Raw genomic sequence first — 55844 nt, forward strand, 5'->3', positions numbered from 1 at the left:
CGCTGCGCGGCGACGTCGATGCTGACGTTGCTGGACGGCAGTTCGGGACGCATCCAGCGGCTGATTTCCTCGCGGTAGTAGCTGGCCGTGCCGGCCATGAAAATCAGCAGCAGCAACCAACCGACCAGCAGCCCGGTCCAGGTGTGCAGCCAGGCCATCGACTGGCGGAATCCGTTCTTCATGCCCAGGCCCCCAGCATGCGCGCGATGGCAGCCATCAGCAGGGTGGGAGCGAGAATGCCGATCCACGCACGCAGCGCGCTGCGGGTAGCGAACGCCCACAGCGCCGCGCAGGCGGCCACCAGAATCGCCAGCAGCATACCGGTCAGCACGGTCTGGCCGCGCGCGCCAGGCAGGGCCACCGCGCAGAACACGCTGGTTACCGAGGCCAGCGCGTAGCCGCCGAAGATTGCAGCCAACGAGCGTGACAGCACGCCCCAGCGCGGGTTGGAGAAGAAGGTGCGGGGGCTGGCGGTTGCGGGCGAGCGGTCCACGGCGTTCCTGCAGGTTTCAGTGAAAAGGGATCGGCGCACCGCAGTGCGCCGGGGTTGGCCATCCGTGGCCGGGCGCTGGTCGCAGAACCAGCGCCATCCAACGGGTTCAGAGCTTCCAGCGCAGCGTCACGGTGACATTGCGTGGTTCGCCCCAGTACACGCCGTTGTAGAAACCGACGTTGTTGAAGTACTTCTTGTCCAGCAGGTTGTTGATGTTCAGTTGGGCGCTGAAGTTTTCGTTGAAGCGGTAGCCACCGGCGAGGTTGACCAGGTAGAACGCGTCCTGGGTGATGTTGGCCTTGCTGCGATCAGTCTTGGTGCTGGTGCTCCAGATGCGGCTCTGCCAGGTCACGCCACCGCCCAGCCAGAAGCGGCCATCGATACCGCCGGGGCGCCAGCTGGTGTTGAGCCGGAAGGTGTCCTGCGGGGCGGTGGTCCGCTGCAGCACACCATCCTTGTTGCGGATGACGGTATGGGCGAAGCCGGCCGAGACGTTCCACTGCTCGCCGATGCTGCCCTGGCTCTCGATCTCCCAGCCCTTCACCTTGTTGCCCTTGCCGGTGGAGCGGTAGGCCTGGCCGCCATCGGGCAGCGAATTCACCGGCACCGAATCGTCGATCTCGGCGACGTTGTCCTGCTTGCCTTCGAACACGGCAGCGGAGGCATTGAGCAGGCCACCGAAGAACTCGGCCTTGACGCCTGCTTCGTACATGTCGCCGACCACCGGCTCCAGGTAATTGCCGTTGCGGTCGCGGTAGTTCTGCGGCTTGAAGATGTCGGTGTAGCTGACATAGCCGCTGAAGATCGAATTGAAGTCGTAGACCAGGCCGGCATACGGAGTGAGCATGTCGTCCGGCCGGTAGCCGGTGCGGGTTGTGCTGTTGCGGTTGCCGTTGGCGTCGTAGCCATAGGCCCACTTGCGGGTTTCCCAGCTGCCATAGCGGGCGCCCACCACGGCCAGCAACGGGTCGGCCAGGCGCAGGCGGGCCGCCACATAGGCGGCGCGCTGGCGCAGCTCGTCCTGCGACGACAGGCGACCCAGGCGGGTCACCGGCAGTACCGGCACCTCGCCGGTCCAGTGGCGCCAGTCGGGCACCTGCGAGTAGCCCGGTGCGCTGGAATCGAACGACATCGCCTCCGATTCGCCCTTGCGCACCGCTTGGCCCAGCCCGAACACCAGTTCATGCTCACGGCCGAACAACTGGAACGGGCCACCGACGTTGACGTCGAACACGTCCATCGTGCTGTGCTCGTTGAAGTGCGAGATGTAGGCGGTGATGCCGGTGCCATCGGCGCGCGGATAGCCGGCCGCGCCGTACCAGACGCTGCCATCGGTATCGCGCACCGCGTGGCTGAGATTGCCCTTCACCGACCAGCCGTTGCCCAGCTGCTGCTCCAGGCGCGCGAAGCTGGTCTTCTCCACGATCGGCCACGCGCTCCACGAGGCCGACAGGTTGGTCGAGCGCGGCAGGTTGGCCGGCGCGCCATCGGCGCCCCAGTACGGCACCACACCCCAGGTCACGCCGGTGGTGCGCGGCGACTGGTACTCGTAACCCACCTCGAACAGCGTGCTGTCGCTCAGGTCGGCCTGCACGATGCCGTAGAACACGTCCTTGTCCAGCGCATAGACATCACGGAACGAATCGCTCTGCTGCTTGGCGGCGACCACGCGCGCACGGATGCGTCCGTCCCAGGCGACCGGGCCGCCGAGGTCGGCTTCCAGGCGGCGGTTGTTCCAGCGGCCCACGGTGAGGTTTGCGCCCATCTGGAAAGTGTCGGTGGGGCGCTTGCGGATCATGCTGATGGTGCCGGACGGATCGCCGGCGCCGGTGGTCAGGCCGGTGGCGCCGCGGATCACTTCGATGCGCTCGTAGATCACGTTGTCGGTGTTGGTCTTGACCGAGCCACCGAACGTGTTGAGCATGCCGTCGATCTGGAAATTGTCGATCGTGTAGCCGCGCGAGACATAGTTGATGCGCTCGCTGTCGGTGACCGACACGCTGACGCCGGTGACCTGGCCCATCACGTCCGACAGCGAGAACAGGCCCATGTCGTCCAGGCGCTGGCGGGTGATCACCGTTACCGACTGCGGCGTCTCGCGCAGCGACAGGTCCAGCTTGGTCGCACTGCGCGCGCCCTTGACCGTGTAGCTGTTGGGAATCTCGCCATCGGCGGTCACCTTCACGGTGTCCAGCGTGCGCGCGGAGGATTCGGCGGTGCCGTCGGCGTGGGCCAGCGGGGCGATCATCAGTGCGGTCACGGCCAGGGCCAGCAGAGTGGGACGAGGGAGGTTCAGCGGCGTTGCCATCGGTGCGATTCCATGCAGGACGAAACAGGCGATGGAATGCGCAGACACAGCAGCCATGCGCTCCGCGCACGTCGCCCAGCGAGTCCCATCGACGGTGCGCCACCCGCTTGGTGCGGGCGACCCGGTAGTCGGGGGATGTACACGGGCGAAGGGGCGGGTAGGTGCGTGCTTCCGTGCCCCGCTTGGCTAAGCGTACAACCGATTAGCAAATGATAGGCATTCGCATTTCGTTAATCAAGTGTGACGAACTCCGCCCTCCACGCAGGGCGTGGATCGACTGCCGGATGGGTTCCTAGAACCTGAACACTACTGTTGCGGCATGCAGCAGCAGGCCAATCAGGCCACCTACCAGGGTGCCGTTGAAGCGGATGAACTGCAGGTCGCGACCCACACTCAGTTCCAGCTGCTCGACCAGGTGCCGCTCGTCCCAGCTCTTCACGGTCTGCGCGATATGCGTGGTCACGCCCTCGCGCAGGCGCCCGGTCAGGCGCTGCGCACCTTCCAGCAGGTGCTGGTTGAGGGCCTCGCGCAGGGCCGGGTCGGCCTGCAGGCTGCTGCCCAGCGACGCCAGGCTGCGCTGCAGGTGGCCGACCAGTGCCGAGTCCTCGCGTTGCAGGTCGGCGCGCAGGCTGGCATGGATGCGCGCCCACAGCCCCTGCACGTAGTCCTGCAGGGCGGGGTGGTCGATCATGTCCTGCTTGAGCTGTTCGATGCGCTCGGCCAGCGCCGGGTCTTCGCGCAGGCGCTGCACGTAGTTCTGCAGCCAGGTCTCATAGTCCTGGCGCAGCGGATGCTGCGGCTCGGCCAGCACCTGTTGCAGTTCTTCCAGTACCGCCCGCGCCAGGCGCTCGGCCAGGCTGTCGCCGATCTCGTCGATCGGCTTGACCCAGTTCACCGTGCTCGACAGGGTGGGCCACTCGCGCTGGATGTAACGCACGATCAGCTGCGAAGCACGCTCCTTCACTTCCGGTTGCTCCAGCCAGCGCCCCAGGCGCTGCAGGCCTTCGTCCAGCACGCGCTGGTGGCGCCCATCGGCGGTCAGCAGGGCCAGCAGCTCACCGGCGGTGGCGGCGGCATTCCACTGCCGCAGCTGCTGCACCACAAAGGCGTGCAGCTGGCGGCGTACGGCGGTTTCGTCGAAGAAATCCAGCGCCTGCAGGGCCCAGCCGCGGGCCATGTCGGCCAGCATCCGCGAGCGCGCCGGGTCTGCCAGCCAGCTGCCGAGGCGGCTGGCTGGATCGAACACCTGCAGCTTGGCCAGCAGCACACCCGGCTCCAGGAACTGGTCGCGCACAAACAGGGCGAGACTGTCGCCGATGCGTTCCTTGCTGCGCGGGATGATTGCGGTATGCGGGATCGGCAGGCCCATCGGCCGCCGGAACAGCGCGACCACAGCGAACCAGTCGGCCAGCGCGCCCACGGCCGCTGCTTCGCAGAAGGCCGAGACCCAGGCCCAGATGCCGCGCTCGCCCTGCCAGTGGCTGATTGCGAAACCGGCCAGCATCAACAGCAACAGGCCCAGCGCGAGGGCTTTCAGGCGCCGCAGCTGAGCGCGGCGCGGATCGTGGGCAGGCGTCATGCGGAAAGTCTAACCGCAGCTTGGTGACGCCTGTCTGTAGAGCCGAGCCCATGCTCGGCTGCCTTGCGCGTGGAAAAGAGCAGCCGAGCATGGGCTCGGCTCTACAGAAGCGCGTCGAGAGCGCTTAGAGCGCTTCCAGCTGCTTGCGCAGCGCGGCCAGCTGCGCGCGCAGGGTGTCGTTCTCGCGGGTCAGCGCGACCACGCGACGGCGCAGGGCCGGTGCATCCTCGCCCAGCTGTTCCAGTGCCGACAGAACCTCGGCATCGCGGCTGGCCACCTCGTCCTCGCTGGGTTCTTCGAAATCCATCTCGGCTGGTTCAGGCTTCGGTGCACGCGGCTTGCGCTTGGACTCGCGCACGCGCTTGGCGGCCTGCTTCAGCTCGTCCTTGCCACCGGCGGCGGCAGCGCGCTGCTCGTCTTCCGGCAGGTCGGCCACGGCCGCAGCGGCGCTGATCGAGATCACGCCGGCCTTCACCGCTTCCACCACCTCGGCCGCGGCCTGGGCGTGGATGCGCTCGATCATGCCGACCTGGCTTGTGCTCAGCTTGGCCTCGCGGGCCAGCTCGGCGCGGCTGATCTTCGGCGCCGGTTCCCACGGCGGGCTGTCCTCGCCCGCGTCTACGACGACGTCGGCGGTGCCGTCGCTCTCGCGCTGCAGCTGGGCCTGCTCGACCTGCTTGCGGGCGGCCAGGATGTCGCGCTTGCGCAGCGCCAGCACACCGCGCTGGAAATCGGACACGCTGCGGCGGCCCAGGTGCTGCTCGATCATCCACAGGTGCACGTCTTCCATGCTCTGGAAACGGGTGTTCTGCACGGTGTTGAAGGGCAGGCCGTGCTTCTGGCAGATGCCGAAACGGTTGTGGCCATCGACCAGCACATCACCCCACAGCACCAGCGCATCGCGGCAGCCTTCGGCCAGGATGCTGCGCTCCAGCGCGTCATGTTCGTCCGCGGTCAGCGGGTCGATGTAGGCCTTGAGTTCTTCTTTGACGACGATATCCATGGGCACGGCAGCGAGCAGGAGCGGAACCGCCCATTGTACCCGCTCGCCACCGCTGGCCCGGGCTCAGGCGGTGGCCCGGATCATCTCGCCCAGGGTGCCGGTGATCTGGTCGATCTGTGCCTTGTCCACGATCAGTGGCGGCGACAGCGCGATGATGTCGCCGGTGCAGCGCACCAGCAACCGGCCGTCGTGGAAGCAGCGCCGGAACACCTCGTAGCCACGGCTGCCGGGAGCATCGCGGCGCGGTGCCAGCTCGACCGCGCCGACCAGCCCGAAGTTGCGGATGTCGATCACGTTGGGCAGGCCCTGCAGTGCATGAAGCCGTTCCTGCCAGTACTCGCCCAGCTCGATGGCACGCTCGAACAGGCGCTCCTCGGCATAGACGTCCAGCGTCGCCAGCGCTGCGGCGCAGGCCAGCGGGTGGCCGGAATGGGTATAGCCATGGAACAGCTCGATGGCCTGCGGCGGGGCCTGCATCAGCGTGGTATGCACGGCGTCGCTGGCCAGCACGCCGCCCAGTGGCACCGCGCCGTTGCTGACCGCCTTGGCAAAGGTCAGCAGGTCCGGGGTGACCCCGAAGCGCTGCGCGGCGAACGGCATGCCGACCCGGCCGAAACCGGTGATGACCTCATCGAACACCAGCAGGATGCCGTGGTGGTCGCACAGCTCGCGCAGGCGCTGCAGGTAGCCGGGCGCAGGCAGGATGACCCCGGCGGAGCCGGCGATGGGCTCGACGAAGACGGCGGCAATCGTCGAGGCGTCGTGCAGCGTGATCAGTCTTTCCAGGTCGTCGGCCAGTTCCGCGCCCTGGCGCGGCAGGCCCTTGCTGAACGCATTGCGCGGCAGGTCCAGGGTGTGGCGCAGGTAGTCCACGCCACCCAGTTGCAGGCCGAACGCCCTGCGGTTGTTGGGCAGCCCGCCAAGTGCCATGCCGCCGAAACCGACGCCGTGATAGGCCTTCTCGCGGCTGATGAAGCGGGTGCGCTGGCCCTCGCCACGCTGGCGGTGGTAGGCCAGCACGATCTTCATCGCCGTATCCACCGCCTCGGAGCCGGAGCTGGTGAAGAACACATGGTTGAGCGGGCCCGGAGCCAGTGCAGCCAGTCGCTGCGCCAGCGCGAAGGCCGGCGGCGAGCCCATCTGGAAGGCCGGCGAGTAGTCGAGCGTGCGTGCCTGCTCGGCGATGGCATCGACAATGCGTGGGCGGGCATGGCCGGCGTTGCAGCACCACAGGCCGGCAGTGCCATCGAGGATCTGGCGGCCGTCGACATCCTCATAGTGCATGCCTTCGGCGCGCACCAGCATGCGGGGTGCCGCCTTGTACTGGCGGTTGGCGGTGAACGGCATCCAGTACGCGTCCAGTGACTCGGGGCGCTGGGTGGCCAGGTCGTGCAGGTCGCTTTCGGGACGCTTCATGCCAGCTCCGTCGGGTCCGATGCGACGAATGTAGCGCAGCCGCGTCACGGCGGAGTCGCGGCGGTCCCGGTATAACGAAGGCTCGTTGAATGTTGGAGCTTTCCATGGCTGATTTCCCCGACCGTAGCCATTGGCAGGCGCTGGCCCTCCAGCTGTCGATGCCGGGCCAGGCCTTCATCGACGGCCGCTATGTCGATGCCGCCAGTGGCGCCCGCTTCGACTGCATCAGCCCGATCGACGGTCGCGTGCTGGGCGCGGTTGCCGACTGCGACGCGCAGGATGTCGAGCGCGCGGTCCTGGCCGCGCGACGCAGCTTCGAGGCGGGCCACTGGTCGCAGGCCACTCCGGCCCATCGCAAGCGCGTGCTGCTGGCGATGGCGGCATTGGTGGAAGCGCACGCCGATGAACTGGCCCTGCTGGAAACCCTGGACATGGGCAAGCCGGTGCGTGACGCGCGCCGTATCGACCTGCCCGGCGTGGTGCGCTGCCTGCGCTGGACCGCTGAAGCGGTGGACAAGCTGTACGGCGAGGTCGCGCCCACCGGCCCGCACGAGCTGGGGCTGGTCACGCGTGAGGCCGCTGGCGTAGTGGCGGCCATCGTGCCATGGAACTTCCCGCTGTTGATGGCGTGCTGGAAGATCGCACCGGCCTTGGCCATGGGCAACTCGGTGGTGCTCAAGCCTTCCGAGCGGTCACCGCTGAGTGCGCTGCGGCTGGCCGCACTGGCCGCCGAGGCGGGCCTGCCGGAGGGCGTACTGAACGTGTTGCCGGGCCACGGTGCGCGCGTCGGTGAACCGTTGGCCCTGCACATGGACGTGGACGTGCTGGCCTTCACCGGTTCCACTGCCACCGGCGCGAAGCTGCTGCAGTATTCAGGGCGATCCAACCTCAAGCGGGTCTGGCTGGAGTGTGGTGGCAAGAGCCCGCATGTGGTGTTTGCCGACGCCCCCGATCTGGACGTCGCCGCCAAGGCGGTGGCACAGGGCATCTTCTTCAACCAGGGCGAAGTCTGTACTGCCGGCTCCCGGCTGCTGGTCCAGCGCTCGATCCGCGAGGATTTCGTGCATCAGGTGATCGCCCATGGCCAGCACATGCAGCCGCAGCATCCGCTGGAGGCCGATGCACCGATGGGCGCGCTGGTGGATGCCGCGCATCTGCACAAGGTGATGGACGATATTGCACGCGCAGAAGGCGAGGGCGCGCGGCTGCTGCTGGGTGGGCGACGGGCCGAGGTCGAGGCCGGCGGCAGCTATGTGCAGCCGACAGTGTTCGACCAGGTGCGCCCGGAGCAGGCCTTGGCGCGTGAGGAAGTATTCGGGCCGGTGCTGGCCGTACTCGGCTTCGACGACGAGGCCGAAGCGGTGCGCCTGGCCAATGACAGTCGCTACGGCCTGGCCGCGGGCCTGTGGACGCGTGATCTCAGCCGCGCCCATCGGGTCGCGCGGCAGTTGCGCGCGGGTAGTGTCTGGGTGAACGGCTGGGATGGTGGCGACATGACCGCCCCGTTTGGTGGTTACAAGCAGTCCGGCAATGGGCGGGACAAGTCACTGCATGCGTTCGACAAGTACAGCGAGATCAAGGCTACCTGGATCCAGTTGTAACGACGCGATTGCTGGACGGCTGTTCGCTCTTTGTAGAGTCGAGCCATGCTCGACTGCCGTTCGCCCCTCTGTAGCGCCGAGCCATGCTCGGCTGCATCTCGGCAAGAGCAGTCGAGCATGGCTTGTATGTTCCTCCCGGCTCCTACGCGGTATGTAGGAGCCAGGGTGGAGGGACCGTCAAGCATGCATCTGCGGATACCAGCCGACAGACGAGTCGAGCGATCCCCATCCCGCACACGAACGTCGATAAAGGATCGTACGGCCCCCAAGGGGATCGTCGATGTAGGCAAGCTAACGTCGGTGCGGTACCACCCCAGCCCTTTAAAGATAGCTGGGAGCCGTACAAATGTCTGATTCTCTCGATATTGGCGTGGACGTGGACTCCAAGGAGTTCGTGCCGGCGGTGGCCGACCGCAAGGCCGGTGACAGGGTCGCCAACACCCGGGCCGGGATAGCCAAGTGGCTCAAAACCTTGCCCCTGCGATGCCGGATCGGCATGGAAGCGACGGGGCGGTACTACGAGTTGTTGGCTCGGATGGCTGGCCAGGCGGGCCACGTTGTCTATGTAATCGATCCACGGCTGATCAAGAACTATGCCCGGGCGACGGGCTCGCGTGGCAAGACAGACGCCATGGACGCCCAAGCGATCGCCCGCTATGTGAAGAAGGAGAGCGACCGCCTGCGTGAATACGTACCGCGTACCGACGAGCAGCAACAGATGCACGATTTGCTGCGCAAGCGGCGAGCGCTGGTGGAGACGCGCGCGCGCCTGGAGCAATCCTTCGGGGTAAGCAAAAGTGACCCTGGGGAGCTGTCTGATCTGTTCTGCGCTCTGGCTGGGACGCTGTCGGAGCTGGAAAGCGAACTGCAGCGCTTGGGCCGCGATGGAGAGCATGGCGCGCTCTACAAGCGCCTGCTGACCATCCCGGGTATCGGCCCTGCCGTCGCGTCCCACCTGATTTACTATATGACGCGCTGGCCGTTGGCCAACGCCAACGCATGGATTGCCTGCACCGGCCTGGATCCCCGGCCCAACGAGTCTGGCGGCAGAGCTGGACGACGTCGGCTGTCCAAACAGGGCGCACCGATGCTGCGCCAGATGCTCTACATGGCTGCAATGGGGCTCAAGCGGTGTCGCCAGGGGCAACCGCTCTACGACGAGCTGTCAAAACGCGGTCACCCCAGCACCGCCGTCTTCAACATTCTGGCAAGGAAGCTGGCCAGGATCGCCTGGGGCGTGTTCAAAAGCGGCCGAGACTTCGATCCGGCCATGCTGAAGGTCGGTCAAGCCTGCTTCCAGCAGGCTTGACCACGAACATAGGATCTCGACTCTACAAAGGCGTGCCCTCTACCGGCAGCGGGTGCTCACCTGCAGCACGGCCGCACGCAGCATGTCGCGGTCGGCTTCTTCGACGGCGTTCTGGAAATAGTCCATGTCCTGCTTGCCCAGCTCGCACGGGTCGACGATGTACCCCGGTGGCCACAACCCCAGCAGCTGCGCCACGCCATGCACGATCTGCTCGGGGGTCATCTGCCGACGGATCCGGAAGTAATTGCGGCGCGGCCCGAACGCGGGATGGACCTCGCGCCGACCGATCAGGCGTGGCGCCACGCCCGCCGCGCTGATACCGTCACCGCCATCGATGCTGCCCGCAGGCAGGTCCAGCATCAGTGGCGCCGGTGCAGGCGGTTCCTCGGACGCGGGCGTGCTGACATCCGTGGGTGCCGACGGGGTCGGGCGTGGCGCTGTCGAGGGGGCCGGACGCGCCGCCGATGTGGTGGGGGGCGCCGGATGTGGTTGAACCGCCGCGGGTTGCTCCAGCGGTATCCAGCGCAATGAAATCCTGGCACCTTCGTCGCTGCGCAGCGTCATCCTGCCACTGCCCAGCAGCCACACTGCCATCAATCCATGCACCAGCAGCACCGCCAGCCATGCCGCCATGCGCGGCAGCTTCGGCGAATCGGACCACGACAGCGCGACTGCAGTCATCGGCAAAGCATCCATACAGGGACCGGTGGCGCAGACTAGCGGGCGGCCCGAAAAATTCCGTTGGCATCGGTGTCGGCTGAAACCATCGCCCCGTGTGGCCATCGGCGCGTGGCAGAATCGGGCGATCCGCCGTTACCCGTGTTGCCGATGTCGACGATCACCGCTGCCGCGCCACCCGTGAATTCCCCCAGTCGAGTCCTGCTGGCCAGCCTGATCGGCACCACCATCGAGTTCTTCGATTTCTACATCTACGCCACGGCTGCAGTGCTGGTGTTTCCGCACCTGTTCTTCCCGGACAGCAGCGAACAGGCCGCGCTGCTGCAGTCACTGGCAACGTTTGCGGTCGCGTTCATCGCGCGCCCGGTGGGCTCGGCGGTGTTCGGCCACTTCGGTGACCGCATCGGCCGCAAGGCCACACTGGTGGCCGCGCTGCTGACCATGGGCCTGTCCACGGTGCTGATCGGCCTGCTGCCCACCCATGCCCAGATCGGCCTGTGGGCCCCGGCGCTGCTGGCGATGTGCCGCTTCGGCCAGGGTCTGGGCCTGGGCGGGGAATGGGGCGGGGCGGTGCTGCTGGCCACCGAGAACGCACCGCCGGGCAAGCGCGCCTGGTACGGCATGTTCCCGCAGCTGGGCGCACCGCTCGGCTTTCTGCTGTCGGCCGGCATCTTCCTCGTGCTTGGCCGCTGCCTGAGCCAGGACGACTTCCTGCAATGGGGCTGGCGCATTCCGTTCGTGGCCAGCGCGCTGCTGGTCGGCCTTGGCCTGTGGGTGCGCCTGAACATCCACGAGACACCCGATTTCAAGAAGGCACTGGAGCGCAAGGCGCCGGTGCGGCTGCCGATGTGGACGGTGCTGCGTGACCATCCGGTGCCGATGCTGCTGGGCACCCTGGGCGCGTTCGCCACCTTCGTGCTGTTCTACCTGATGACGGTGTTCAGTCTCGGCCATGGCACTGCGGTGCTGGGCTACAGCCGCGAGCAGTTCCTGCTGATGCAGATGGCCGGCATGCTGTTCTTCGCACTGGGCATCCCGCTGTCGGCGCGCTATGGCGACCGGTGGGGCACGCGGCGCACGATGATCGTCGCCAGCGTACTGATCGTCGGCTTCGGTGTGCTGTTCGCGCCGCTGTTCCAGCCGCACAGCCCGTGGCTGGTCACCGGCTTTCTGTGCCTGGGCCTGTTCCTGATGGGCTTGACCTACGGCCCCTGCGGCACCTTCCTGGCCGAGATCTACCCGGTGGAGGTGCGCTATACCGGCGCGTCGCTGTCATTCAACCTGGCCGGCATCCTCGGTGCGGCGCCAGCGCCGTACCTGGCCACCTGGCTGGCCGAACGCTTCGGCCTGGTCGCGGTGGGCTACTACCTGTGCCTGACCGCGGTGGCGACCCTGTGCGCGCTGGTGGCACTGCACCGGCGCGCGCTGCAGCTCAACCAAAGAAGCGCTTGAGCGTGCGCCCCAGCCAACCGCCGCCCTGGTGTTCGCGGGCGAACTGGTTCAGGTGCGCCTTGACCTGTTCGGCATAGGCCTGGTCATCACCGCGGATGTGGTTGAACAGCCAGCGCGAGAGCATGGTCCGCAGTTCATCGCTGATGTCCTCGCCGGCCTGGAAGCGCATGCGGTATTCCGATACCCGCTTGATGAAGACCTCATGCACGCGCTTGTGCGCGGCACAGAACGGATAGCCCGCTTCCTCCATCAGCTCTTCCTCGAACGCGAAGTGCGACATGGTGTAGTCCACCACCTCATCGATCACTTCACCCACCGCCGCACGCTGCATGCTGGCCTGGGCCACGTGCAGGTGGTTGAGCATCTCGATGATGCGGCGGTGTTGTTGGTCGATCACATCGATGCCGATGTTCAGATCGTCCTGCCAGACCAGTAGTGCCATCCCCGGCTCCCCTTCATGCGTATGTCGGGGCCGACTGTAGAACTGCCGCGCGGGTGCGGCGTTGATCTGGATCAAAGCGGGCCGTTCAGGGCAGGGCAGGCTCGCGCGGGCGCAGCGGGCTGGCCACCGTGGTGCAGCTGACCCGGTTGCGGCCACCGGCCTTGGCCAGGTACAGCTGGCGGTCGGCTTCGGAAATCAACCGGTGCAGCGCATCGCGCTGCGGGCGCAGGCAACACAGGCCGATGCTGACCGTCATGCGCAGGGTGGCGGTGCCGATGTCCACTTCCAGCGCGGCGATGCGCTGGCGCAGTTCCTCGAAGTACAGCAGCGCCTCGTCCTGTTCCATGTCCGGCACCAGCAGGCAGAACTCCTCGCCACCGAAACGTGCGATCAGGTCCTGGCTGCGCGCATGTGCGGCCACCGCGCCGGCCACCGCACGCAGTGCATCGTCGCCGGCTTCATGGCCATGGGTGTCATTGATGTGCTTGAAGTGGTCGATGTCGATCATCGCCACCGCCACGCACTGGCCATGCAGCTGCAGCTGCGGCAGCTGGCGCTGGCTCTGCTCCAGGAAGCAGCGGCGGTTGGGCAGGCCGGTCAGGAAGTCGCGGGTGGCCAGATCCTGCAGGGTGCCGATCAGTTCCAGCTGGTCCACGTTCTGCGAGACGCGGCAGAAGAATTCCTCGCGCGAAAAGGGTTTTCGCAGGAAATCGTTGGCGCCGTTCTTCAGGAAGCGCGGGATCAGCGAGGCATCGGTATTGCCGGAGATGCCGATCACCGCCACCTTGTCGCGCGAGCGCAGGGTGCGCAGGCGACGGGTGAACTCCACGCCCTGCATGCCGGGCATTTCCTGGTCGACCACCGCCAGGCGGATCGCCGGGTGCGCCTCGATCGCAGCCAGGCCCTCGTTGCCGTCGGCGGCTTCATGCACCTCATGGCCGTACATGCGCAGCAGGGCCGCAGCATAGCCACGCGCGGACGGCGAATCGTCCACCACCAGCGCGGCGATGCGGCGGTTGCGTTCCAGCCGCTGCACCAGCCACACCAGGTAGTCGATGCTGCCGGGGGTGTTCTTCAGCACGTAGTCGATGATCTGCTGCTGCAGCACGCGCTTGCGCAGGTCCTCGTCGTACACGCCGCTGACCACCACCGTTGGCAGGTCGCGCTTCAGGAAGAACTCGACCACCGCATCACGGTCGCCGTCGGCCAGCACCAGCCCGGTCAGCACCAGGAACCAGCCGCCACCTTCGCCGAGCAGGCGATCGGCCTCGGCGAGGGTGGAAGCGATCACCACCGGCAGTTCCAGGCGCTGTTCGATGGCTTCGCGCAGCATGCCGGTGAACGCACGGGAATTTTCGACCAGCAGGATCCGCTGTGGCAGGGGATCGGCCAGGTCGCCATCGACGGCGGCCTGCGGCAGGACGGGCATGATGCGGTGGCTCACGAAGGAGGGCTCGGCACGGATAGCGGCGGTTTCGGGTGTAACTTTAGCGGCGAACGTTGCGCGCTGGGCCAGATTCCGTGTCAGGCCGCCGCTGGCGCCGCGTGGCTGATCGATTCATGCAGGACCAGTCGCAGCCGATTGCCCCGGCAGTTGACCTTGCCGCCGTAAGCAAGCATTCGACCGGCCAGGCGCTCGACGGCCTGGTCGGTGGTGCGTGCCGACAGCGTGCAACCACGGTCGAGCAGGCTCACGACAGCAACGATGCCGCGACGTCCGCCCGCCCGGCCACTTCGGGCACGCACGCAGACCTGCCCGGTCTCCAGCTCCAGCAGCAGTGACACCGCCTCGATCAAGGAGCGATAGATGGCCAGTTGCAGATCTACAGTCAGCAGACAAGGGTTACCCGCCAGCCTGGGCGGAATGACGCGATGCGTGTTGTTCCAGATCTCGCATGCGCCGCCTGCTTGCAGCGCGATGTACAACCCGACCTGCTCCAGCCCGGTGGGGTAGACCATGCTGGCCTGCTCGCGGAACAGACGTGAGTGCACGGATGACGCGTGTTGCAGGCTGTTCGCCACGGCATGATGACCCTGATCCTTCAGCCAGCTGACCATCTCGCTGAGCGAACTGTCCATGCCCTCGCCTAGATGCTTCAGATGGGCCGCGCGTTCACGCAGCTCACGCTCGCTGGTCTGGTGGGAACTGCGTGCCAGACGCAGGGCGTTCCGTTCAGCCTGCCAACGGGCCTGTGCGCGTTGATGGTGATAGCTGATGCTGGATCCGAGTGCGAGCAATGCGACGCTGATCACAGCCATGTTCTGTTGGGTGGCGAACGTACCGAGGTCGAAAGAGGAGGGCAGGCCGGTACTGGGCGTAGCGCCGTGAAGTGGGAGATTCAACAGCGGAATCGCGATGGCAGCGCCACGCCAGCCATGCATGAAGGTCAGGGCGATGGCAGGCAGAGCCGCCAGCAGGACAAGGTGTGTGCGGGTGGTATGGGCGCTGCTGTCTGTCAGTTGCATGCCCAACCCCAGTATCAGCATCGCCAGGATCGCCGCAGCTGTAGGCGCGACAAAGCGGGTGCTCCAACTGGGATCCACGTGCCGCTGCGCCCAAAGAAAGGCCAGTGGGAGCAGGGTAATGATGGCCGCGAAGTGGCCAAAGATCGTTCGGTCGACCGCGTCCAGCAGGTTGCTCGGCGGAGGATTCGACCAGAGGACATATGAAATGCTCAGGTTGAGAGCCGGGACGAACAGTGCCGTGCAGATCGACAACGACAGCAGCCAGAGGCCGGTGGCTGCCTCGGACGGCATTCTCCTTCGATGCAGGTAGACCACCAGCATCGCCATCGGCATCAGCAGTGTCGAAGCCAGAATGACCCAATCCAGGCCATAGGAGTCGATCATAGGAATGCGCAGCGTTGCGAAGTACGCATACTCGCCCAGCAGCAGGTAGGGCCACAGACGGGTCGGGACGATCAGCAGCGCCGCTGCCCGGATACCTGCGGGCAGGAAGAACTGATCCAGCGAGAACTGACGCGATATGAGGCAGCTGGCAGCATAGGTGGCGGCCAGCACAAGACCGACCGGACGGATCCGGAAGCTCAGCTCAATTGCCTTCTTGAATCGGTCCAAGCCTGAGCCTCCCATGCTCCGGGGCATCACGCCAAGCCCGATGTGGACACTATCTGTAGACGAAAGGACGTGCAATCTCTACGGGGGGCATAGGGCGCCCACAGGGTGCTGGTAGTTGGTTCCTGATCTTCCGCGGCGGACGCAGTTTTCCACATTGCATCCAGATGCGCGCTGCTATGTATCAAGAGGGCCCATAGACATATAGTGGTCCTTGAATGCCCAGGTGAGGCGAGGGTGCCGTGCGGCGGAGCATTGACGGCGGTGCCCGGCTCAACAGGGTGGGAGTTTCATCGTGCTCTTCGTTTTCTTTATCGAGGAAAAAAAATGCGAGTAACTAATGCTGGGGCGGTGTTGGGAGTGATCATCGCCGCTGGGCTGCCGATGGCGGTTTGGGCACAGTCTGACGATCACGGTATCCGTTTGAGCCGGCAGGGGCTGGGGGAGGCATTCCCTGCGACGGTCAATCTGAGCCAGGATCCTGCTTGGCAGGTCTACGGTTTCCAGCGTGATGGTATTTCCTATTTCCAGGTAAATGACCTCGCTGGTCGCATCCAGGTCATCATAGGCAACGCTGGTGGAGTTTTCTGGGCGCTCCCGGCCGGCAAGGCGCAGATACCTGTGTCGTTGCCAGGCCAGCCGTTGCCAGTACCAGGCAATGCAATCCGCTCGCTGGTCTATCGCGGAAATGGTTTCGTGTTGGTGCGCTACAGCGCCGGTGCAAGTGCGGTCTGGGCCATCGAAACGCAGTAATCACTGGTCAGCAGGTGGCAAACATCACCTGTTGGTCAACCGTTCTCAGCCAAATCTCGGTCAGCCATGTGTCCGTTCACCGGCACGCCGGTGCGACTGTGGTCAGGCGTTCACCCGATTTTGAGCCTAGGCGGAAGATGCAACTCGGGCGCCAAATGAACTCCCTTCTTGCGACTCACGCAGTGTCGTGGTGCCAGGCTCCACCAGCACCATGACGATGCGGCTTTGGCGACAGTGAACGGACCCACCAAAGGCCAGCGCACGCCCGGCCAACCGCTCCCTGACGAGACTGACGGTTGTTGGGGACAATGCGCGATGCCGATCCAGCAGCGAGGCTGTCATGACGATTCCTCGCTGTTGTCCCGCGTTGACGCAGCGTGCCCGGACGATGACCTGCCCGGATTCGCACTTCAACAACAAAGAAACGGCATCGATGAGAGTCCGGTATGCCGTCAGCTGCAAGTCCAGGCTGAGACGGCAGGGATCACCGGCAAGGCGCGGTTCGGCTACGCGGTGCGTATTGACCCACGCCGAGCGCACGCCTCCGGCCTGCAGTGCAACATACAGACCCAACTGCTCAAGCGCAGTGGGATACACCAGGCTTGCCTGTTCGCGGAACAGCCGGGAGTGCACATTGGCTGTGTGAGTCAGGCTGTTGGCAATTGCGGAATGACCGTGGCTGTTGAGCCAGTTGATGACTTCCGAAAGCGACAGGTCGATGCCGTCACCCAGCTTGCGCAGGTGAATCGCGCGTTCGCGAAGATCTGACTCGCTCGCCAGGTGCGAGCTGCGCGCAAGGTTGATGGCGTTCTTTTCGCCCACCTCACGCAACTGATAGCGCCGACGAAAGTGGCTTATACGGGAGCCAAGCAGCAGTAGTGCTACTCCCGTGATGGCCATGATTTGCTGTGTGGTGAACGTTGCGGCATCAAAGGCTGCTGCATAGGGCTTTGGCGTTGTCAGGCCAATAATCAGATTCAGCATCGGTACGCCGACGGCCGCACCGCGCCAGCCATGCAGGCACGTGAGTGCGATCACGGGCAGCCCCATCAGTAACTGCAGGGACGTCCGGAGTGTACTGGCTTCGTTGGGAATCAACGATGCGGTAACGCCGAGCAATGTCATCAACAACAGGGCCACGGCGGTGGGGCCTGTGAAAATGGTCTTCCAGTGTGGTTCGGTGTTTCTCATTGCCCAAAGCAATGCGAGGGGAGTCACCGTAAGGATGGCAATGAAATCACCTACGCTGAAACGTGCTGCACGGGAAAGGAACGCAAGCGCCGAATCTGCGGGTGGCGTTGGCCAAAGCAGTTGGGAAAGGCTCACATTCAAGAGAGTGACCACGACGGAGGAAAGGAACGCGATGGCCAGAAGACGGGATGTGACCGAGTTCGCAAAAAAGCTGCGGGCCCAGCGGGTGATGAGCATTACTGCAGGCATCAGCACGCCTGACGCGAGGATGGCCCAGGCTGCGCCGTACTTTTCAACCATCGGCAATCGCATCTGCGCAAAGTAGGCGTACTCACCCAGCAGCAGATAAGGCCAGAACCGCGTTGGGCATAGCAGCACTACAGCCACGCGAACGCCGGCAGGTAGGTAGAACTGATCAAGGGACAACTGGCGGGTGGCCCAACAGGCAATGGCATACAGCACAGCCAAGGCAAGTCCTGCCGGATGGATGCGCAACTTCAGCTGCAGGCCTTCATTCCACCAATTCAATCGCACTACCCCTTCACAGTACGTTCCCTGTCAGCATCCATTCGCCGCGGGACCCGGTTCGTACCGACGGTATCGACACGCGTTCGATTATGCAATCTCCGCAGCGCAGCGCCGGGCAAGTGAGAAAATCATCACATGAATTCCCGTGGCGACGGGTTTCACAGTTTCCGAGGGAGCCAATTCAGGGTGATCCCTGATCAACTCACCACAACGCATCCCGCAGCTTGTACCACGACATCGCCGCCACCAGCAGCGGCGTGCGCAGCAGCCGGCCGCCAGGGAAGGGGGCATGCCGCAGGCGCTGGAACACGTCCAGGCGCTCACTCTGGCCTGCAATGGCGGCGGCGATCACCTCGCCGGCCAGCCCGGCGGCGGCCACCCCATGGCCGGAGAACCCCTGCGCGAAGTACAGATTGCCGTCCAGCCGGCCCCAATGCGGGGCGCGGTTGCGGGTAATGTCCACATAACCGCCCCAGACCTGCTCCAGTGGCACGTCGGCCAGCTGCGGGAACACCTGGTGCATGCGCCGCTGCATCACCCCGCGCAGGCCGGGTGGGGGCAGTGCTGAATAGCTGGCACGGCCACCAAACAGCAGGCGATGGTCGTGGCTGAGACGGAAGTAATCCAGTGCCCAAGCGGTGTCGGCCACGGCCATGTTGTTGCCGATCAGGGCACGGGCGCGCTCGGCACCCAGCGGCGCGCTGGCGCCGATATAGGTGCCGACGGGCATGATCCGCCGTTCCAGCTCGGGCAGCAGGCCCTGCAACCAGGCGTTGCCGGCCACCACCAGTTGCGCAGCGCGCACGCTTCCCTGCGCGGTATGCAGGGTGGGCTGCGGTCCGCGCTGCACGCGGGTCACTGCGGAGTTCTCATGGATCACCACGCCGGCCGCACGCGCCGCATCGGCCAGTCCGCGGGCATAGGCCAGGGGCTGCAGATGCGCGCTGAGCGGATCAAACATCGCTGCGCGGTAGCGTGGGCTGTCCAGCTGTGCGCGCAAGGCATCACGGTCCCACCACTGCATGGGGTAGTGGTAGTGGCGTTGCAGATGCTCGCAGTTGGCCTGCAGGTCGCGCTCATGGCGTTCGCGGATGGCGACGCTGGCGTGGCCTTCCACCCAATGGCAGTCGATGCCGTGGCGATCGATGCGTGTGCGCATTGCCTGCACCGCGTCGCGTGACCAGTCGAACAGGTGGCGCGCATCATCACGACCGAGCTGACGCTCCAGCTCGTCCACCTCGCAGCCATAGCCGACCAGCGCCTGGCCACCGTTGCGACCGGACGCGCCCCAGCCGATCCGCTGCGCGTCCAGTACCACCACGCGCTGGCCACGGGTAGCCAGTTCAAGTGCGGCGGTCAGGCCGGTATAACCCGCGCCGAGCACTGCGACATCGGCCTGAACCTCACCCTGCAGCGAGGGCAGTGCGGGCGGTTCTGGCAGGCTGGCGGCGTACCAGCTGGGCGGGAAGGCGGCGCTCACCGCGGGCCTCGCGGGCGCAGTGCGGGAGGGGGGAGCGGGGGAGGACGATCAGCATTCACCCGAGTAGTTTCGCCGATGCGTGACAGCCATGGTGTGACGGCGACGACTTGCCGCCTTCGCCGGGCGACGGGTAACGTGTCGGCACGTCAAGGAGTTTTTCCATGCGCCGCCTGCCCTGGGTGGGCCTGCCCACCGACAGTACCGTGCTCGGCCATCACCGCTTCGCGGTGGCCGGCGAGAAGTACGTGCGCGCGCTGGCCGAGGCCGCCGAAGTGACCCCGGTGGTACTGCCGAGCCTGCAGCCTCCTTTGCCGGCTGGCGACTGGCTGCAGGGGCTTGATGGCCTGCTGTTGACCGGCGCGGTCAGCAACATCGAACCGCAGCACTACGAGGGCGGTCGCAGCTGGCCGGGCAATCTGCATGACCCGGCCCGAGATGCCAATGCGTTCGCGTTGCTGCGTGAGGCTTTGGCGCAGGATCTTCCGGTACTGGCGATCTGCCGCGGCTTCCAGGAACTGAACGTCGCGCTGGGTGGCAGCCTGCATCCGCAGGTGCATGCGGTGCCGGGCCTGTCCGATCATCGCGAAGACCCGCAGGCGCCGGTGGAGGTGCAGTACGGACCGGCCCACGCGGTTACCCTGGTTGCCGATGGCTGGCTGGCGCAGTGGCACGGCAGTGACCGGGCGCAGGTCAATTCTGTGCACGGGCAGGGCATTGCCCGCCTCGCGCAGGGCCTGCAGGTCGAGGCCGTGGCTGATGATGGACTGGTCGAGGCGGCGCGCAGCCTGCGCCATGGTTTCGTGCTCGGCGTACAGTGGCACCCGGAGTGGCGTGTCATGCAGGCGCCGTTCTATCACGCTATTTTCCGTGCGTTCGGCCAAGCTTGCCGGCAGCACCAACAGAACCGACTGGATTCCCGATGAGTTCCCGAACGCGCCCGCGCAAGACGGCCACGCCCCCCGCACCGCAGGAAAGCAGCCTGCTGCGCTGGCTGAAGGAGCGGCGCATCACCGAGGTCGAATGCCTGGTGCCGGACATCACCGGCAACGCGCGCGGCAAGATCATTCCCGCCGACAAGTTCTCGCACGACTACGGCACGCGGCTGCCCGAAGGCATCTTCGCCACCACCGTCACCGGCGAGTTCCCTGATGACTACTACGAGCTGACCTCGCCGTCGGACTCGGACATGATGCTGCGCCCCGATCCGGACACGGTGCGCATGGTGCCGTGGGCGGCCGATGCCACCGCGCAGGTCATCCACGATTGCTACACCAAGAACGGTGAGCCCCACGAACTGGCACCGCGCAATGTGCTGCGCCGGGTGCTGGCAGCCTACGCCGAGCTGGGCCTGCGCCCGGTGGTGGCGCCGGAGCTGGAGTTCTTCCTGGTGCAGAAGAACACCGACCCGGACTTCCCACTGCTGCCACCGGCCGGCCGCTCCGGGCGCCCGGAAACCGCGCGGCAGTCGTACTCGATCGACGCGGTCAACGAATTCGACCCGATCCTCGACCTGATGTACGACTACGCCGACGCGATGAAGCTGGACGTGGACACGCTGATCCACGAATCCGGCGCAGCGCAGCTGGAGGTGAACTTCACCCACGCCGATGCGATGGACCTGGCCGATCAGGTGTTCCTGTTCAAGCGCACCATGCGCGAGGCAGCGATGCGCCACGGGGTGTATGCCACCTTCCTGGCCAAGCCGATGGAGAACGAGCCGGGCAGCGCCATGCACATCCACCAGAGCCTGGTGCGGGTGAGCGATGGCAGCAATGTGTTCGCCGGCGAGACCCATGCCGAAGGCGAGTTCAGCCCGGTGTTCGGCCACTACCTGGGCGGCCTGCAGAAGTACGTGCCGCAGGCAATGGCGTTCTTCGCGCCGAATGTGAATTCCTATCGGCGACTGGTGTTCGGCGAGGTCTCGCCGAGCAACGTGCACTGGGGCTATGACAACCGCACCTGCGGGCTGCGCGTGCCGCTGGACACGCCTGAGAACATGCGCGTGGAAAGCCGCTTCGCCGGCTCCGACGCCAACCCCTACCTGGCGATGGCCGCGACCCTGGCCTGCGGCCTGCTGGGCATCCGTGAGCGGCTGGCACCGGACGCACCGGTCACCGGCAGTGCCAAGGAACTGGGCTACAACCTGCCGCGCTCGCTGGGCGAAGCGCTGGACGGGCTGGAGCAGTGCAGCGAGCTGCAGGCGCTGCTGGGCGAGCGCTTCTGCCGCGCCTACATCTCGGTCAAGCGCAAGGAATACGAGACCTTCTTCCGCGTCATCAGCTCGTGGGAGCGCGAGTTCCTGCTGCTGAACGTCTGAGCATCTGGAATAGAAAAATCCGCCGCCGGGGGGTAGGCTGGCACCCGTTGCCCGCCCCGCCGGCCCCCCTTTCCGCATTCTGGAGCACCCGATGAAGCTGCGTATCCTCACGCTCGGCCTGGCCTCCGCCATGCTCGCCGCCTGCAGCGGTGGCAACGGCGGCGCGCAGGACAGCCAGGTCCTGAACGTCTACAACTACAGCGATTACATCGCCGAGGACACCATCCCGACCTTCGAGAAGGAGAGCGGCATCAAGGTGACCTACGATGTGTTCGACAGTGATGAGATGGTCGAGACCAAGCTGCTGGCCGGCAACAGTGGCTACGACGTGGTGGTGCCGACGCTGAACTTCTTCGGCCGCCAGATCCAGGCCGGCGTGTTCCTGCCGCTGGACAAGAGCAAGATCCCGAACCTGGCCAACCTCGATCCGGCGGTGATGAAGCGCATCGCCACCCAGGACCCGGGCAACCAGTACGGCGTGCCGTACATGATCGGCACCACCGGCATCGGCTACAACGTGGACATGCTGAAGCAGCGCTTCGGCGGCAGCACCGACATCGCCAACAGCTGGGACCTGGTGTTCAAGCCGGAGAACATCAGCAAGATGAAGGACTGCGGCGTGACCATCCTGGACACGCCGGCGGACATGATTCCGATCGCGCTGCATTACCTGGGCCTGGACCCGCACAGCGGTGACCCGGCCGAGCTGCAGAAGGCGGCCGACCTGCTGAAGTCGATCCGCCCGTACGTGCAGAATTTCCACTCCTCGCAGTACGTGGGTTCGCTGGCCAACGGTGGAACCTGCCTGGTGGTCGGCTGGTCGGGTGACATCATCCAGGCCCGCGACCGCGCCGAGGAAGCCAGCAACGGCGTGCACGTGGCCTATTCGATCCCGAAGGAAGGCGCCCCGCAGTGGTTCGACATGCTGGCGATCCCGAAGGATGCCAAGCACCCGGAAGCCGCGTACGCGTTCATCAACTATCTGCTGCAGCCGAAGGTTGCCGCGGCCAACACCAACTTCATCCACTACGCCAACCCGGTGCCGACTGCGACCCCGCTGGTGGATGAGGCGATCCGTACCGACCCGACCATCTACCCGCCGGCCGATGTGGCCGAGAAAATGTTCACGTACTCGATCAACACGCCGGAGACCGACAAGCTCTACACCCGGCTGTGGACCGAGGTGAAGACCGGCCGTTAAGCCGGTCTGGCGCCGCCGGGTCATGCCCGGCGGCTCCCTTGCCCTGCGCCGGAACCGGTACTCCCGCTTCGGCCCAGGTGCCGCAGGATGGCCGGCAGCAGGTCGCGTGCGTCGCGGCCGCCGTTGCACAGGAACGATGAACTCATCCGCTGCAGGTTGTGCATGCCGATGAAGAACAGCCCCGGCTGCGGGGAAACGCCGAAGTCGCCAAGCGGATAGCCGTGTGCATCCAGCGCGCCCTGCACGTCGAGCCAGGGCCATTCGGCGACGAAGCCGGTGGCCAGCACCACCGAACGAATGCCTGCGGCCTGCAGATCCAGCGCGCATGGCGACGGTTCCGGCTCCCAGTGCAGATAGACCTCTTCGGGAATGTAACGGGCATCGTCGGTGCGCGGTTCGGGCCGCGTGGCGTAGTACGCGCTGGCCAGCGAATCGAGATAGGCATACTCGGCCCGAGTGGCCTCGATCGCGGTGCGGAGCTGCGGGCGGACATCGGCAAAGCGGGCGGTGTTTCCACTGAATTCCTGCAACCGGCCCAGCAACCTGATACCTGCGCGGTGCATCGCCAGCAGGCTGATCGAGCTGCCCCGGCCGCCGCTTCCCTTGCCCGAGATCAGCGGAAACTCCGCGGTGCGGGCCCTGCGCAGCGCATCCGGTTCTCCGGCCAGTACGGCGGCCGCTTCACTCACATGCTGGTGGATGCGCCCGGCCATGTCCCACCAGGTCATCGAGTCCTTCCCGCGCAGCCGGCGGGTGTGCGAGTGACGCTGGGCCAGTGACCAGTACACGCTGCGACCGCTGTCGCGCAGGTCCTGGGCGATCTGCGCGCCGGACTGGCCGCCGCCGATGACCAACACCGCGCCCTCGGGTAGCAGGCCGGGACTGCGGTAGTCGCTGGAGTGCAGCACGGTGAGGCCTGGTGCGGGCGCGAATGGGACCCGGGGCATCCGCGCGCGACGGTATTCACCGGTGGCGACCACCACTGCGCGGGCATGGATCGGCCCCTGGCTGCTGTCGATGGCATAGCCACCGGACTCGGGCCCGACCCGGTGGACCACGCACCCCTCGCTGATCGGCAGGGAACGCTCGTGGGCATACTCGCGGAGGTGCCGGATCACCTCCGGGGCGCCCATGAAGCCTTCCGGGTCATCGCCGGCATAGGCATGACCGTGCAGGGCCATCGTCGCGTTGGCGGTGTTGGTCTGGAACGACTCCCAGCGCCGTTGCCAGCTGGCGCCCACGGTTTCGGCCTCCAGCACGCGATGCTCGACGCCGGCCTCCTGCAGGAGCGCGCTGAGCGACAACCCGGCCTGGCCGGCGCCGATGATGACCAGTGGCAGCCTTGCGGGCAGGGAGCCCGGCAGGCGGGGCGGGAAGGGGGAAGGGGAGGGGGAGGGGGAGGGGGAGGGGGAGGGGGAGGGGCTGTCCGGGGGAATCACCAGTGTGGGTCCATGCAAGGCCTTGATCCGAGGCATTGCGCGGGGAATGTCCTTGGCTTTCAATGGATCCCGTTCTGAAAAATGTTGCAGATCGGGCTGCCGCCCGTGGTGTCTGGTCGGGACGGCCGCCCGGGCGTCGAAGAGAGCCCGGGCCTTCCGGCGGACAGGCCAGCATGGCGGGGGAAAACCGACACCCCTCGAGGCCCCGAGGCCGCCCGCCGGCCGGTTCCACCTGCTGCCGTCATATCCCCTGCGGCCCCCGGCCGGTAGAATGGCGGCCGCTGTCCACCGCCCGCTCCCGGAGCCCCCATGCCCGTTGAAGCCCAGCCGGTAGCCGCCGTCGTCGACACGACCGGTGCGCCCGGCTATCTCTCCATTCGTGATTTGCGCAAGGAATTCGACGGTTTCGTCGCCGTCGACGACGTCAACCTGGACGTGCGCAAGGGCGAGATCTTCGCCCTGCTCGGTGGCTCCGGCAGTGGCAAATCGACCCTGCTGCGCTGCCTCGGCGGCTTCGAGACGCCCACCAAGGGCAGCATCACCCTCGATGGCCAGCGCCTGGACGCGCTGCCGCCGTACCAGCGGCCGGTCAACATGATGTTCCAGTCCTACGCCCTGTTCCCGCACATGACGGTCGAGCAGAACATCGCCTTCGGCCTGAAACAGGATGGCCTGGGCAAGGATGCGATCAGCAAGCGCGTCGGCGAGATGCTCGACCTGGTGCAGATGGGCCACCTGGGCAAGCGCAAGCCGCACCAGCTCTCCGGCGGCCAGCAGCAGCGCGTGGCGCTGGCGCGGTCGCTGGCCAAGGGGCCGAAGCTGCTGCTGCTGGACGAGCCGATGGGCGCGCTGGACAAGAAGCTGCGCTCGCAGATGCAGCTGGAACTGGTCAGCATCATCGAATCGTCGGGGGTGACCTGCGTGATGGTCACCCACGACCAGGAAGAAGCGATGACCATGGCCACCCGCATCGCGGTGATGGATGCCGGCTGGATCCAGCAGGTCGGCAAGCCGGACGAGGTCTACGAGCAGCCGGCCAACCGCTTTGTCGCCGAGTTCATCGGTTCGGTCAACCTGTTCGACGGGGTGATCGACGAGGACCTGCCCGAGTACGTCACCGTGCGCTCGCCGCTGTTCCCGGCGCCGATCTACATCGCCCATGGCATCACCGGCTATGAAGGGCAGCCGGTCGCGTTCGCGCTGCGCCCGGAAAAGGTGATGATCGGCAAGGACGAGCCGGAAGGGCACACCAACAAGGCCCAGGGTGTGATCGAGGACATCGCCTACTTCGGCAGCCATTCGGTCTACCACGTGCGCCTGCCCAGCGGCGCCAAGGTACTGGCCAACTTCGCCAACTCGCAGCGCTGGGCCAGCGATGGCCTGACCTGGGGCGACAGTGTGTGGGTGCACTGGCGCGACAACGACGGCGTGGTGCTGACCTCATGAGCACGGCCGGCCTGAAGCGCTGGCTGCCGGGGCTGCGTGCCACGGTGATCGGCATTCCGTACCTGTGGCTGCTGCTGTTCTTCGCAGTGCCGTTCCTGATCGTGCTGATGATCAGCTTCTCGCTCAGCCGGGTCGGCTCGCCGCCGTACACCTGGCTGCTGCAGTACGTGGATGGCGGCTTCTCGCTGAAGCTGAACCTGGAAAACTACCTGGCGCTGTTCCGCGATTCGATCTATGCGCAGGCCTTCCTGAGCTCGATCAAGATCGCGGCGATCTCCACCTTCCTGACCCTGCTGATCGGCTACCCGATGGCCTACGCCATCGCCCGCCTGTCACCGGCCGCACGCAACGTGGCGATGATGCTGGTGGTGCTGCCGTCGTGGACCTCGTTCCTGATCCGCGTGTACGCGTGGAAGGCCATCCTGGACCGCAACGGCCTGCTCGACCAGTTCCTGCAGTTCACCGGCCTGCAGTCGCTAATGACGTCGATGGGCCTGCCCAAGCTGCAGCTGATCGATACGCCGACTGCCGCCTACATCGGCATCGTCTACTGCTACCTGCCGTTCATGGTGTTGCCGTTGTACGCCAACCTGGTCAAGCATGACCACCGGCTGCTGGAAGCGGCCTACGACCTCGGTGCCAAGCCGTGGCAGGCGTTCCTGCGCATCACCCTGCCGTTGTCGAAGGCGGGCATCATCGCTGGCTGCATGCTGGTGATGATTCCGGCGATCGGTGAATTCGTGATCCCGGAAATGCTGGGCGGCTCGGAGACGCTGATGGTCGGCCGCCAGCTGTGGAACGAGTTCTTCAACAACCGTAACTGGCCGGGCGCCTCGGCGATGGCGGTGGCAATGATCCTGTTGCTGCTGGTCCCGATCCTGCTGTTCAACCGTTCCCAGCAGCGCCTGCTGGAAGGGAAGCAGGCATGAGCCCGCGTACCGCCAAGGGCCTGGGGCTGGGCGTGCTGCTGCTCGGCTTCGCTTTCCTGTACCTGCCGATCCTGCTGTTGATGTTCTATTCGTTCAACAGCTCGCGGCTGGCGATGGTCTGGGCCGGGTTCTCCACCCGCGCCTACAGTGACCTGTTCGCCGACCGCGCGCTGATGGATGCGATGTGGACCAGCCTGGTGGTCGCGTTCTGGACCGCCTGCACGGCTACCGTGCTGGGCACGCTGGCGGCGATGGTGATGACCCGCTTCAAGCGCTTCCGTGGCAAGCCACTGTTCGGTGCACTGGTGACCGCACCGCTGGTGATGCCGGATGTGATCCTGGGCTTCTCGCTGATGGCGCTGCTGGCCTCGATGGGTGCGATTCCCGGGTTCCCGGCGCGTGGCCTGACCACGATCTGGATCGCGCACGTCACCTTCACCCTGTGCTTTGTCACCGTGGTGGTGTCCTCGCGCCTGCAGGAAATGGACCTGTCGCTGGAAGAAGCGGCGATGGATCTGGGCGCAAGCCGATTGACCGTGTTCGGCCGCATCACCCTGCCGATCATCGCGCCGGCGCTGGTGGCGGGCTGGCTGCTGGCCTTCACCCTGTCGCTGGATGACGTGGTCGTGGCCAGCTTCGTCGCCACGCCGGGCTCGACCACGCTGCCGATGAAGGTGTTCGCTTCGGTGCGCATGGGCATCAGCCCGAAGATCAACGCACTGGCCACGCTGCTGGTGTCGGCGGTGTCGATCGCCGCGGTGATCGGCTGGTACATCAATGCGCGTGCGGAGAAGCGGCGCCAGCGCGATCTGCAGCTGGCGCGGCAGGACAACGGCTGATCCGGCAACACCCGGCTCACGGCCGGCGGCGCACAATGGGAGTCTTCCAGATGGAGATCCCCCATGACCGTCGAGATCATCAACCCGGCCACCGGCCAGGTGACCTACCGCCATGAACTGATGGGTGCAGCCGACATCGAGCAGCGCCTGCAGGCCGCTGCCGATGCCTTCCCCGGCTGGGCTGATCACTCGCTGCAGGACCGCGGCGCCATCCTTCGCCAGATTGCCGCGCAGCTGCGCGCCCGTCGCGATGACCTGCAGCAGGCGATGACCCACGAGATGGGCAAGCTCAAGGCTGAGGCGCTGGCCGAGGTCGACAAGTGCGCGGCCGCCTGCGAGTACTACGCCGACCACGCGGCCGACTACCTGAAGCCGCAGCTGATCGACACCGAAGCCCAGCGCAGCTATGTGCGCTACGAGCCGATCGGCTGCGTGTTCGCGGTGATGCCGTGGAATTTCCCGATCTGGCAGGTGTTCCGTTTTTTGGCCCCGGCGTTCATGGCTGGCAACGTGGCCGTGCTCAAGCACGCCAGCAACGTGCCGCAGTGCGCCGACCTGATCCTGGCGGTGTGCCGTGACGGCGGCCTGCCCGATGGCGTGTTCGATGTACTGCACATCGACAACGACCAGGCCGCCGAGGTGCTGCGCGACGCACGGGTGAAGGCGGTGACGCTGACCGGCAGCGAGCGGGCAGGGCGCTCGATCGCTTCCAATGCCGGCAGCCAGCTGAAGAAGTCGGTGATGGAGCTCGGCGGCAGCGATGCCTTCGTGGTGCTCGACGATGCCGACCTCGACAAGACCGTGGGCGCGGCAGTGAAATCACGTTTCGACAACAGCGGGCAGACCTGCATCGCGGCCAAGCGCTTCATCGTGGTCGATGCGGTGGCCGATGAATTCACCCGCCGCTTTGTCGAAGCGGCGGGTGAGCGCCAGTATGGCGACCCTGACGAGCGCGGTACCACGCTGGCGCCGATGGCGCGTGCCGACCTGCGCGACGAACTGCACAAGCAGGTGCAGGCCAGCGTGGCCAAGGGCGCGCGGGTGCTGGTGGGTGGTGAGCCGATTGCGGGCACGCACGCCGGCTATCCGGCCACCGTGCTCGACCAGGTGGGTCCTGGCATGCCGGCCTACGATGAGGAACTGTTCGGGCCGGTGGCGGCAGTGATCCGGGTCAAGGATGAAGCCGAGGCGCTGCGCGTGGCCAACGACACCCGTTTCGGCCTGGGCGGCAGCGTGTGGACGCGCGACGCGGTGCGCGGTGAACGTTTCGCTCAGCGAATGGAATGCGGTGCGGCGTTCGTCAACGCCATCGTCAAGAGCGACGCGCGGTTGCCGTTCGGCGGCAGCAAGCAGTCCGGTTTCGGTCGCGAACTGGCCGACCACGGCATCCATGAGTTCATGAACATCAAGACCGTCTACGTGGCTTGATGGATCATCCAATGCGCCACGACCAACGGTCGTGGCCTACCGGTCTGGCGGGTATCGACCGTTGGTCGATACGATCTACAACCACTTCGCGCGCTTGAACAGCCGGTACAGCCCCACGCACACGCCGCCCACGCCAACGATCATCAGCGGGTAGGCCCATGGCTGGTTCAATTCCGGCATGTGGCTGAAGTTCATGCCGTACCAGCTGGTGATCAGCGTCGGCGCCGCCAGCAGCGCCGCCCATGCACCCAGCCGCTTGACCGTCTCGCCCTGCGCCAGCGTCACCAGCGACAGGTTCACGCTCAGTGCGGTGCCCAGCATCTCGCGCAGGGTGTCGATCACATCGCTGATGCGTACCGCGTGGTCGTGCACGTCGCGGATGTACAGCTTCACCTCGTCGGGGATCAGTTCGCCCTGATAGCGACGCAGCTGTGCCAGCACGTCCTGCAGCGGCGCCACCGCCATGCGCATCTTGTTCAGTTCGCGCTTGAGCTCGTACAGCCGCACCACGGTGCTGCGCTTGTAGGTGTCGGCGAAGATGTCCTTTTCGAGCAGGTCCAGGGTGTCGCGGAAGCGGTGCACGATGGGCAGGTAGTTGTCGACCACGAAGTCGGTCACCGCATACAGGCAGTACGACGGGCCCATTTTCAGCAGCTGCGGCTCGCGCTCGACCCGCGCGCGTACCGGGGCGTAGGACAGCGAAGCGCCATGGCGCACCGTCACCAGAAAGCGTGGGCCGAGGAAGGCGTGGGTTTCGCCGTACTGGATGCGCTCGTCGACCATCTGCGCGGTGGTCACCACCACGAACATCGAATTGCCGTAGGTCTCGACCTTGGGCCGCTGGTGCGCATTGCGCGCATCCTCGATGGCCAGGTCGTGCAGGCAGAACTCTTCCTGCAATTTCAACAGCACATCGTCATTGGGGTCGTACAGGCCGACCCAGACGAAGCCATTGCCACCGGCAATGACATCGCTGATGGCGTCCAGGGTGATGTCGTGGCGTTTGCCCTCGTCATCGTAGTGGACGCAGTTGATGACGCAGGCGGGGTTGGCCGAGGCGGGCGCGGCAGCGGAGGCGGGCAATGACATGCCCGCCATCGTGCGTCAGGGCTGTGTTTTGGACAAGTGAGGAGTACGCCCCAGCACCCATGCCAGCGTGACGTGGACGGGCAGCAGCAGCACGATCCACTGCACGTTGTACTGCGCCTGCAGGCTCAGCCAGTGCAGCACCAGCGCGGCCACCGCCTGTACCGCCAGCAGCCACAGTACGATCCTGAACATGCGGCCCGGCACGCGCCGGCGCAGCAGGCTGATCGCCCCGGGCAGCAGCAGCACCGCCAGCGGCGAAAGCAACAGCAGGTTGCGATTGGCCCACGCGGCGTAGTGGATGCTGAAGCCCCACAGGAACACCAGTACGCCGCCGAACAGGGCACACAGCAGCCAGAACGGCAGCGCCAGCCCGGCCAGCAGGCGCGGACGGCGGCGCAGCGCCAGCACGCCGGCGGCCACGATCAGCCCGAGCAGCAGCCACGGCCACCAGCGGCGCGCGGATTCCTTCGGCTCCGGATCGATACGGTGCGGCAGCAGTTCCTGTTCGGACTGAACCAGCGGACGGCCATCGCTGTTACGTGCCTGGCGCAGCGCATCGGCCAGGCGCATCGGTACGAAGGCTTCCTGCCAGCGCGACAGCGGCTGGTCGGCGAACGGCCCCAGGCCTACATCGAAGCCCAGCCACATCCAGGGTGCCGGCGAGGCCAGGCGCACCGATTCACTGCGGTAGGTGTTGCCGCGCGAGCGCCCCGACAGCTGCGACTGCAGGCCGCCGCCGAGTGCCTTGTCCACCGTGTCGCGCACCATCGTGGCGCAGTTGGCGGTGTAGTAGTCGTAGTGGTAACGCGCGTTTTCCGGCTTGGCCCGTTCGGCCAGATCGGCAGCGAGCGCACGTGCCTGGTCGGGGCGCAGGTCCAGCCACTGCACGCTGGCGCCACGGCCGGTCTCGTCGTAGTAGGACAGGTCCTGCTGCAGCGGCAGCGCCACCAGGTAATACATCATGTCGCCGCGCGCGAAGCGGCTGATGAAATCGTCCTCGGACGGATCGAAGTACCCGAAGTTGTACGAGGTCGCTTCGCCGCTGAGCGGATCGACCACGACGATGGCGTCGTGGCCGAAGCGTTCGAAGAACACCGTGCCCGGCTGCATGGTCACCACGCCGATGCGAGGCGCAGGGGCCTCGGCGCCGGTGCCGGGCGCAGCAGGTGTGGCCGCCGCCGGCCGCGCGAACGCGGCCAGCGGCAGGGCCATGGCCAGCACGCACAGTGCCAGCCATACCATGAGGATCAGGCCGCGGCGCTTCAAGCGTCGTCCTGCGCGTCCGGCGGCAGCACGGTCACGTGGAAGGCCTGGACCCGGCGCGCATCGGCGCGGGCCACGCGGAACATGAAGCGGTCCAGCGCCAGCTCGTCACCGACTTCCGGCAGGTGGCCCACGGCCTCGGTGACCAGGCCACCGATGGTGTCGTAGTCCTCGTCGGAGAAGGTGGCACCGAAGCGTTCGTTGAAGTCGCCGATCGGGGTCAGCGCGTCGACCACGTACTGGCCGTCGGACTGGATCGCGATCTGCGCCGAGGGATCTTCAGCCTCGTCATGCTCGTCGTCGATCTCGCCGACGATCTGTTCCAGCACGTCCTCGATGGTGACCAGGCCGGCGACACCGCCGTACTCGTCCACCACGATGGCCATGTGGTTGCGCGACAGGCGGAATTCCTTCAGCAGCACATTGAGCTTCTTCGCCTCCGGGATCAGCACCGCCGGGCGCAGCAGTTCGCGCACGTTGGCCGGGCCGTTGTCGGCAACCACGCCGCGCAGCAGGTCCTTGGCGAGCAGGATGCCAAGGATGTCGTCCTTGTTCTCGCCGTGCACCGGAAAGCGCGAATGGCCGGATTCGACCACCTGCTTCATCAGTTCCAGGAAGGGCGCCTCAACCGGCAGCGAGACCATCTGCGAGCGCGAGATCATCACGTCGCCCACGGTCAGCTCGGCGACCGAAATGGCGCCTTCCATCATCTTCAGGGTATCGGCAGCGATCAGACCCTCTTCCTGCGCGGTGTGCAGGACAGCGACCAGCTCGTCGCGGGTATGGGGTTCGCCGGAGAAGGCGGAGGTCAGGCGTTCAAGCCAGCCGCGCTTCTTTTCACTGTGCTCCGCAGGGGAGCTACTACTGTCGTCTTCTGACATCTCTGGAAAAAAGGCACCCGGCAGGCCGGGCGTTGGCCCAAGTCTAGCAGGATGTGACGGCCTGTCAGTGACTGCCGGTGGCCGGGGCAGGGGCGGCCGGGGCCGGATCCTCCTCGGGCAGGTCCAGGCTGTAGGTGCAGCCTGCCAGGGTCTTGCCCGGGTGGGAGGCCACGGTGGAGACGCTGAGGATGATCGACTCGATCTGGGCCTCGCCGGTCTTCGGGTCGGTCACGTCGCGGCTGACCAGCTCGCGGCCGGCCATGAACTTGCCGTCCTGGTCGTAGCCGGTCTCCAGCGCGAGGCGCTTGGCCAGCGGGCGTGGGTCGGCCTGGTCGAGCACCGCCATGATGCTGGCGCCGGCCACGGCCACCCGCTCGGTGCTCATGCCGAACACGCTGATCGGCTGGGCCAGGCGGAACTCACTCATGAACTGGTTGCCCTGTGGCAGCGGCTGCAGGCCCTGGGCCACGGCCTTCAGCGGGTCGGCCAGCAACGGCGCCAGCGCAGCCTGGTCGGCCACGCCCTGGCGGCATTCGATCAGCGCCGGCAGGTCCAGGCTGGTGGCGAAGGAGGGAGCGGCGAGGGCACAGAGCAGGGGCAGGCAGCAGCGCAGTGACACGGTTGGTTTCCGCAGGCGAAGGGCCGCCATCATAGCCCCGGTTAGCGCCTGAACAGTCCGGTGAGAAGGCGCAGGAAGCCGGTCATCGCCCGCCGCACGACCATCAGTGAAAGGGACAGCACGACCGCAAGCATGGCGATGTGCATCGATTGACCCGCAATGCGCGCCACAGCTGGCCACAGGCCTGGGCTGGTAAGCCAGGGCATCAGTTCCGATGCGGCCGTCCTGGCCACTTTCATGTAGATCACGGCCAGCACGAACAGCACCAGCAGCGAGGTGCGGCTGGCATGGAAGAACGGGAGTGCGTTGACCGGCGTGCCAAGCCGCTGCTGCAGCAGCGTTCGCCACAGCACCGGCAGGGTCAGGGCACCGACCAGTATCAGCACCATCGACGTTTCCCACAGCCCGGGCAGGTGGGCGGGTTCCGCTCTACCCGTGAGGTGGGGGCCGATCATGCCCGTCGCCAGCCCAGCCAGCAGGCACAAAGGCGAGAGCAGGGCGAGGCTGCGCAGCAGCCAGTGCCTGCCGGCGGGTTCACGAGCGCTGAGGCGACGCACGGTGTACGCGCCCAGCATCAGCAGGCCGGCGAACAGGCCCGCGCTCATCGCAAACGCCGTGAAGCTGTTTCCCGGAGTCATCCTTGATCCCCTTGTAGTCGTGGCGACGGGCGGTGGCCCGCTCAGCGCTCGCCCGCGTATGGGTCGTCGATGCCCAGCTCGGCCAGGATCTCCCGTTCCAGCTGCTCCATCGCCTCGGCTTCCTTGTCGTCCTCGTGGTCCCAGCCGAGCAGGTGCAGCACGCCGTGCACGGTCAGGTGCGCGTAGTGGGCATTGAGCGCCTTGCCCTGTTCGTCGGCCTCGCGTGCCACCACCGGTGCACAGATCACCAGGTCACCCAGCAGCGGGAACTTGACGCCCTTGGGCAGGCCTTCGGGTACTTCGGCCGGGAAGCTGAGCACGTTGGTGGCGTAGTCCTTGCCGCGGTAGTGGCGGTTCAACGACTGTCCTTCCTTGGCATCGACCACGCGGATGGCCAGATCGGCCTCGCGGATGCGGCCCTTCAACGCGGCGGCCACCCACTTGCGGAAGCTGCCTGCCGCCGGCAGGCCGGCACGTGGCAGGGCATAACTGACGGCGACGTCCAGTCGCACGGGTCCACGGGTCATGGAGTTGCTCCAGGTTGGATCTGATGCAGGTCGCGGCGGTCGTAGGCGCTGACGATGCGTGCGACCAGCGGGTGGCGGACCACGTCACGGGATTCGAAGAAGGTGAAGCTCACGCCCTCGACCTCACGCAGCACGTCGATGGCGTCGCGCAGGCCGGACTTCACATGCTTGGGCAGGTCGGTCTGGGTCAGGTCACCGGTGACCACCGCAGTGGAGCCGTAACCCAGGCGGGTCAGGAACATCTTCATCTGCTCGATGGTGGTGTTCTGTGCTTCGTCCAGGATCACGAACGCATCGTTGAGCGTGCGGCCGCGCATGTAGGCCAGCGGTGCGATCTCGATGACGTTCTTCTCCAGCAGCTTGACCACCTTCTCCACGCCCATCATCTCGTACAGGGCGTCGTACAGCGGTCGCAGGTAGGGATCGACCTTCTGGCTCAGGTCGCCGGGCAGGAAGCCCAGCTTCTCGCCGGCCTCCACCGCCGGGCGCACCAGGATCAGGCGCTGCACCCGCGATTCATTCAGTGCTTCGACCGCGCTGGCCACGGCCAGGAAGGTCTTGCCGGTACCGGCCGGGCCGATGCCGAAGTTGATGTCGTGGGTGGCGATCTGGTGCAGGTAGCGGCCCTGGTTTGCGCCGCGGCCGCGCACCGTGCCGCGCTTGACCTTGATCGCCACGTCCTGCGCTTCATAGGAGCGCTCGGCGATCTGCTCGACATTGGCCTGCGCCAGGCGCAGGTGGATGGCGTGGTTGTCGAAGGTGGTTTCGCTGGCTTCGGCGTACAGCGCTTCAACCAGCTTCTGCGCCTCGACGATGGCTTCTTTGGGCCCGCTGATGCGGAACACGAAGCCACGATTTGCGATCTCCACGCCGAGCTTCAGCTCGATCTGGCGCAGGTGCCCGTCGAAGGGGCCGCACAGGTTGGCCAGTCGCTCGTTGTCTTCCGGCGACAGGGTGAAGTCTCGATGATCGATGCTTTTCATTGCTTGGGGTGGGGCCGACGCCTTCCACCGCAGTGTATTCAGGGAGGACAAGGGTAGCGCGCGTGCGGGGCACACGGCCAGCAGACGGTCGATACAGCGTTTTCCACACCCGGTGTGGACGGGGCACGCGGAAACCTGTGGATAGACCTCTGCGATGCTTGTGCCACAAGGCCCATGAGGTCCTGGTGAAAAAAGCGTCATGGCCGTTCGTCGCTGCGGCAGCACTGCCACGGGTGGCCTGTACGGGGTCATTCATCGTGATGGCAGTGCAGGTTTCGTTGCCGGGCGAGCAACAAAGCCACCTCCCTGCGGATTTCCACAGCGGTTGTGGAATGATGCCGAATCAACCTGTGGATAGGTGGTGCGGAGCCTTGCAGCAAAAGGCTTGCCCACGTGTGGTGAAAAAACCGTCAGGGCTGATCGGAATCATTGAGGGTGCACGGGGCACATGGCACCGTGTCGCCGTCGCAGGAGGGGATGGCATGGGCATCGGCAACGGGATGCGTGGAATCGGATTGGCGGGCATCGGCCTGCTGGCGGGGTGTGGGCAGTCAACGCCGACTGCACTGGGCACGCTGGAATGGGACCGGATCACGGTGCCGGCGCCGGCGGCCGAAGTCATCGCCACGGTGGAGGTGCGCGAGGGACAGCAGGTCAAGGCCGGGGCCGTGCTGATGCAGCTGGACCCGGCCCGGGGAGACGCGCAGTTCGCCGCAGCTCAGGCTGATGCGGCGCGTGCGCAGGCCCAGCTGGAAGAACTGCAGATCGGCCCACGCCAGGAGCAGATCGCGCAGGCCCAGGCGCAACTGGCCGCGTTGCGCGCACAGGCTGCCGAAGCAACTGCCTATTACCGACGTGTCCAGCCGTTGGCACGGCAGCGCCTGATTGCCGCCGCTGAACTGGATCGTGCACGCGCCGCTGCCGGCAATGCCGAGGCCAGCGCGCGTGCTGCCGAGCAGGCCTGGCTGGAGCGGGTGCACGGCAGCCGTGTGCAGGATATCGCCCAGGGCCAGGCGGCCGCGGATGCCGCACAGGCACAGCAGGTGGTGCAGGGCGTCAACCTGCAGAAGCTGCAGCTGCGCGCACCGCGCGACGGCGTGGTCGATGCCTTGCCTTACCGGCAGGGGGACCAGGCGCCGGTCGGCGCGCCGCTGGCGGTGATGCTGGTCGGCGAGCGCCCCTATGCACGCGTCTACCTGCCGCAACCGCTGCGCCTGCAGGTCAAGGTCGGACAGGCCGCGCAGATACAGCTGGAGGGAGGCAGCACGGTGCTGACGGGGCACGTGCGTGCGATCCGCAGTGAGCCGTCGTTCACGCCGTACTACGCACTGACCGGTGATGACGTCGAGCGCCTGAGCTATCTGGCCGAGATCGAAGTGGACGGGAACAGCGACATGCAGAAGCTGCCAGCGGGCCTTCCGGTACAGGTGCGCTTCTGAACACCGGTGCGGACATCGCGGTGCACGCGCAGGGCCTGACCCGCCGCTTCGGCGATCTGCTGGCCGTGGACAATGTCGACCTGACCGTGCCGCGTGGCCAGGTCTATGGCTTCCTGGGGCCGAACGGGTCGGGCAAGTCGACCACCATCCGCATGCTGTGCGGCCTGCTGGAACCGAGTGCCGGGCAGATCGAGGTGCTGGGCCTGGCGGTTCCCGAGCAGGCCGAAGCACTGCGCCGGCGCATCGGCTACATGACCCAGCGCTTCTCGTTGTATGAAGATCTTTCGGTACGCGAGAACCTGGAATTCCTCGCCGCCATCCAGGATCTGCCACGCGCGCAGGCCCGGCAGCGGGTCGACGAACTGCTGCAGCAGTATCGTCTTCTGGACAGGCAGCCGCAGCTGGCCGGCACCCTCAGTGGTGGCCAGAAGCAGCGCTTGGCGCTGGCCGGCGCCGTCGTGCATGCGCCCGAGCTGTTGTTCCTGGACGAGCCGACCAGCGCAGTCGATCCGGAATCGCGCCGCGATTTCTGGGAGGCCCTGTTCGAACTGGCCGATGCGGGCACCACCGTGCTGGTCTCGACCCACTACATGGACGAGGCCGAGCGCTGCCACCGCCTGGCGATCCTTGATCGTGGCGCGCTGGTGGCCGACGGCACGCCGGCCGAACTGTGCGCACGGCTGGAAGGGCGCACGCTGCAGGTCACCGCGTCGCAGCCGCGCCTGGCCAGCCGCGCACTGGCCGATCTGCCCGGCGTGCTCAGCGTGGCGCAGATCGGCACCCATCTGCGCGTGCTGTGCAATGAGGGAGCGGCGGACATCGCAGTGCTGGGCCGTGCGCTGGCCAGTGCTGACCCGCAGGCCAGCATCGAGAAGGTGGCACCGAACCTGGAAGACGTGTTCGTGGCCGCCACCCGTGGTCGTGGCCGGGAGCCGGCGGAATGAACCTGCGCCGGCTGTGGGCGATCATGCTCAAGGAACTGCGGCAGCTACGGCGCGACCGCATCACGCTGGCGATGATCGTCGGCATTCCGGTGATGCAGCTGCTACTGTTCGGCTATGCGATCAATCTCAACCTGCGTCACCTCGACGCCGGTGTCGCCGATCAGGCCAACAGTGCCGCCTCGCGCGCGCTGGTGCAGGACATGGTCGCCACCGGCGTGATCACGCCGCGCAGCGAGGCGTACACGCCCGACCAGCTGATGCAGGCGCTGCGCCGTGGCGAGATCAGTGTCGGCATCGTGGTGCCGGCCGACTTCGAGCGTCGCCGCTTCGACGGTCGCGAAGCAGTGCAGGTGCTGGTCGATGGCAGCGACACCGTGGTGCAGAGCGCAGCGATCCAGCTGGCGCAGGTGCCGCTGGACACGCGTCCGACCAGCAACACGCGTCCCCTGCGCGAAGGCAGCATCTCCAGTGGTCCTATCAGCGTGACCAGCTTCTACAACCCGCAGCGGCGCTCGGTGGTGAACATCGTGCCGGGCCTGATCGGGGTGATCCTGACCATGACCCTGGTGATGTTCACGGCCGTGGCGGTGGTGCGCGAACGCGAGCGCGGCAACATGGAGCTGCTGATCGCCACGCCGGTGTCGCGCAGCGAACTGATGGTGGGCAAGGTGCTGCCTTATGCAGCGATTGGCCTGCTGCAGACCACGCTGGTGCTGGTGCTGGGCACCTGGCTGTTCCAGGTGCCGATCCGCGGCAGCCTGCTGGACATCTACCTGGCCGCAGTACTGCTGGTGCTGGCCAACCTCGCACTGGGCCTGCTGATTTCCACGCGCGCGCGCTCGCAGTTCCAGGCGATGCAGATGACGTTGTTCCTGTTCCTGCCGTCGATCCTGCTGTCGGGCTTCATGTTCCCGTTTGCGGGCATGCCGCGGCCGGTGCAATGGCTGGCGGAAGTGCTGCCGCTGACCCACTTCCTGCGGCTGGTGCGCGGCATCATGCTGCGCGGCGCCTCGCTGTGGGAGCTGTGGCACGACGCGCTGGCGCTGCTGGCCTTCATCGTGGTGATGATGACGCTGGCGATCCTGCGCTTCCGCAAGCGATTGGATTGAGGCCTGTCATTCGGTAGTGCCGGCCGCTGGCCGGCATCATTTACGGTGGGTGCCGACCGTTGGTCGGCACACCCAGACCTTACTCCGCCACCACCCGCGCGCGCAGCGAATTGGTCAGCGCTTCGGTGATCACCACATCCACGAACTGGCCGATCAGCCGCGCCGGCGCCGGGAAGTTCACCGAGCGCATGTTCTCGGTCTTGCCGGTCAGCTCGTTCGGATTCTTGCGCGACGGACCTTCCACCAGCACGGTCTGCACCGTGCCCACCATCTTCTGGGAGATGCTGGCCGCGTGCGCATTGATGCGCTCCTGCAGGCGCGACAGGCGCGCGTGCTTCTCCGCATCGCTGATCGTGTCCTCCAGGTCGGCCGCTGGCGTGCCCGGGCGGCGCGAATAGATGAAGGAGAAGCTGTGGTCGAAGCCGATGTCTTCGATCAGCTTCATGGTCTTCTCGAAATCGGCATCGGTCTCGCCGGGGAAGCCGACGATGAAGTCCGAGCTGATCGAGATGTCCGGGCGCACCGCGCGCAGCTTGCGGATCTTTGACTTGAATTCCAGTGCGGTGTAGCCGCGCTTCATCGCCGACAGCACGCGGTCGCTGCCGGCCTGCACCGGCAGGTGCAGGAAGTTGGCCAGCTGCGGTACGTCGCGGAACGCGTCGACCAGCGAATCGCTGAACTCCAGCGGATGCGAGGTGGTGAAGCGGATGCGGCCGACGCCATCGATCTCGGCGATGGTGCGGATCAGCAGGCCCAGGTCGGCGAACTCACCATCGCCATACGGGCCACGGTAGGCGTTGACGTTCTGGCCGAGCAGGTTGATCTCGCGCACGCCCTGCGCGGCCAGCTGGGCCACTTCCACCACCACGTCCTCGAACGGGCGGCTGACCTCCGTGCCGCGGGTGTAGGGCACCACGCAGAACGAGCAGTACTTCGAGCAGCCTTCCATGATCGACACGAACGCCGAGGCGCCATCGGCACGCGGCTCCGGCAGGCGGTCGAACTTCTCGATCTCGGGGAAGCTGATGTCCACCTGCGGGCGCTTCTGTTCGCGCCGCGCGCGGATCAGTTCCGGCAGGCGGTGCAGGGTCTGCGGTCCGAACACCAGGTCGACGAACGGCGCGCGCTTGATGATCGCTTCGCCTTCCTGCGAGGCAACGCAGCCGCCGACGCCGATGATGACCTCGCGGCCCTTGTTCTTCAGGCCCTTCCACACGCCCAGCTGGCTGAATACCTTCTCCTGCGCCTTCTCGCGGATGGAGCAGGTGTTGACCAGGATGACGTCAGCGTCGTCCGGGGTATCGGTCAGTTCCAGGCCATCGCTGGCGGCAAGCACGTCGGCCATCTTGGCCGAGTCGTACTCGTTCATCTGGCAACCGTGGGTCTTGATGTACAGCTTGCCCTTGACCTGGTCGGGCTTGCGCGGACCAGCGGGCAGGGCAACGAGCGGGGTACCGCCCGGCGTGGCGGGCGGAAAGACGTCTGGCGTCCCGGTCATGGCGCTTAATCCATTCGGGTGGCGGGAAAGCGGGCAATTCTACCCGCATCCCGCGCCAGCCGCCGCGTTCATGCGGCCAAGCCCAAGCCCGGCGTGGTCATCACTGTAGAGGCGAGCCCACGCTCGGCTGCCTTGTGCAAGGCGGAGGAGCAGCCGAGCGTGGGCTCGGCTCTACAAGGGGGCGCTGATTACGCCGCCACCAGCTCCGCATCGATCCGCCGCGACCGGTCGAAGGCGGTCATCGCGCTCATCCGGGCGATGTAGTCGGCCGTTGCCGGCGCCGGCTGCACGAGGCCAAAGGCGGTGGTCCAGGCCAGCGCATTGCCCCACAGCACATCGGCGGCGCTCATCGTCTCGCCGAGCAGGTACGGGCCCTGCGCCAGCTGGGCCTCGACCACCTGCAGCACGGTCTCGGCGTCGTTGTACGGCGACATCAGGCGCGGCGGCGGCTCGCGATGCATCGCCTTGTCGATCATCGCCGGCTCGAAACAGGCGCCATAGAAGGCCATCCAGCGCAGGTAGGGCCCGCGCAGGGCGTCGCCGATCGGCGGGGCCAGCCCGGCTTCCGGATACAGGTCGGCCAGGTACAGATAAATGGCCACCTGTTCGGTTACCAGTGCGCCGTTGTGGACGATGGCCGGCACCTTGCCCATCGGGTTGATGGCCAGGTAGGCCGGGGCCAGGTTGGCGCCGGCCTTCAGGTCCAGCACCTGCATGCGGTAGTCGGCACCCAGCGCTTCGAGCAGGGCCACGGCGCCGCTCGAGCGGGAACGGGCGGCGTGGTACAGGGTGATCCGGCGTGAATTCATGGCATTGCTCCTTGCGGTGGGTGGTGAACTGGAGGCCATCCTGGGGCACTATTGCGGACGACTTCTGTCCTCGATCCTTCATGCGCCATACCGCCCACCGACTGCTGCGCCTGATCGCCCTGTTGCAGGCCCGCCGCCAGTGGTCCGGGGCCGAGCTCGCCGAGCGCATGGGTGTGGACCGACGCAGCATCCGCCGCGATATCGAGCGCCTGCGCGAGCTGGGCTACCCGGTGCAGGCCTCGGCCGGGGTCGGCGGCGGCTATCAGCTGGGGGCCGGGGCGCCGGTACTGCCGATGCTGCTGGACGAGGAGGAGGCAACCACCCTGGCCATCGCCCTGCGCGCGGCCTCGGCCACCGTCGCCGGCATCGACGACACCGCGCGTGGCCTGCTGTCCAAGCTCGACCCGCTGGTGCCGACCCGTCGCCGCCAGCAGGCCGGCGAGGTGCATGCAGCGACGGCCACCCTGTCCGATCTTCCGTCCACCGACGCACGCCTGCTCGGACGGCTGGCCCAGTACTGCCGGCAGGCGTCACGGCTGGCCTTCGAATACCGCAGCGCGCAGGAGGCTGTTACCCAGCGCGAAGTCGAGGCACAGCACCTGGTCAATTACGGCCGGCGCTGGTACCTGTTGGCCTGGGATCTGGGCCGGCAGGACTGGCGCACCCTGCGTGTGGACCGGATGGGCGCGGTGCGCGAATGCACCGAGCCCGGCCTGCATCGGCGCACGCCGGCACCCCCGGACGTGATGGTGCGGCAGGCGGTCAGCCAGGCCCCGTTCGCGCTGCAGGCCATCGTCCGCCTGGCCGGCAGCCGCGCCGAGCTGGAAGGCCGCATTCCTCCCTGGTGCGGGGTGCTGGAGGCGGATGGTGCCGAGCACTGTCTGCTGCGCATGGGGGCCGAGAGCCGGGGCATGATGCTGGCGCAGATCCTCAGCCTGGACCGCGTGCCGGTGGCGCTGTGGACCACGCCGCCGGGCCTGCGCGACGAACTGGCCCAGCGCCTGGCCGGGCTGGGCCAGGTGCTGGCCGTGCCGCCGGTCACAGGCTGAGCCACATCGCTTGGCAAGCTCCGGCGAAGCTGGGACACTCGCCGCCATGAAGGGGATACTGGGGACAACGGCGATCATCATCGCTGCGCTGACCGCTGCGCCGGCCAGCGCTGGCACCCTGTACAAGTGCCAGGGCCCTGATGGCGTCACCAGTTATGTAAGCAAGCGGGTGGCAGGTGCGCGCTGCAGCACCATCAGCTACAGCCGCGACACCCGTCCTGCGCCGCGCCCGGTGGTGGCCGCATCCAGGCCGGCGCCGACCACGGTGGCCAGCATCGAACGCAACCCGGTTGCCGTTGCCGCCAGCGCCGCAGCGCCGGCAACGGTCGCGCCTGCGCCTGCAGCCGCCGCGCCGGCACAGCCGGTCGCCTCGCGTGGCGGGCGCATGGTCAGCGGCCAGGTCTATTCCTTCATGAAGGACGGCGTGCGCCACTACACGAGTGCGCGCCCGACCCAGGTCGCCAACCTCGGCCCAGTGCGGACCATCCGCTACAGCTTCATGGAGCGCTGCTACGCGTGCGGGGTCAATCCACGCGTGGACTTCGGCACCGTGCGCCTGAACACCTCGGCCTTCCAGACCGAGATCACCTCCGCCGCGCGCGAGTTCGGCGTGGAAGAGGCGGTGGTGCGGGCCATCATCCATGCCGAGTCGGCCTACAACCCGACCGCGCTCAGCCGTGCCGGTGCGCAGGGCCTGATGCAGCTGATGCCGCCAACCGCCGCGCGCTTCGGGGTCAGTGACTCCTACGATGCCGGGCAGAACATCCGCGGCGGCGTGCAGTATCTTGCGTGGTTGCTGAAGCGCTTCAATGGCGACCTGACCCTTGCCGCAGCCGGCTACAACGCTGGCGAAGGCGCGGTCGACCGCCATGGCGGCGTACCGCCCTACAGCGAAACCCAGTACTACGTGCGCCGGGTCGGGCAGCTGGCCGAGCGTTACCGCACCGCCCTGAGCCACCAGTAGGTACCGCAGACTGGTGGGTGCCGACTGTCAGTCGGCACACCGTTGAACAGGTAGGTGCCGACTGTTGGTCGGCACTCCTTGCAAAGAGCGTTGTGTGGCGCGCGACGGTTCCGCTACACTCAACCGTGATTCAATGCGGCTCTGGCCCCCACCGGATCCGCTGGCAGCCTTAAAGCTACCTAATCAATATCGGAGTGCCGGATGGCCAACGATGGGGTACACGATCCAGTCAACACCGGACGTCGGCGTTTTCTTTCTGCCACCACAGCCGTGGTGGGCGCCGTCGGCGTCGGATTCACCGCAGTTCCTTTCATCAAATCCTGGAACCCCAGTGCCCGCGCCAAGCTTGCCGGCGCACCGGTGGTGGCCGACATCAGCGCCCTGCAGGAAGGCCAACGCCTGATCGTGGAATGGCGTGGCCAGCCGATCTGGATCGTCAAGCGGTCCAAGGCGATCCTCGATGCGCTGCACGGGCTGGACGGCCGTCTCAAGGACCCCGTGTCCGGCGAGAAGGACCAACAGCCGGAATACGTGCTGAAGCAGAACCCCGAGCTGCGCTCGATCAAGCCGGATATTTCCGTGCTGGTCGGCCTGTGCACGCACCTGGGCTGCTCGCCGGAAATGGTGGCCGAGATCCGCCCTGAGCCCTACGACCCGCAGTGGAAGGGCGGCTACTTCTGCCCCTGCCACAAGTCGCGCTTCGACATGTCCGGTCGTGTCTTCAAGGACGTGCCGGCGCCGATCAACCTGAAGGTGCCCGCGCACCACTACCAGGACGACAACACCATCATCATCGGTGTCGATCCGCAGGGGGCTGCCTGATGGCCAATATCCTCAGCCGTACCGCCAGCGGCGTGGCCGACTGGGTCAATGCCCGCGCACCGGGCCTGATGCCGGTGTACCGCAAGCACGTCAGCGAGTACTACGCGCCGAAGAACTTCAACATCTGGTACTACTTCGGTTCGCTGGCGCTGCTGGTGCTGGTCAACCAGATCGTCACCGGCATCTTCCTGACGATGCACTACAAGACCAACGCCGCCGAGGCGTTCGGCTCCATTGAATACATCATGCGTGATGTGGAGTGGGGCTGGCTGATCCGCTACATGCACTCCACCGGGGCCTCGCTGTTCTTCATCGTGGTCTACCTGCACATGTTCCGCGGCCTGCTGTACGGCAGCTACCAGAAGCCGCGCGAACTGGTGTGGATCCTGGGCATGCTGATCTACCTGGTGCTGATGGCCGAAGCCTTCATGGGCTACGTGCTGCCGTGGGGCCAGATGTCGTTCTGGGGCGCCAAGGTGATCATCTCGCTGTTCGGCGCGATACCGGTGATCGGCAACGGCCTGACCGAGTGGATCATGGGCGACTACCTGCCCAGTGACGCCACGCTCAACCGCTTCTTTGCACTGCACGTCATCGCCCTGCCGCTGGTGCTGTTGCTGCTGGTGGTGCTGCACCTGGGCGCGCTGCACGAAGTGGGGTCGAACAACCCGGACGGCGTGGAGATCAAGAAGGGGCCGAAGGGCAACCGCTGGTCGCCGAACGCTCCGGCCGACGGTATTCCGTTCCACCCGTACTACACGCTCAAGGATGGCGTCGGCGCCGGCTTCCTGCTGATCATCGCCGCCTTCATCATCTTCTTCGCGCCTGGTTTCGGCGGCCTGTTCCTGGAGCACGACAACTTCACCGAGGCCAACCGCCTGGTCACCCCGGAGCACATCAAGCCGGTCTGGTACTACACGCCCTACTACGCGATGTTGCGCGTGGTGCCGAACAAGCTGGGCGGCGTGCTGGTGATGTTCTCGGCCATTGCGATCCTGTTCCTGGTGCCGTGGCTGGACAAGGCCAGGGTGAAGTCGGTGCGCTACCGCGGCTGGATCTCGAAGGTGATGCTGGGCGTGCTGGCGGTGTGCTTCGTCTGGCTGGGCGTGATTGGTTCCGGCCCGGGCACCGACGTGCACGAGACCTACATCGGGCGGGTGCTGACCTTCCTGTACTTCGCGTTCTTCATCACCATGCCGCTATGGACACGGTTGGACAGGACCAAGCCGGTACCGGAGAGGGTGACCACCCATGACTGATCGCTGGATGGTCCGGCTGGCCCTGACGGCCGCCCTGATGCTGGGCAGTTTCCTGGCCTCCGCCGCCGAAGGCGGCACCAAGCTGCTGCAGGCTGGCAACGACCTCGGTGACCGCGCTTCGCTGCAGCGCGGCGCGCAGCTGTACATGAACTACTGCTCCGGCTGCCACGCGCTGAAGTACCTGCGCTATTCGCGGATGGCGCAGGACCTGGGCCTGACCGAAGAGGAGGTGATGAACAACCTCAACTTCACCGGCTCGGCGATCGGCGATCCGATCCCGGTGGCGATGCCCAAGGAGAATGCCGAGAAGTGGTTCGGCAAGATGCCGCCGGACCTCAGCCTGATCTCGCGCGTGCGGGGCAGTGACTGGGTCTACACCTATCTCAAGTCGTTCTACCTGGACAGCAGCCGGCCGCTGGGCTGGAACAACGCGCTGTTCGCCAACGCGTCCATGCCCAACCCGCTGTGGGAAATGCAGGGCCTGCAGCATGCCGTGCATGGCAAGCCCGAAGCGCCGGGCATGGACCCGCCGGTGACCGGCCTGAAGATTGAAACGCCGGGTTCGGTCGATGCCGGGCAGTACGACCAGGCCGTGCGGGACATCACCAACTTCCTCGAATATGCCGGCGAACCGGCCGCGCTCAAGCGCCAGCAGCTGGGCGTGTGGGTAATCCTGTTCCTGGCCCTGCTGACCTTCCTGCTGTATCTGTTGAAGAAGGAATACTGGAAGGACGTTCACTGAATCTGCCGCCGGCCATCGCACGGGCCTATTGGCTTTTGTGATGGTCGGTTGCACACTCGGGGAGGAGTCGATCGCTGGCACGGTGCCGGCGGCGCCGATGCGGCAGGCGGTCTCCTGTCGTGGGAGAGCCTTTGATGGCGGCGAGCGTACGCATGCGCAATACACTGACGCTGTTTTCCTCGAACGACGATGTACTGTGCCACCGTGTACGCCTGGTCCTGGCGGCCAAGGGTGTGACCTTCGACTTCGTTCCGGTCGATCCACAGAACCCGCCTGAAGACCTGATCGACCTCAATCCGTACCACTCGGTGCCGACCCTGGTCGAACGCGAACTGGTGCTTTACGCCGCGTCGGTGGTCAGCGAGTACCTGGACGAGCGCTACCCGCATCCGCCGCTGATGCCGGTCGACCCGCTGTCGCGTGCGCGCATCCGCCTGGCCATGCTGCGCATCGAGCACGACTGGGTGCCGCAGGTGCAGGCCATCCAGCTGGGCAACAAGACCCAGGCCGAGGCCGGCCGCAAGCGCCTGAAGGAGCTGCTGACCGCCTCGCTGCCGCTGTTCAAGGCCAGCAAGTTCTTCCTCAACCCGGAAATGAGCCTGGCCGATTGCGCGATGGCGCCGATCATCTGGCGCCTGCAGTCGCTGGACGTACCGCTGCCGAAGGACGGCAAGGCGATCGAAGACTACGGCAACCGCATCTTCCGCCATCCCGGTTTCGTCCGCAGCCTGACCGACCAGGAAAAGAAGCTGCGCGATCTGCCGGTCTGATCCGGGCATGCGTTACCCGTCTGCACGCCGACCGGCGTGCAGGCGATCCGCCCCGGCAGGGCGCCGGGCGCGTACACTTCACGCATGACCGAAGACTTCTTCCACATGACCAGCCACCGCCCGTACCTGCTGCGGGCGCTGGTGGAATGGATCAACGACAACCAGCTGACCCCGCACATCCTGGTCGACGCCGGCGTTCCCGGCGTGCAGGTCCCGCCTTCGGCGGTCAAGGATGGCCGGGTCGTGCTCAACATCGCCGAACGTGCCGTCGTGCGGCTGATGATCGACAACGAGATGGTGAGCTTCTCGGCGCGCTTCTCCGGCACCAGCTACCCGGTGCAGGTACCGATCAGCGCCGTGCTGGCCGTCTACGCCCGCGAGACCGGGCAGGGCATGGCATTGCCGGATGACATTCCGGGCAACGAAACCGCGCCGACCAGCGACGAGCTGCTGCACGAGGAAGGCACGCCGCCGGACGATACGCCGCCGGCCAGTCCGCCGCCGAAGGGGCGCCCGAACCTGCGCGTGGTCAAGTAATGTTTCCGACGCCGCCCCGATGGGCGGCGTTTTCCTTTGCAGGATTTATCGGCGGGTGCCGGAATTGTGTGGGTGCCGACCGTTGGTCGGCACACCTTCAGGTCCTACACATCCTCGGCATCGTCCACATCTGCGCGGATCTGGCTGATCCGCGCCGCGCCCGGGCCAGTGAATGAGATCAGCTGATCGCCGCGCAGCACCATGCGGCCTACATGGCGATCGATGCCATCGTAGGAATACTCGAACTTGAAGGTGCGCTCGAAGCCGAGTCGGCCATCCTCGCCGCGCGACAGGCGCAGGCCGGTGGCGTGCACCGCCTGGTCCAACCATTGCACATCGGCGGCGCGGCAGGCATTGCGCCCCAGTTCGACCGCGCGCTCGGCGGCCGAACGTGCGGCATTCCAGAAGAAATAGATGATTCCGCCGGCAATCAGCAACAGCAGCAGGGTGGGCATGGCGTCAGCCGTCAGAGGTCGATCCCGCAAAGATGGCGGCGAACGCGCGCTGGATCAAGCGCCTGGCATCACCGCGTCGGTTGTGGACCAGCAGAGACTGGTTGAGGCGGTATGACGACCGGCTGCGGCGCAGGCGCGGGCTGCATTGGCGTCGCAGTTGGTGACGGCATCACCAGCGGTGATGTGGCGGTCAACTGCAGCAGCGCTGCCCAGTCCTGGCGGTTGAAGCTGCATTCGTCCTCGCGGCCGGGCGTGCAGCTGGGGTCGATGCCGGTGCTGTTGCGTTCGCGTGCCGGAGGCAACTTGATCAGCCCGGTGCGGTCCAGCTGCAGCAACCGCATCGCCACGGTGTTCATGACGTTGCCACCGACCAGGTACAGGGTCTGGTCGCCCCCCAGGTTGGCAGCCACCACCACTTCGCAATGCGATTTCCAGTGGCCCACCGAACCGTTGCCCAGCGCCTGCACCAGCCCGCTGTAGCTGAGCGTGGTGCTGCGGTCGCGCAGGAAGCAGAGCAGGTCGCCGGGCGCGGGCTTTGCGGTCGCGGGATCGACCAGCCGGTACGGCACGCCCGAGGGGCCGCCCTGGTACGCGGCGCGGATGTAGTCGATATGGCGCGGCGACGTGTTGAAGCCGGGAACGCCGGACTGCACCATCACCCAGGAAATGAACGCGGCCGACCACGGGTTGTCGACCAGGAAGGCACGGCAGTCGCTGTCGGTGTAGCGGGTGCCCAGCGGTGCCAGGCAGCTGCTGGCACCCGCGATGCTGCCCATCGCGTTGAGCGTGCCGCTGTTGCGCCAGTAGCCGGCCACGCGCTGCCAGGCGATCAGGCCGTTGTCGGCCAGGTGATCGCTTTCGGCCTCGGTGACACTGAGGCTGGCGGCGCGGCCATCGCGGTCGATGAAGGGCCGGTACCAGAGCCGGTGCTCGTTGCAGGCAGTGTTGCGGATGGCCACCGCCAGCGGACTCAGGCCGAAGCGCGGTGGCACATCGCAGGCTTCGGCGGCCGCTGCGGACAAGGGGGCTGCCGCGAGCAGCAGACAGGCAGGCAAGAGCATCCGGCGCATGCGCGGCTCCTGTGGGGGATGCCGGCAGCGTCGCAGAGGCAGGCGTGGCCGAGCCGTGAAGGCCGCCAAGCCGGTAGCGCCGGGCCATGCCCGGCGAGCGAAGCGGTAGATCGGCTTATCGCGCGAAGCGCGTGCAGGGCGCGCCGCAGATCGAGAAGCAGCCGAGCGTGGGCTCGGCGCTACAAGGTCACGTAGGCCTCAGCCCGGCGGCGGGCCCAGCTTCAACGACAGGTCAATCGCCTGCACGTGCTTGGTCAGGCCACCAATGGAGATGCAGTCCACGCCGTCCTCGGCGATCGAACGCAGGCCGCCCAGGCCCACGCTGCCGGACACTTCCAGCGGAATGCGGCCGGCGGTAATGCGCACGGCCTCGCGGCGCAGGTCCGGGCTGAAGTCATCCAGCAGGATGCGTTCGCAACCGGCTTCCAGCGCCTGGCGCAGCTGCGCCAGATCCTCCACCTCGACCACCAGGGGCAGCGCGGGCCATTGCCGGCGCGCGGCAGCCACGGCTGCGGGCAGCGAACCGGCAGCGCGGATGTGGTTTTCCTTCAGCATCACCGTGTCGTACAGGCCGAAGCGGTGGTTCTCGCCGCCGCCACAACGCACTGCGTACTTCTGCGCCAGGCGCAGGCCGGGCAGGGTCTTGCGGGTGTCGAGGATGCGCGTGCCGGTGCCGGCCACCGCCGCCACGTAACGCGCGGTGGTGGTGGCGGTGCCGGACAGCGTCTGCAGGAAGTTCAGCGAGGTGCGCTCGGCGCTCACCAGGCTGCGGCTGCGCCCATGCAGCAGGGCCAGCACGGTGCCGGCAGTGACCGCGTCACCTTCGGAGACACGCCATTCAATGCGCACATCCGGGTCGAGCGCGCGGTGGGTGGCGTCGAACCAGGGGCGACCGGCGATCACCCCGTCCTGCTTGCACAGCAGGTACGCGCTGTCAGCCTGGTCGGGCAACAGCGCAGCGGTGACGTCGCCGCTGCCCAGGTCCTCGGCCAGCGCACGCGCGACATCGGCGGCGACAACGGCCGCATCCGGCGTCGGCAGCGCGCTCATGCGGCCGGGAAGTCGGCGATCTGGGCGGTGGGGATGGCTTCCTCGGCCAGCAGCACCGGGATGCCGTCGTCAACGCGGAAGACCTGCTTGCGGTCGCGGGTGACCAGCGCTTCGCGCAGCGGCTGCGCCAGCGGGTTGCCATCGGCCTTGTTCACCGCGCCGGCGGAAATGGCCTTGTTGAGGGCTTCCAAGCCCTTGCCATCCAGCAGGGACAGGGGCTGGCGGGTGTCCGGCGACACCAGCAGGTCGAGCAGCTTGCGATCCATGGTTCTTCGTCTTGCGTGGAAGATGGCTAGAATACGTCTTTAAGGCAGGTGACGGCCAATGACCCCCAACCCGATCGCGCCGCTTGTCGGCATCGTCATGGGTTCCCGTTCCGACTGGGAAACCATGCAGCACGCCGCCCAGAAGCTTGAAGCCCTGGGTGTTCCGTTCGAAGTGAAGGTGGTGTCCGCGCATCGGACGCCGGATGTGTTGTTCAGCTACGCCGAGCAGGCGGGCCCGCGTGGCCTGCGCGCGATCATCGCCGGTGCCGGCGGTGCCGCCCACCTGCCGGGCATGATCGCCGCCAAGACCGCGGTTCCGGTGCTGGGCGTGCCAGTTCAGTCCAAGGCCCTCAACGGCATGGACTCGCTGCTGTCGATCGTGCAGATGCCGGCCGGCATCCCGGTCGCTACTTTCGCCATCGGCAATGCCGGCGCCTCCAACGCCGCGCTGTTCGCCGCAGCGATGCTGGCCAGCGACCAGCCGGCGATCGGCCAGGCGCTCGACGCCTTCCGTGCACGCCAGACCGAAGACGTGATGGCCCACGACGATCCGCGCCAATGAGCCTGACCGTCGGCATCCTGGGCGGCGGTCAGCTCGCCCGCATGATGGTCCTGGCCGGTGCGCCGCTGGGATTGCGCTTCGAACTGTACGACCCGGCAGCCGACGCCTGCAGCGGCCCGCTGGCGCCGCTCACCGTCGGTGCCTTCGATGACCGCCAGGCGTTGGCGGATTTCGCCGCCAAGGTGGACGTGGTCACCTTCGATTTCGAGAACGTGCCTGCCGACAGCGCGCAGTTCCTGGCCGACCGCGTGCCGGTCTACCCGCCGCCGGCTGCGCTGGCGGTGGCCCAGGACCGGTTGAGCGAGAAGACCCTGTTCCAGCAGTTGGGCATTCCGCTGCCCGCCTTTGCCGATATCCGCAGCCGTGACGAGTTGGTCGCGAAGGCCGCCGAGTTCGGCCTGCCGTGCATCCTCAAGACCCGCCGCCTCGGTTACGACGGCAAGGGCCAGTTCCGCCTGCGCAGCGAAGCCGACATCGACGCTGCATGGGACGCGCTTGGCGCACAGGTCGAGCGCACCGGGCTGATCCTGGAAGGCTTCGTTGCCTTCCAGCGCGAGGTCAGTGTGGTCGCTGTGCGTGGCCGCGATGGCGGCTTCGAGGCCTGGCCGGTCACCGGCAACTGGCATGTCGACGGCGTGCTGTCGGCCAGCGTGGCCCCGGCCGTGCTGTCCGATGCCGATCAGCAGGCCGCGATCGGCTATGCCCGCCGCGTCGCCGAGCACCTGCAGTATGTGGGCGTGTTCGCACTGGAGCTGTTCTGTCGTGACGGCGAACTGCTGGCCAACGAGATGGCACCGCGCGTGCACAACTCCGGCCACTGGACCATCGAAGGCAGCGAGACCTCGCAGTTCGAGAACCATCTGCGTGCGGTGCTGGGCCTGCCGCTGGGCAGCACCCGCATGCTCGGCCATGCCTGCATGCTGAACTGGTTGGGCGCGATGCCCGACCCGGCGCCGGTGCTGGCGCAGGCCAGTGGCCATTGGCACGACTACGGCAAGGAGCCGCGCGAAGGCCGCAAGGTCGGCCACGCCACGTTGCGCGACGATGATGCCGCTGCATTGGCCGATGCGCTGGACCAGGTCGGCCTGGAGCTGGATCGCCAGGCCCAGGTGGCACCGGCGGTACACGCGCTGCGCAATCGCTGAGCCCGGTAGTGCCGGCCGCTGGCCGGCAGTGCAACGCTGTGACGCGCCGGTGCAGGCATCGGCGCAACATTCCCGGTGGTAGCGTGGAGCTCCTTTCACAGGAGTCATCCCCATGCTCGACTGGAATGCCTACCGCAAGGAGCTTAAGGGTCGTATCGGCGAGATCGGCAAGCTCTCGCCGGACACGGTCAAGGGCTATGCCACGCTGGCCAACGCCGGTGCCCAGACCAACCACCTCGATGCCAAGACCCGCGAGCTGATCGCGCTGGCGGTGGCCGTGACCACCCGCTGCGACGGCTGCATCACCGTGCACGTGGATGCCGCGCTGAAGCACGGCGCCAGCCGCGAGGAGATCGCCGAGGCGCTCGGTGTGGCGGTGTCGCTGAACGCCGGTGCGGCGCTGGTGTACTCGGCGCGCGTGATGGACGCCGTGGCCGCGCACGAGAGCGCGTGATGCCTGATCTGTAGAGCCGAGCCCATGCTCGGCTGGCCGGACAGCAGCCGGGCATGGGCTCGGCTCTACAGGGGTCAGCGCAGCTGGCTTTCGGCAAATTCCCAGTTGACCATCTGCCAGAACGCGTCCAGATACCGCGCGCGATCGTTCTGGTAGTCGGTGTAGTAAGCGTGCTCCCAGACGTCGCAGCACAGCAGCGGGGTGCTTTCACCGGTCAATGGCGTGCCTGCATTGCGGGTGGCCTGCAGGCCCAGCTGCCCGCCCGGATGCTGCACCAGCCAGACCCAGCCGGAGCCGAACAGGCCCAGCGCGGTGCGGTTGAATTCCTCGCGCAGGCGCTGCACGTCGCCGAACTGGCGCTTGACCAGTTCGCCCAGTCGCCCCTGCGGCTCACCGCCGCCGCGCGGGCGCAGGCACTGCCAGTAGAAGGCATGGTTCCAGGCCTGGGCGGCGGCATCGAACAGCGTGCCCTGGGCGTGGCGGACGATCTCCTCCAGCGACGCTTCCTCCCACTCGGTGCCGAGAATGCCGGCGTTGACGGCATCCACATAGGCGCGATGGTGGCGGCCGTGATGCAGTTCCACGGTCTGTGCGGACAGGTGCGGCTGCAGGGAGCCGGGAAGATAGGGCAGGGCGGGCAATTCGACAGGCATGGACAGGTTCGTGGCCAGGGGGCGGCGGCAGCCGGTTCCATCCGCTTACAATGGCGGCTACCGTGGGCAGTCTAGCCGACCATCACGGTCGGTTTGTCCGGCGAAGCAAGGAGTGTGGTTGTGGCGGTAATGCAGCAAATCCAGGCCGAGGTCGATCGTTACCCGCTCGTGCTGTTCATGAAGGGCACCCCGCAATACCCGATGTGCGGCTTCTCCAGCCGCGCCGTACAGGCGTTGATGGCGGCCGGCGCAGTCACCCTGCGCACCGTCAACGTGCTGGAAGAGCCCGAGATCCGCGCCAACCTGCCGCGTTTTTCCAACCTGCCGACTTTCCCGCAGCTGTTCATCAACGGTGAGTTGATTGGCGGCTGTGACATCGTGCTGGAGCTGTTCGAAGCCGGCGAGCTCAAGCGCATCGTCGAAGAGGCGACCCAGGGATGAGTGCCTGGCCATCGACGTCACCGACCGACGGGGCGCTCGATGGCCGCCCGTTGCAGGATCGCGTGGTGCTGGTCGCCGGTGCCGGTGGCGGGTTGGGTTGTGCGGCGGCAGTGGCTGCTGCGGCCGCCGGGGCCACCGTGGTTCTGCTGGGCCGCAAGCCTCGCCGCCTGGACCGTGTCTACGCCCAGGTGCAGGCGGTCGGCCCGGAGCCGCTGCTGTATCCGCTGGACCTGGAAGGCGCGGGCCCCGACGACTATGCCGAGCTGGCCCAGGCCCTGCAGCGCGAGCTGGGGCGCCTGGATGGCCTGCTGGTCTGTGCCGCTCACTTCCCGGGCCTGACCCCGTTTGAGCTGGCAGACCCAGCCAGTTTCGCCCGTGCGGTGCACGTCACCCTGACTGCGCCCGCCTGGCTGGCCCAGGCCTGCCTGCCGCTGCTGCGGCAGCGCGAAGATGCGGCGCTGGTGTTTGCGGTCGATGCCCCCGAGCGGGTCGGTCAGGCCTACTGGGGCGGTTACGGTGTGGCCCAGCACGGCCTGCGTGGCCTGATCGCCAGCCTGCACGACGAGCTCGGCCGCAGCCCGGTAAGGGTGAGTGGCCTGTACCCCGGCCCGCTGCGCACGGCCTTGCGGGCCCGGGCCTATTCCGTAGACCAGGACCCGGCCGCGCAAGGCCCGGAGGCCGCCGCCGCCGCGGCCGTGACCCTGTTGTCCGGTGCTGGCGCTACCTGGCGCGGCCAGATTCTCGATGCCAGCGAGGCGCCCCCCGGCGAGTAGATCCCGGGGAAAGGCGGAGTGAAGAACCCGTCACGATTGCGTTGCGATCCGGTGCCGTTTGTCGCACAACCGTCACATTGATGGCGTAGCGTGTTAATCTAGTGTTAACCGTTGTGGCTTCCTTCAGCCAAGCGGTAGGGAACCCCAGATAAATGTCCAACCAGCCACCCGCAGGGCTGTTTGGATGCGCTTTTTTTTCCGCCATCGCCAACTCGCATCGAGGCTACCGAAAAATGACCCACCCACTCCGGATGTCCAAGCTCACCCTTGGTCTCGTGGCTGCGCTCGCCGCCGCTCCCGCCTTCGCCCAGAGCACCTCTGCCGGTGTCGGCGGCCAGGTGATGTCCGCCGCAGGCCAGCCTGTTGCTGGTGCTGAAGTCACCATCACCCACACCGAGTCGGGCACCGTTTCGCGTGCCACCACCGATGCGTCGGGTCGCTACAACGCGCGCGGCCTGCGCGTGGGTGGCCCGTACACCATCACCATCACCAAGTCCGGTGAAGGCACCAAGACCGAAGAAGGTGTCTACCTGAACCTGAACCAGGTCAACACGGTCAATGCCAACCTGGGCGGTGACCTGGCTGCCACCAACCTGGACGCCGTGAACGTTGTCGCCACCGCCGGCGGCCTGGACCTGTTCAGCGCCACCAAGATGGGTACCGGCACCAACGTGACGCGCGAAACGATGGACGCGCTGCCGTCGGCCAACCGCAACATCCAGGACTACATCCGCCTGGACCCGCGCATCTCGCAGGTCAGCAAGGCTGACGGTGCGATCTCGGCCGGTGGCCAGAACACCCGTTACAACGCCATCCGCATCGACGGCATCAGTGCCTCCGACCCGTTCGGCCTGGGCTCCAACAACCTGCCGACCGAGCGTCAGCCGGTGTCGATGGACGCCATCCAGGAAATCAACATCGACCTGGCCAACTACGACACCACCATCGCCGGTGGCACCGGTGCGGTGATCAACGCCGTGACCAAGTCGGGTACCAACGAATTCCACGGCACCGTGTACGGTTCGTACCGCGACAAGGACATGGTCCGCTCGCGCCTGGAAGGTGATCGTACGGACTTCAACGGCTTCAAGGACGAGAAGACCTACGGCATGACCTTCGGCGGCCCGATCGTCAAGGACAAGCTGTTCTTCTTCACCAACTACGAAAAGTATGAGCGCAGCGGCGGCGGCGTCAGCCTGAGCGAAAGCCCGTACAACAAGGATCCGGCGAAGGGTGGCATCAGCGACGCCGACATCTCGGCCGTGCAGAAGCGCATGGCGGAACTGGGTCATCCGGTGGGTAGCGTCAGCGACCTGAACAACAAGACCGAGATCGAAGAGTACGCGGTCAAGCTGGACTGGAACATCAACGAGAACCATCGTGCAGCCCTGCGCTACAACAAGATGAAGCAGGACGTCGTCCGCTTCCCGCAGGTCAGCAGCAGCGCGCTGTCGCTGAGCGACTTCTGGTACACCCAGCCGACCGAATACGAAACCTGGATGGGTGAACTGTTCAGCGACTGGTCCGAGAACTTCTCGACCGAGTTCAAGGTTTCGCACAAGGACTACTCGTCCAACCGCGTCGCGGCTTCGCACCTGCCGCAGATGCGCGTCCGCTTCGGCAGCAATTCGCTGTACCTGGGTACCGAGCAGAATACCCACACCAACCTGGTCGAGTCGAAGGAGCTGAGTGCCTTCGGTGCCGGTACCTGGTACGTCGGTGACCACACCATCAAGTTCGGTTTCGATTACACCGACAACGACCTGATGAACTTCTACGGCCGCAACCTGTACGGCGCGTATGACTTCCGTGACCTGGCCTCGTTCCTGAAGGGCACCGCGAACGGCTACCAGCTGCGCGTTCCGCGTCCGGGCGGCAGCCTGGATGACATTCCGGCCAAGTTCCACCTGAAGAACACCGGTCTGTTCATCCAGGACACCTGGGCGATCAACTACAACCTGAGCCTGATGTTCGGCGTCCGCGTGGACATCCCGGACTTCACCAGCCAGACCAAGTACAACGCCGACATCCAGGCGCTGTATGGCTACAACAACACCAAGCTGGTGGACAAGAGCCTGATCCAGCCGCGCGTTGGCTTCAACTACACCTTCGACAGCGATCGCCCG

54 protein-coding genes (2 of these 54 running past the window's edge) are annotated in these 55844 nt (G+C 66.4%); 27 read left to right on the forward strand and 27 right to left on the reverse strand.

From position 1 onward, the window contains the following. The 6 genes from M1L61_RS07295 to M1L61_RS07320 form a co-directional block, all read right to left on the reverse strand. On the reverse strand, positions 1 to 182 hold the start of the coding sequence (locus M1L61_RS07295; RefSeq protein ID WP_043400388.1) for a PepSY-associated TM helix domain-containing protein. Its footprint begins 1447 nt before the window's first position; 182 of the gene's 1629 nt are visible here — the first part of the coding sequence; its start codon is at positions 180 to 182; its stop codon lies off the left edge, out of view. Further along, a complete protein-coding gene (locus tag M1L61_RS07300) occupies positions 179 to 493 on the reverse strand; it encodes a DUF3649 domain-containing protein (protein ID WP_019336682.1) in 315 nt (104 codons plus the stop codon). Before M1L61_RS07300 ends, M1L61_RS07295 begins: the two co-directional genes overlap by 4 nt. 106 nt (positions 494 to 599) lie before the next feature. Further along, positions 600 to 2801, reverse strand: a complete 2202-nt coding sequence (locus M1L61_RS07305) for a TonB-dependent siderophore receptor (protein ID WP_248854505.1) — start codon at positions 2799 to 2801, stop codon at positions 600 to 602. Between the two features lie 292 nt (positions 2802 to 3093). Further along, complete coding sequence (locus M1L61_RS07310) at positions 3094 to 4380, reverse strand: DUF445 family protein (RefSeq protein ID WP_248854506.1); 1287 nt, start codon at positions 4378 to 4380, stop codon at positions 3094 to 3096. Between the two features lie 124 nt (positions 4381 to 4504). Beyond that, complete coding sequence (locus M1L61_RS07315) at positions 4505 to 5383, reverse strand: hypothetical protein (protein ID WP_010486183.1); 879 nt, start codon at positions 5381 to 5383, stop codon at positions 4505 to 4507. A 63-nt stretch (positions 5384 to 5446) separates the two neighbouring features. Beyond that, the gene (locus M1L61_RS07320) at positions 5447 to 6799 is read right to left on the reverse strand and encodes an aspartate aminotransferase family protein (RefSeq protein WP_019337129.1); all 1353 of its coding nucleotides are present in this window, start codon (positions 6797 to 6799) and stop codon (positions 5447 to 5449) included. A 104-nt stretch (positions 6800 to 6903) separates the two neighbouring features. On the opposite strand from M1L61_RS07320, the gene M1L61_RS07325 reads away from it, so the two are divergent. Continuing rightward, entirely contained in the window at positions 6904 to 8400 is a 1497-nt protein-coding gene (locus tag M1L61_RS07325) for an aldehyde dehydrogenase (RefSeq protein WP_126560969.1), read from the forward strand. A 346-nt stretch (positions 8401 to 8746) separates the two neighbouring features. Then, positions 8747 to 9709: a transposase gene (locus tag M1L61_RS07330; protein WP_248854507.1), complete on the forward strand. Its 963-nt coding sequence runs from the start codon at positions 8747 to 8749 to the stop codon at positions 9707 to 9709. Positions 9710 to 9748: 39 nt separating this feature from the next. Here the strand turns inward: M1L61_RS07330 and M1L61_RS07335 are convergent, their stop codons facing one another. Further along, complete coding sequence (locus tag M1L61_RS07335; RefSeq protein ID WP_134958529.1) at positions 9749 to 10390, reverse strand: hypothetical protein; 642 nt, start codon at positions 10388 to 10390, stop codon at positions 9749 to 9751. 147 nt (positions 10391 to 10537) lie between these two features. Between M1L61_RS07335 and M1L61_RS07340 the strand changes: the two genes are divergently transcribed. Beyond that, positions 10538 to 11839 (forward strand): MFS transporter, encoded by a 1302-nt coding sequence (locus M1L61_RS07340; RefSeq protein ID WP_248854508.1) that lies wholly within the window; start codon positions 10538 to 10540, stop codon positions 11837 to 11839. On the opposite strand, the gene M1L61_RS07345 is transcribed toward M1L61_RS07340, so the two are convergent. From M1L61_RS07345 to M1L61_RS07355, 3 genes are all read right to left on the reverse strand, one after another. Next, complete coding sequence (locus M1L61_RS07345) at positions 11820 to 12281, reverse strand: bacteriohemerythrin (protein ID WP_004151683.1); 462 nt, start codon at positions 12279 to 12281, stop codon at positions 11820 to 11822. The two genes, M1L61_RS07340 and M1L61_RS07345, sit on opposite strands and share 20 nt — an antisense overlap. 85 nt (positions 12282 to 12366) lie before the next feature. Then, positions 12367 to 13710, reverse strand: a complete 1344-nt coding sequence (locus tag M1L61_RS07350) for a diguanylate cyclase (RefSeq protein WP_010486178.1) — start codon at positions 13708 to 13710, stop codon at positions 12367 to 12369. Positions 13711 to 13805: 95 nt separating this feature from the next. Beyond that, the gene (locus M1L61_RS07355) at positions 13806 to 15359 is read right to left on the reverse strand and encodes an MASE1 domain-containing protein (protein ID WP_043400407.1); all 1554 of its coding nucleotides are present in this window, start codon (positions 15357 to 15359) and stop codon (positions 13806 to 13808) included. Between the two features lie 357 nt (positions 15360 to 15716). Between M1L61_RS07355 and M1L61_RS07360 the strand changes: the two genes are divergently transcribed. Beyond that, entirely contained in the window at positions 15717 to 16109 is a 393-nt protein-coding gene (locus M1L61_RS07360) for a hypothetical protein (protein ID WP_248854509.1), read from the forward strand. 126 nt (positions 16110 to 16235) lie between these two features. Here the strand turns inward: M1L61_RS07360 and M1L61_RS07365 are convergent, their stop codons facing one another. Beyond that, complete coding sequence (locus M1L61_RS07365) at positions 16236 to 17834, reverse strand: MASE1 domain-containing protein (RefSeq protein WP_248854510.1); 1599 nt, start codon at positions 17832 to 17834, stop codon at positions 16236 to 16238. A gap of 196 nt (positions 17835 to 18030) precedes the next feature. Beyond that, positions 18031 to 19269, reverse strand: a complete 1239-nt coding sequence (locus tag M1L61_RS07370) for an FAD-binding oxidoreductase (protein WP_235652182.1) — start codon at positions 19267 to 19269, stop codon at positions 18031 to 18033. 200 nt (positions 19270 to 19469) lie between these two features. Here M1L61_RS07370 and M1L61_RS07375 point away from each other — a divergent pair, with 200 nt between their 5' ends. The 3 genes from M1L61_RS07375 to M1L61_RS07385 all read left to right on the forward strand — a co-directional run bounded on the left by M1L61_RS07375 (position 19470) and on the right by M1L61_RS07385 (position 22826). Then, positions 19470 to 20231 carry a gamma-glutamyl-gamma-aminobutyrate hydrolase family protein gene (locus M1L61_RS07375; RefSeq protein WP_197597684.1) on the forward strand — a complete coding sequence of 254 codons (762 nt, stop codon included), beginning with the start codon at positions 19470 to 19472 and terminating at the stop codon, positions 20229 to 20231. Further along, positions 20228 to 21625, forward strand: a complete 1398-nt coding sequence (locus M1L61_RS07380) for a glutamine synthetase family protein (protein WP_019337139.1) — start codon at positions 20228 to 20230, stop codon at positions 21623 to 21625. The genes M1L61_RS07375 and M1L61_RS07380 overlap by 4 nt, the downstream gene beginning before the upstream one ends. Before the next feature lie 91 nt (positions 21626 to 21716). Further along, positions 21717 to 22826, forward strand: a complete 1110-nt coding sequence (locus M1L61_RS07385; RefSeq protein WP_010486170.1) for a polyamine ABC transporter substrate-binding protein — start codon at positions 21717 to 21719, stop codon at positions 22824 to 22826. A 20-nt stretch (positions 22827 to 22846) separates the two neighbouring features. Here M1L61_RS07385 and M1L61_RS07390 read toward each other — a convergent pair whose 3' ends face one another. Then, positions 22847 to 24301, reverse strand: coding sequence for an NAD(P)-binding domain-containing protein (locus M1L61_RS07390; protein ID WP_248854511.1), 1455 nt, complete (start codon positions 24299 to 24301; stop codon positions 22847 to 22849). 273 nt (positions 24302 to 24574) lie between these two features. Here M1L61_RS07390 and potA point away from each other — a divergent pair, with 273 nt between their 5' ends. The 4 genes from potA (at position 24575) to M1L61_RS07410 (ending at position 28907) form a co-directional block, all read left to right on the forward strand. Beyond that, entirely contained in the window at positions 24575 to 25711 is a 1137-nt protein-coding gene (gene potA, locus M1L61_RS07395) for a polyamine ABC transporter ATP-binding protein (RefSeq protein WP_010486163.1), read from the forward strand. After that, positions 25708 to 26640, forward strand: coding sequence for an ABC transporter permease subunit (locus M1L61_RS07400; RefSeq protein WP_054171376.1), 933 nt, complete (start codon positions 25708 to 25710; stop codon positions 26638 to 26640). Before potA ends, M1L61_RS07400 begins: the two co-directional genes overlap by 4 nt. Beyond that, positions 26637 to 27479, forward strand: a complete 843-nt coding sequence (locus M1L61_RS07405) for an ABC transporter permease subunit (RefSeq protein ID WP_004151945.1) — start codon at positions 26637 to 26639, stop codon at positions 27477 to 27479. Before M1L61_RS07400 ends, M1L61_RS07405 begins: the two co-directional genes overlap by 4 nt. 63 nt (positions 27480 to 27542) lie before the next feature. Then, the gene (locus tag M1L61_RS07410; protein WP_197597685.1) at positions 27543 to 28907 is read left to right on the forward strand and encodes an NAD-dependent succinate-semialdehyde dehydrogenase; all 1365 of its coding nucleotides are present in this window, start codon (positions 27543 to 27545) and stop codon (positions 28905 to 28907) included. A gap of 75 nt (positions 28908 to 28982) precedes the next feature. On the opposite strand, the gene M1L61_RS07415 is transcribed toward M1L61_RS07410, so the two are convergent. The 7 genes from M1L61_RS07415 to M1L61_RS07445 form a co-directional block, all read right to left on the reverse strand. Further along, on the reverse strand, positions 28983 to 30005 hold the full coding sequence (locus M1L61_RS07415; protein ID WP_049482912.1) for a magnesium and cobalt transport protein CorA: 1023 nt from the start codon (positions 30003 to 30005) through the stop codon (positions 28983 to 28985). A gap of 6 nt (positions 30006 to 30011) precedes the next feature. Further along, on the reverse strand, positions 30012 to 31262 hold the full coding sequence (locus tag M1L61_RS07420) for a DUF4105 domain-containing protein (RefSeq protein WP_248854512.1): 1251 nt from the start codon (positions 31260 to 31262) through the stop codon (positions 30012 to 30014). Beyond that, positions 31259 to 32140 (reverse strand): transporter associated domain-containing protein, encoded by an 882-nt coding sequence (locus tag M1L61_RS07425; RefSeq protein ID WP_005408827.1) that lies wholly within the window; start codon positions 32138 to 32140, stop codon positions 31259 to 31261. Before M1L61_RS07425 ends, M1L61_RS07420 begins: the two co-directional genes overlap by 4 nt. Positions 32141 to 32204: 64 nt before the next feature. Continuing rightward, positions 32205 to 32789, reverse strand: a complete 585-nt coding sequence (locus M1L61_RS07430; protein ID WP_248854513.1) for a hypothetical protein — start codon at positions 32787 to 32789, stop codon at positions 32205 to 32207. Between the two features lie 11 nt (positions 32790 to 32800). Further along, complete coding sequence (locus M1L61_RS07435) at positions 32801 to 33397, reverse strand: hypothetical protein (protein WP_100448178.1); 597 nt, start codon at positions 33395 to 33397, stop codon at positions 32801 to 32803. 41 nt (positions 33398 to 33438) lie between these two features. Further along, the gene (gene ybeY, locus M1L61_RS07440) at positions 33439 to 33924 is read right to left on the reverse strand and encodes an rRNA maturation RNase YbeY (protein WP_100448180.1); all 486 of its coding nucleotides are present in this window, start codon (positions 33922 to 33924) and stop codon (positions 33439 to 33441) included. Next, positions 33921 to 34907, reverse strand: a complete 987-nt coding sequence (locus M1L61_RS07445; RefSeq protein WP_043400441.1) for a PhoH family protein — start codon at positions 34905 to 34907, stop codon at positions 33921 to 33923. The genes ybeY and M1L61_RS07445 overlap by 4 nt, the downstream gene beginning before the upstream one ends. Positions 34908 to 35389: 482 nt before the next feature. On the opposite strand from M1L61_RS07445, the gene M1L61_RS07450 reads away from it, so the two are divergent. Genes M1L61_RS07450 through M1L61_RS07460 form a run of 3 tightly spaced genes read left to right on the forward strand, consistent with a single transcriptional unit; the run spans position 35390 to position 38399 of the window. Next, entirely contained in the window at positions 35390 to 36346 is a 957-nt protein-coding gene (locus tag M1L61_RS07450) for an HlyD family efflux transporter periplasmic adaptor subunit (protein WP_010486135.1), read from the forward strand. A gap of 20 nt (positions 36347 to 36366) precedes the next feature. Further along, entirely contained in the window at positions 36367 to 37290 is a 924-nt protein-coding gene (locus M1L61_RS07455) for an ABC transporter ATP-binding protein (RefSeq protein WP_010486131.1), read from the forward strand. Further along, positions 37287 to 38399, forward strand: coding sequence for an ABC transporter permease (locus tag M1L61_RS07460; protein ID WP_248854514.1), 1113 nt, complete (start codon positions 37287 to 37289; stop codon positions 38397 to 38399). Before M1L61_RS07455 ends, M1L61_RS07460 begins: the two co-directional genes overlap by 4 nt. A 79-nt stretch (positions 38400 to 38478) precedes the next feature. On the opposite strand, the gene miaB is transcribed toward M1L61_RS07460, so the two are convergent. Continuing rightward, positions 38479 to 39897: a tRNA (N6-isopentenyl adenosine(37)-C2)-methylthiotransferase MiaB gene (gene miaB / locus M1L61_RS07465; RefSeq protein ID WP_010486129.1), complete on the reverse strand. Its 1419-nt coding sequence runs from the start codon at positions 39895 to 39897 to the stop codon at positions 38479 to 38481. A 188-nt stretch (positions 39898 to 40085) separates the two neighbouring features. Beyond that, positions 40086 to 40706, reverse strand: coding sequence for a glutathione S-transferase (locus M1L61_RS07470; protein ID WP_010486127.1), 621 nt, complete (start codon positions 40704 to 40706; stop codon positions 40086 to 40088). Positions 40707 to 40786: 80 nt separating this feature from the next. Between M1L61_RS07470 and M1L61_RS07475 the strand changes: the two genes are divergently transcribed. From M1L61_RS07475 to M1L61_RS07505, 7 genes are all read left to right on the forward strand, one after another. Beyond that, positions 40787 to 41755, forward strand: a complete 969-nt coding sequence (locus M1L61_RS07475; protein ID WP_010486125.1) for a WYL domain-containing protein — start codon at positions 40787 to 40789, stop codon at positions 41753 to 41755. A 46-nt stretch (positions 41756 to 41801) separates the two neighbouring features. Beyond that, positions 41802 to 42719, forward strand: a complete 918-nt coding sequence (locus M1L61_RS07480; protein ID WP_248854515.1) for a lytic transglycosylase domain-containing protein — start codon at positions 41802 to 41804, stop codon at positions 42717 to 42719. Positions 42720 to 42920: 201 nt separating this feature from the next. Further along, on the forward strand, positions 42921 to 43541 hold the full coding sequence (gene petA, locus M1L61_RS07485; protein WP_241888484.1) for a ubiquinol-cytochrome c reductase iron-sulfur subunit: 621 nt from the start codon (positions 42921 to 42923) through the stop codon (positions 43539 to 43541). Beyond that, positions 43541 to 44800, forward strand: coding sequence for a cytochrome bc complex cytochrome b subunit (locus tag M1L61_RS07490; protein WP_019337153.1), 1260 nt, complete (start codon positions 43541 to 43543; stop codon positions 44798 to 44800). The genes petA and M1L61_RS07490 overlap by 1 nt, the downstream gene beginning before the upstream one ends. Beyond that, on the forward strand, positions 44793 to 45542 hold the full coding sequence (locus M1L61_RS07495; RefSeq protein WP_010486117.1) for a cytochrome c1: 750 nt from the start codon (positions 44793 to 44795) through the stop codon (positions 45540 to 45542). Before M1L61_RS07490 ends, M1L61_RS07495 begins: the two co-directional genes overlap by 8 nt. A 134-nt stretch (positions 45543 to 45676) precedes the next feature. Then, positions 45677 to 46312, forward strand: a complete 636-nt coding sequence (locus M1L61_RS07500) for a glutathione S-transferase N-terminal domain-containing protein (protein WP_005408842.1) — start codon at positions 45677 to 45679, stop codon at positions 46310 to 46312. Between the two features lie 84 nt (positions 46313 to 46396). Then, entirely contained in the window at positions 46397 to 46849 is a 453-nt protein-coding gene (locus M1L61_RS07505) for a ClpXP protease specificity-enhancing factor (RefSeq protein ID WP_005412806.1), read from the forward strand. 104 nt (positions 46850 to 46953) lie between these two features. Here M1L61_RS07505 and M1L61_RS07510 read toward each other — a convergent pair whose 3' ends face one another. The 4 genes from M1L61_RS07510 to M1L61_RS07525 all read right to left on the reverse strand — a co-directional run bounded on the left by M1L61_RS07510 (position 46954) and on the right by M1L61_RS07525 (position 49690). Further along, entirely contained in the window at positions 46954 to 47304 is a 351-nt protein-coding gene (locus M1L61_RS07510) for a DUF3301 domain-containing protein (RefSeq protein WP_005408844.1), read from the reverse strand. 68 nt (positions 47305 to 47372) lie between these two features. Continuing rightward, a complete protein-coding gene (locus M1L61_RS07515) occupies positions 47373 to 48374 on the reverse strand; it encodes a DUF2272 domain-containing protein (protein ID WP_197643815.1) in 1002 nt (333 codons plus the stop codon). A gap of 198 nt (positions 48375 to 48572) precedes the next feature. Continuing rightward, positions 48573 to 49424, reverse strand: a complete 852-nt coding sequence (gene nadC / locus M1L61_RS07520; RefSeq protein WP_248854516.1) for a carboxylating nicotinate-nucleotide diphosphorylase — start codon at positions 49422 to 49424, stop codon at positions 48573 to 48575. After that, positions 49421 to 49690, reverse strand: coding sequence for a Trm112 family protein (locus M1L61_RS07525; protein WP_005408847.1), 270 nt, complete (start codon positions 49688 to 49690; stop codon positions 49421 to 49423). The genes nadC and M1L61_RS07525 overlap by 4 nt, the downstream gene beginning before the upstream one ends. Positions 49691 to 49748: 58 nt before the next feature. Here M1L61_RS07525 and purE point away from each other — a divergent pair, with 58 nt between their 5' ends. From purE to M1L61_RS07540, 3 genes are all read left to right on the forward strand, one after another. Continuing rightward, positions 49749 to 50252, forward strand: a complete 504-nt coding sequence (gene purE / locus M1L61_RS07530; RefSeq protein WP_005412808.1) for a 5-(carboxyamino)imidazole ribonucleotide mutase — start codon at positions 49749 to 49751, stop codon at positions 50250 to 50252. Next, the gene (locus M1L61_RS07535) at positions 50249 to 51397 is read left to right on the forward strand and encodes a 5-(carboxyamino)imidazole ribonucleotide synthase (protein ID WP_049455525.1); all 1149 of its coding nucleotides are present in this window, start codon (positions 50249 to 50251) and stop codon (positions 51395 to 51397) included. Before purE ends, M1L61_RS07535 begins: the two co-directional genes overlap by 4 nt. 112 nt (positions 51398 to 51509) lie before the next feature. Then, a complete protein-coding gene (locus M1L61_RS07540; RefSeq protein WP_004152082.1) occupies positions 51510 to 51851 on the forward strand; it encodes a carboxymuconolactone decarboxylase family protein in 342 nt (113 codons plus the stop codon). Between the two features lie 74 nt (positions 51852 to 51925). Here the strand turns inward: M1L61_RS07540 and M1L61_RS07545 are convergent, their stop codons facing one another. Further along, positions 51926 to 52504, reverse strand: a complete 579-nt coding sequence (locus M1L61_RS07545) for a superoxide dismutase (protein WP_019337156.1) — start codon at positions 52502 to 52504, stop codon at positions 51926 to 51928. A gap of 120 nt (positions 52505 to 52624) precedes the next feature. Here M1L61_RS07545 and grxD point away from each other — a divergent pair, with 120 nt between their 5' ends. The 3 genes from grxD to M1L61_RS07560 all read left to right on the forward strand — a co-directional run. Continuing rightward, positions 52625 to 52945 carry a Grx4 family monothiol glutaredoxin gene (gene grxD, locus M1L61_RS07550; protein WP_005408852.1) on the forward strand — a complete coding sequence of 107 codons (321 nt, stop codon included), beginning with the start codon at positions 52625 to 52627 and terminating at the stop codon, positions 52943 to 52945. Then, positions 52942 to 53718 carry an SDR family NAD(P)-dependent oxidoreductase gene (locus tag M1L61_RS07555; protein ID WP_010486100.1) on the forward strand — a complete coding sequence of 259 codons (777 nt, stop codon included), beginning with the start codon at positions 52942 to 52944 and terminating at the stop codon, positions 53716 to 53718. Before grxD ends, M1L61_RS07555 begins: the two co-directional genes overlap by 4 nt. A gap of 233 nt (positions 53719 to 53951) precedes the next feature. After that, a protein-coding gene (locus M1L61_RS07560) for a TonB-dependent receptor (protein WP_248854517.1) crosses the window boundary here: on the forward strand, positions 53952 to 55844 show its 5' portion. The gene runs 1356 nt beyond the window's last position; only the first 1893 of its 3249 coding nucleotides appear in the window; it begins with the start codon at positions 53952 to 53954; its stop codon lies beyond the right edge, outside the window.

Source organism: Stenotrophomonas sp. NY11291 (genome assembly GCF_023277365.1).
Lineage (GTDB): Bacteria > Pseudomonadota > Gammaproteobacteria > Xanthomonadales > Xanthomonadaceae > Stenotrophomonas > Stenotrophomonas geniculata.

Excerpts from the sequence above, each read along its gene's own strand:
- M1L61_RS07380 (WP_019337139.1), top strand. The coding sequence starts at position 20,228 with ATGAGTTCCCGAACGCGCCCGCGCAAGACGGCCACGCCCCCCGCACCG.
- M1L61_RS07500 (WP_005408842.1), top strand. The coding sequence starts at position 45,677 with ATGGCGGCGAGCGTACGCATGCGCAATACACTGACGCTGTTTTCCTCG.
- purE (WP_005412808.1), top strand. The coding sequence starts at position 49,749 with ATGACCCCCAACCCGATCGCGCCGCTTGTCGGCATCGTCATGGGTTCC.
- M1L61_RS07515 (WP_197643815.1), bottom strand. The coding sequence starts at position 48,374 with ATGCGCCGGATGCTCTTGCCTGCCTGTCTGCTGCTCGCGGCAGCCCCC.
- M1L61_RS07475 (WP_010486125.1), top strand. The coding sequence starts at position 40,787 with ATGCGCCATACCGCCCACCGACTGCTGCGCCTGATCGCCCTGTTGCAG.
- M1L61_RS07445 (WP_043400441.1), bottom strand. The coding sequence starts at position 34,907 with ATGAAAAGCATCGATCATCGAGACTTCACCCTGTCGCCGGAAGACAAC.
- M1L61_RS07510 (WP_005408844.1), bottom strand. The coding sequence starts at position 47,304 with ATGCCCACCCTGCTGCTGTTGCTGATTGCCGGCGGAATCATCTATTTC.
- M1L61_RS07535 (WP_049455525.1), top strand. The coding sequence starts at position 50,249 with ATGAGCCTGACCGTCGGCATCCTGGGCGGCGGTCAGCTCGCCCGCATG.
- M1L61_RS07480 (WP_248854515.1), top strand. The coding sequence starts at position 41,802 with ATGAAGGGGATACTGGGGACAACGGCGATCATCATCGCTGCGCTGACC.
- miaB (WP_010486129.1), bottom strand. The coding sequence starts at position 39,897 with ATGACCGGGACGCCAGACGTCTTTCCGCCCGCCACGCCGGGCGGTACC.
- M1L61_RS07415 (WP_049482912.1), bottom strand. The coding sequence starts at position 30,005 with ATGGCGGGCATGTCATTGCCCGCCTCCGCTGCCGCGCCCGCCTCGGCC.
- ybeY (WP_100448180.1), bottom strand. The coding sequence starts at position 33,924 with ATGACCCGTGGACCCGTGCGACTGGACGTCGCCGTCAGTTATGCCCTG.
- M1L61_RS07460 (WP_248854514.1), top strand. The coding sequence starts at position 37,287 with ATGAACCTGCGCCGGCTGTGGGCGATCATGCTCAAGGAACTGCGGCAG.
- M1L61_RS07405 (WP_004151945.1), top strand. The coding sequence starts at position 26,637 with ATGAGCCCGCGTACCGCCAAGGGCCTGGGGCTGGGCGTGCTGCTGCTC.
- M1L61_RS07555 (WP_010486100.1), top strand. The coding sequence starts at position 52,942 with ATGAGTGCCTGGCCATCGACGTCACCGACCGACGGGGCGCTCGATGGC.
- M1L61_RS07305 (WP_248854505.1), bottom strand. The coding sequence starts at position 2,801 with ATGGCAACGCCGCTGAACCTCCCTCGTCCCACTCTGCTGGCCCTGGCC.
- M1L61_RS07545 (WP_019337156.1), bottom strand. The coding sequence starts at position 52,504 with ATGCCTGTCGAATTGCCCGCCCTGCCCTATCTTCCCGGCTCCCTGCAG.
- M1L61_RS07375 (WP_197597684.1), top strand. The coding sequence starts at position 19,470 with ATGCGCCGCCTGCCCTGGGTGGGCCTGCCCACCGACAGTACCGTGCTC.
- M1L61_RS07345 (WP_004151683.1), bottom strand. The coding sequence starts at position 12,281 with ATGGCACTACTGGTCTGGCAGGACGATCTGAACATCGGCATCGATGTG.
- M1L61_RS07490 (WP_019337153.1), top strand. The coding sequence starts at position 43,541 with ATGGCCAATATCCTCAGCCGTACCGCCAGCGGCGTGGCCGACTGGGTC.
- nadC (WP_248854516.1), bottom strand. The coding sequence starts at position 49,424 with ATGAGCGCGCTGCCGACGCCGGATGCGGCCGTTGTCGCCGCCGATGTC.
- M1L61_RS07340 (WP_248854508.1), top strand. The coding sequence starts at position 10,538 with ATGTCGACGATCACCGCTGCCGCGCCACCCGTGAATTCCCCCAGTCGA.
- M1L61_RS07450 (WP_010486135.1), top strand. The coding sequence starts at position 35,390 with ATGGGCATCGGCAACGGGATGCGTGGAATCGGATTGGCGGGCATCGGC.
- potA (WP_010486163.1), top strand. The coding sequence starts at position 24,575 with ATGCCCGTTGAAGCCCAGCCGGTAGCCGCCGTCGTCGACACGACCGGT.
- M1L61_RS07470 (WP_010486127.1), bottom strand. The coding sequence starts at position 40,706 with ATGAATTCACGCCGGATCACCCTGTACCACGCCGCCCGTTCCCGCTCG.
- M1L61_RS07330 (WP_248854507.1), top strand. The coding sequence starts at position 8,747 with ATGTCTGATTCTCTCGATATTGGCGTGGACGTGGACTCCAAGGAGTTC.
- M1L61_RS07385 (WP_010486170.1), top strand. The coding sequence starts at position 21,717 with ATGAAGCTGCGTATCCTCACGCTCGGCCTGGCCTCCGCCATGCTCGCC.
- M1L61_RS07350 (WP_010486178.1), bottom strand. The coding sequence starts at position 13,710 with ATGCCCGTCCTGCCGCAGGCCGCCGTCGATGGCGACCTGGCCGATCCC.
- M1L61_RS07505 (WP_005412806.1), top strand. The coding sequence starts at position 46,397 with ATGACCGAAGACTTCTTCCACATGACCAGCCACCGCCCGTACCTGCTG.
- M1L61_RS07400 (WP_054171376.1), top strand. The coding sequence starts at position 25,708 with ATGAGCACGGCCGGCCTGAAGCGCTGGCTGCCGGGGCTGCGTGCCACG.
- M1L61_RS07495 (WP_010486117.1), top strand. The coding sequence starts at position 44,793 with ATGACTGATCGCTGGATGGTCCGGCTGGCCCTGACGGCCGCCCTGATG.
- M1L61_RS07540 (WP_004152082.1), top strand. The coding sequence starts at position 51,510 with ATGCTCGACTGGAATGCCTACCGCAAGGAGCTTAAGGGTCGTATCGGC.
- M1L61_RS07525 (WP_005408847.1), bottom strand. The coding sequence starts at position 49,690 with ATGGATCGCAAGCTGCTCGACCTGCTGGTGTCGCCGGACACCCGCCAG.
- M1L61_RS07315 (WP_010486183.1), bottom strand. The coding sequence starts at position 5,383 with ATGGATATCGTCGTCAAAGAAGAACTCAAGGCCTACATCGACCCGCTG.
- M1L61_RS07335 (WP_134958529.1), bottom strand. The coding sequence starts at position 10,390 with ATGACTGCAGTCGCGCTGTCGTGGTCCGATTCGCCGAAGCTGCCGCGC.
- petA (WP_241888484.1), top strand. The coding sequence starts at position 42,921 with ATGGCCAACGATGGGGTACACGATCCAGTCAACACCGGACGTCGGCGT.
- M1L61_RS07310 (WP_248854506.1), bottom strand. The coding sequence starts at position 4,380 with ATGACGCCTGCCCACGATCCGCGCCGCGCTCAGCTGCGGCGCCTGAAA.
- M1L61_RS07390 (WP_248854511.1), bottom strand. The coding sequence starts at position 24,301 with ATGCCTCGGATCAAGGCCTTGCATGGACCCACACTGGTGATTCCCCCG.
- M1L61_RS07320 (WP_019337129.1), bottom strand. The coding sequence starts at position 6,799 with ATGAAGCGTCCCGAAAGCGACCTGCACGACCTGGCCACCCAGCGCCCC.
- M1L61_RS07430 (WP_248854513.1), bottom strand. The coding sequence starts at position 32,789 with ATGGCGGCCCTTCGCCTGCGGAAACCAACCGTGTCACTGCGCTGCTGC.
- M1L61_RS07410 (WP_197597685.1), top strand. The coding sequence starts at position 27,543 with ATGACCGTCGAGATCATCAACCCGGCCACCGGCCAGGTGACCTACCGC.
- M1L61_RS07425 (WP_005408827.1), bottom strand. The coding sequence starts at position 32,140 with ATGTCAGAAGACGACAGTAGTAGCTCCCCTGCGGAGCACAGTGAAAAG.
- M1L61_RS07435 (WP_100448178.1), bottom strand. The coding sequence starts at position 33,397 with ATGACTCCGGGAAACAGCTTCACGGCGTTTGCGATGAGCGCGGGCCTG.
- M1L61_RS07325 (WP_126560969.1), top strand. The coding sequence starts at position 6,904 with ATGGCTGATTTCCCCGACCGTAGCCATTGGCAGGCGCTGGCCCTCCAG.